The sequence below is a fragment of the Mycobacterium sp. NGS54 genome (genome assembly GCF_059812465.1).
This window is the reverse complement of sequence record NZ_JCALCS010000004.1, coordinates 170,982-228,652: the sequence shown is the minus strand read 5'-3', so window position 1 is coordinate 228,652 and position 57,671 is coordinate 170,982. Positions and strand designations below refer to the sequence as shown.

The window sequence follows — 57,671 nt, the reverse complement described above, 5'->3', positions numbered from 1 at the left end:
AAGACCGGCGACGACGGGTCGACGCGTGTGATCGTGCTGACCGGCCAGGGCACCGTGTTCTGCGCGGGCGCGGACCTGTCGGGCGATGCGTTCGCCGCCGACTACCCCGATCGGCTCATCGAGCTGCACAAGGTCATGGATGCGGCCCCGATACCGGTGATCGGCGCGATCAACGGCCCCGCCATCGGCGCCGGCCTGCAGCTGGCCATGCAATGCGATCTGCGGGTCGCCGTTCCGGACGCGTTCTTCCAGTTCCCGACGTCGAAATACGGCCTGGCGCTTGATAACTGGAGCATTCGCCGGTTGTCTTCGTTGGTCGGCCATGGCCGGGCGCGCGCGATGCTGCTGACCGCGGAGAAGCTGACCGCGGAGGTGGCGCTGCAGACCGGAATGGTCAACCGGATCGGGTCGCTGGCGGACGCGCAGGCCTGGGCCGCCGAAATCACGGGCTTGGCGCCGCTGGCGATCCAGCACGCCAAGCGGGTGCTCAACGACGACGGCTCCATCGAAGAGGCCTGGCCGGAGCACAAGGAGCTCTTCGACAGAGCCTGGGCGAGCCAGGACGTCATCGAAGCGCAGGTCGCGCGGATCGAGAAGCGGCCACCGAAGTTCCAGGGAGCCTGACAGGTATGCCGCGGGGGGCGCTGCGACTGGCCGCCGGCACGGCCTCGCTGGCGGTCGGCAGTTGGCTGGTGCGTGCGCTGCACGGCGCGCCGGCCGCCCTCGGTGCGTCGCCCGCCTCGATCCGCGCGGTGGCCCAGGGGTCGCCGCACTATTCCGACGGCGAGTTCGTCAACCTCGACCCCGCGTCGATCTACCAGATGGATCGCGAGGAACTGCGGCTCATCGTGTGGGAGTTCCTGGGTAACCGCGGCGGCAGCCGTCCGAAGGCGCCGATCCCGCTCGCCACCCCGGAAATCTTCGACGGGGACGCCGCGCGGCTGGCCGTCAGCTGGTTCGGTCACTCGACGGCGCTGCTGGAAATCGACGGCTACCGCGTGCTCACCGACCCGGTATGGAGCAATCGATGCTCGCCGTCGGACACCGTGGGACCCCAGCGGCTGCATCCCCCGCCGGTGCAACTGGAGGGGTTGCCCGCGGTCGACGCGGTGGTGATCAGCCATGACCACTACGACCACCTCGACATCGACACCGTCATGGCGCTGGCGCACACGCAGCGGGCCCCGTTCTTCGTGCCGCTCGGGGTGGGCGCACACCTGCGCGCGTGGGGGATTCCCGAGCACCGCATCGTCGAACTCGACTGGCATCAGGGCGCCAAGCTCGACGAGCTGACGGTGATTTGCATGCCGGCGCGGCACTTTTCGGGCCGCTTCTTCGACCGCAACACCACGCTGTGGGCGTCGTGGGCGTTCATCGGTCGCCGCCACCGCGCCTATTTCGGCGGCGACACGGGCTACACCAAGAGCTTCACGCAGATCGGCGCCGACCACGGCCCGTTCGACCTGACCCTGCTGCCGATCGGTGCCTACAACACCGCGTGGCCGGACATCCACATGAACCCCGAGGAGGCGGTTCGCGCCCACCTGGACGTCACCGACTCCGGTTCGGGGCTGCTGGTGCCCGTCCACTGGGGGACCTTCCGCCTGGCCCCCCACCCGTGGGCCGAGCCCGTCGAGCGCCTGCTGGCGGCGGCGACCCCCGCCAAGGTCGACGTGGCCGTGCCGCTGCCCGGGCAGCGCATCGATCCCGCCACGCCGCGCAGGTTCAACCCGTGGTGGCGGCTCTGACCCGCTCATAGACCGTCACCCGATCGTGTTGACCCCACCATTGCACCGGCTGGCGGGCATCGCTCTCGGTCCAGTGGGTGTCGACTATCCGGTGCATCCGGTCGTCGCCGATGTGGATGACGCGATTTCCCCTGTAGGCCTTCAGGATTCGCGCGCCGACGTCCTGTCCGTGGGGCGGCCACGACAAGAACAGCGTCCTGTCGGCGTGCAGGTTGTCGTTCCGGCGGGCATTGTTGTCAGGCTAAAGTGTGCGGCCATGACGAAACGCGCGGCGACGGCGACGTTGGCTTTGCTCGTGTTGACGGGATGCGGCCCCACGCAGCCGGTCTCCGGGCCCCCGCCCGCGCTGTCCGACGCGCCGCCCAACGAGGTGTCGGGCCTGGCGATCCCCGCCGGCCGCGTCGACGAGGCCGTGGCAAAGGTCGACGGCCTGGTCGGCGACCTGATGAAAAGCACCGGCATTCCCGGAATGGCCGTGGCCATCGTGCGCGGCGGAAAGACCATATACGCCAAGGGATTCGGCGTCAGGGACGCGAGCAAAGGCGATGCGCAGGACAACAAGGTGGACGCCGACACCGTCTTCCAATTGGCGTCGGTGTCGAAATCCGTCGGTGCGACGGTGGTGGCGCACGAAGTGGGTGACAACGTGGTCACCTGGGACACGCCCGCGGTGTCCAAGCTGCCGTGGTTCGCGCTGGGCGACCCCTACGTCACCGGCCACGTGACCGTCGCCGACCTGTACTCGCATCGTTCCGGGCTGCCCGACCACGCCGGTGACAAGCTGGAGGCCCTGGGCTACGACCGCCGCCAGGTACTCGCACGCCTGAAGTACCTACCGCTGGCGTCCTTCCGAAACAGCTACGCCTACACCAACTTCGGGGTCACCGCGGCCGCTGAGGCGGTCGCGGCCGCGGCCGGCAAGCCGTGGGAGGAGCTTTCGGACGACGTGCTGTATCGCCCGCTGGGGATGACGGACACAAGTTCGCGCTTCGCCGACTTCGTCGCGCGGCCCGACCGCGCGGTCAACCACGTCAAGGTCGGCGACAAGTGGGAGCCGCGCTTCCAGCGCGATCCGGATCCGCAGTCGGCCGCGGGCGGGGTCAGCTCGTCGGTCAACGACATGGCGCACTGGCTGAACATGTTGCTGGGCAACGGGACTTACCAGGGCCGGCGCATCGCCCCCCCGGAAGCCTTGCTACCCGCCACCACCGCGCAGGTCGTCTCGGCTCCCGCGACGACGCCCAAGGCGCGCTCCGGTTTCTACGGTTACGGCTTCAACGTGTCGGTGACCTCGTCGGGCCGCACCGAGTACAGCCATTCCGGCGCGTTCTCCCTGGGGGCGGCGACGAACTTCGTGGTGATGCCGTCCGAGGATCTGGGCATCATCGCGCTCACCAACGCCGCGCCCATCGGCGTGCCGGAGACTTTGACCGCCGAATTCATGGATCTGGTGCAATACGGACAGATTCGCGAAAACTGGGCCGAAAAGTACAAGCAGGCGATCGGCTGGATGAACAACCCGGAAGGATCGCTGGTCGGCAAGCAGCCCCCGGCCAACCCCGCGCCCGCGCGCCCGGCGCGCGACTACGCCGGCGTCTACGCCAGCGACTACTGGGGCCCGGCCGTCGTCACCGAGCGCGACGGGGCGCTGCAGCTGTCGCTGGGGCCGAAGAATCGGACGTTCCCACTGACGCACTGGGACGGCGACGCCTTCACGTTCACCGTGACCGACGAAAACGCCCCGCCCGGAACGATTTCCAAAGCCGTGTTCGCCGGCAACACGTTGAACCTGGAGTATTTCGACTCGGACAAGTTGGGAACCTTCACCCGATGATCGCGGGCCTCACCGATGCCGAAGTGGCCCAGCGGGTAGCCGAGGGCAAGTCCAACGCTGTCCCGGAACGTGCCACCCGCAGCGTCGCGGCCATCGTTCGCGCCAACGTCTTCACCCGGATCAACGCGATCCTCGGCGTTCTGCTGCTGATCGTGCTGGCGACGGGCTCGGTGATCAACGGGCTGTTCGGCCTGCTCATCATCGCCAACAGCGTCATCGGCATGGTGCAGGAGATCCGGGCCAAGCAGACGCTGGACAAGCTGGCGATCATCGGGCAGGCGAAACCGTTGGTGCGCAGGCAGTCCGGGACCACCACGCTGATGCCGGGCGAGGTCGTGCTCGACGACATCATCGAGCTCGGCCCCGGCGACCAGGTCGTCGTCGACGGCGAGGTCATGGAGGAGGAGAACCTCGAGGTCGACGAATCGCTATTGACCGGCGAGGCGGACCCGATCACCAAGGCCCCGGGTGCGGCGGTGATGTCCGGCAGCTTCGTCGTCACCGGCGTCGGCGCATACCGCGCGACCAAGGTCGGCCCGGAGGCCTACGCCGCCAAGCTCGCCGAGGAGGCCAGCAAGTTCAGCCTGGTGAAATCCGAACTGCGCAACGGCATCAACCGAATCCTTCAGTTCGTCACCTATTTGTTGGTGCCGGCCGGTCTGCTGACGATCTACACGCAGTTCTTCACCACGCACGCCGGCTGGCGCCAATCGGTGCTGCGCACGGTGGGCGCGCTGGTGCCGATGGTGCCGGAGGGACTGGTCTTGCTGACGTCGGTCGCGTTCGCGGTTGGGGTGATTCGGCTCGGCCAGCGCCAGTGCCTGGTGCAGGAATTGCCTGCCATCGAGGGATTGGCGCGCGTCGACGTGGTGTGCGCCGACAAGACCGGCACCCTGACCGAAAGCGGCATGCGGGTCGCTGAGCTAGTCGAGATCGCGCAGTCCCAGCCGGTCGCCGACGCGCTGGCCTCCCTGGCCGCGGCCGACCCGCGCCCCAACGCCAGCATGCGCGCGATCGCGGAAACCTACGACCAGCCGCCGGGCTGGATCCCCACCGCCACTGCGCCTTTCAAGTCGGCCACCAAGTGGAGCGGTGTGTCCTTCGGTGACCGCGGCGACTGGGTGATCGGCGCGCCCGACGTGCTGCTGGATCCCGCGTCGGACGCCGCCGAACGGGCGGAGGGCATCGGCGCCCAGGGGCTGCGGGTCCTGCTGCTGGGTCGCGGCGACGTGGCCGTGGACCACCCCGACGCGCCCGGCCGGGTCACCCCGGTCGCGCTGGTGGTACTCGAACAGAGGGTCCGCCCCGACGCTCGCGAGACGCTGGATTATTTTGCTGCCCAGGATGTTTCGGTCAAAGTGATCTCGGGTGACAACGCGGTGTCGGTCGGGGCCGTCGCCGGCAAGCTCGGGCTGCGCGGCGACGCGATGGATGCCCGCCAACTGCCCACCGACCCGGCCGAGCTGGCCGACACGCTGGACAGCCACACCACCTTCGGGCGGGTGCGGCCCGACCAGAAGCGGGCCATCGTGCGCGCGCTGCAGTCCCACGGCCACAGCGTGGCGATGACCGGCGACGGCGTCAACGACGTGCTGGCGCTCAAGGACGCCGACATCGGCGTCGCGATGGGTGCGGGTAGCCCGGCGTCGCGCGCGGTCGCGCAGATCGTGTTGCTGGACAACAGGTTTGCCACGCTGCCGTACGTCGTCGGCGAGGGCCGGCGGGTGATCGGCAACATCGAGCGGGTCGCCAGCCTGTTCTTGACCAAGACGGTGTACTCGGTGCTGCTGGCGCTGTTCGTGGGCATCGAATGCCTGCTCGCCAAGCCGCTCCACGCCGACCCGCTGCTGTACCCGTTCCAGCCGATCCACGTCACCATCGCGGCATGGTTCACCATCGGGATCCCGTCGTTCGTCCTGTCGCTGGCGCCCAACAACGAACGCGCGTACCCGGGCTTCGTGCGCCGGGTGGTGACGTCGGCACTGCCGTCCGGGCTCGTCGTCGGCGCGGCGACGTTCGCCTCCTACCTGGTGGCCTACCACGGGCGTCACGCCACGTTCCGCCAGCAGGAGCAGGCGTCGACCGCGGCGCTGATCACGTTGCTGGTGACCGCGCTGTGGGTGCTCGCGGTCGCGGCGCGGCCATACCAGTGGTGGCGGGTGGCGTTGGTGGTGTTCTCCGGCCTGGCCTACGTGGTGATCTTCAGCATCCCGCTGGCGCAGGAGAAGTTCCTGCTCGACCCGTCCAATCTGGCGTTGACGTCGACCGCGCTGGGGATCGGCGTGGTGGGTGCCGCCGCGATCGAGGCAACGTGGTGGATCCGGGCCCGGATGCTGGGGGTGCAACCGCGGCTGTGGCGGGAACCGGTGACGGCCGCCAAGTAAAATTCCGGGCGAATCCTCGGGGAAGGGGCACGAAGATGGGATTCCTGGACAAGGCGAAGGACCTGTTGGCACAGAACGCCGACAAGGTCGAGATGGCGATCGACAAGGCCGGCGAATTCGTCGACGACAAGACGCAGGGCAAGTACTCCGACACCATCCACAAGGTGGCCGAAGAGGCGAAGAAGGCCGCCGATTCCGCTGTCTCCGGCGACCAGCAGATCTAAGCGCATGGCGAAACTCTCCGGATCGATCGACGTCCCGCTGGCCCCCGAGGTGGCCTGGAAGCACGCCTCCGACCTGTCCCGGTATAAGGAGTGGCTGACCATCCACAAGGTGTGGCGCAGCACGCTGCCCGACGACATCGACAAGGGGACGGTCGTCGAATCGATCGTCGAGGTCAAGGGCATGTACAACCGGATCAAGTGGACGGTCGTGCGCTACAAGCCACCGGAGGGTATGACGCTCAACGGCGATGGCGTCGGCGGCGTCAAGGTGAAGCTGATGGCCAAGGTGCAGCCGGCGGCCGAGGGCTCCACCGTCGGCTTCGACGTGCACCTCGGTGGTCCCGCGCTGTTCGGGCCGATCGGCATGATCGTGGCCGCCGCACTGCGCAGCGACATCAACCAGTCGCTGCGGAACTTCGTTCGGGTGTTCACCGCCGCTGACCCCCACACGAACGGGGACGGCGGCGTCCGCCGCTGACTCGTCGCGGCCGATGAGTTTTCGTCCCGGCTCCAGTCGATACGTGTGAACCCCGATGACGACGGGGCACACCACGACAAACGAGGAGGGGGTCATCGTGCCCACCCGTGACGGCGCGCCGCTGGGCGCTCCCTGCTGGATCGATTTGGCGACGTCGGACCTGGACGGCGCCCAGGACTTCTACGGCACGCTATTCGGCTGGACGTTCGAATCCGCCGGGCCCGAATACGGCGGTTACGTCAACGCCGCGAAGGACGGCCACCGGGTCGCCGGCCTGATGGCCAACCACACCGAGTCTCAGCTGCCCGACGGCTGGACCACCTACTTCGACACCGCCGACATCAACGCGACGGTGTCGGCGGTGACGGCGGCGGGTGGCTCGGTGTTCATGGGCCCCCACGAGGTGCCGGCCAAGGGCGTCATGGCCCTGGCCGCCGACCCGACCGGAGCGCTCTTCGGTTTATGGCAGCCGCTGGAGCACCGCGGCTTCGAGGTGATCGGCGAGGCCGGTTCCCCGGTGTGGCACCAGCTGACTACGCGCGACTTCCGTGCCGCCGTGGACTTTTACCAGCAGGTGTTCGGCTGGCGCACCGAGGTGGTGTCCGACACCGACGAATTCCGTTACATCACCGCATCATTCGATGGGCAACAGTTGCTCGGCGTGATGGACGGTGCCGGCTGCCTGCCCGAGGGCGTCCCGTCGAATTGGACGATCTTCTTCGGCGCCGAGGACGTCGACAAGACGCTGCGGGTGATCGCCGACAACGGCGGCGCCGTGGTGCAGGCCGCCGAGGACACCCCGTACGGCCGGCTGGCCGCGGCGACCGACCCGGCGGGGGTCATCTTCAACCTGTCCTCGCTGCAGGGCTAGCGGGAGTTGGTCGCACCGGTGCGGCGGCGAGTCAGCTAATCTCCCAACCATGACTCGCCGCCTGCGCCCTGGTTGGCTGGTGGCATTTTTCGCACTGCTCATCTCGGCCAGCGCCTGGATGCCGTGGCTGACGACGGCGGCGGGCGGCGGGGGCTGGGCCAACGCCATCGGCGGCACCCACGGCAACCTGATACTGCCGAGGGGCTTCGGTGCGGGACAGCTCATCGTGTTGTTGTCCTCGACGCTGCTGGTGGCCGGAGCGATGGTGGGCCGAGGACTGTCGGCAAAGATCGCTTCCGTTGCGGCGCTGGTCATTTCGCTGCTGATCGTCGGTCTCACGGTGTGGTACTACAAGCTCAACGTCAACCCGCCGGTGTCGGCGGAATACGGCCTCTACGTCGGGGCGGTCGCCGCGGCCTTCGCGGTGGCGTGCTCCCTGATCGCGGTGATCATGGCGTTGGCCTCCCGCCGGCCAACCCGCTGAGGTTTCAGCCCGACGGGAACTCGTGCTTGCCCGAGGTGGCGCTGCCTTCGGGCTCGTTGACGCCGAACACGAAGGGCGCGAACACGACTTCGCGACCGTCCGGGTCACGGTAGGTGATCGCGCCCGTCGCCTCCCAGTATGGGTGCTGCTCCACCGGCGCCAGGCCCGCCGCCTGCAGGCGCGCGATCGCGGAACGCTGGGCCTCCCGGTCGGGGAAGTACAGGCACAGCTGCTCATGAGGATCCACGGCGACGGGCTCGACCGACTCGACGATCTCCAGGGTCAGGTTCCAGCTGGGCAGGCCGAAGATGGCGCCGTTGCTGCCGTAGCTGGCCTCGAACGTTTCGTAGAGCGGCAGCCCCACCAGCTCACGGTAAAACCGCACCGTCTCTTCGAAGTTCGACGAGCGCCGGGCAAAGCGGATGCCGCCGAGCGGTGCCAACTCCGGCGGCCAATGCGTGTGCCGGCGGCGGGATCCGTGGGTCACAGCCCCACCCCGGTTGCGGCCGACTCCGCGGTATGCCAGCGCCGCAGCTGATCGCCGGGCGCCCACGTCGAATGCGTGCCGCTGGAAATACGTTCGGGGAGTTGGAGTTTGCACACCGGGCCGTCGCCGATGCGGGCGGCGTCGAAGACCACGCAGTAGGAGGCGTCGGCATTCATGTCGGTGGTCAGGGTGACCAGGTAGCCGTCGTCCTCACCGGCCGAGCCGACCCGCGGGGCCATCGCGGTCTCGCTTCCGTACACACCGTCGCCGAAGGAGATGCCCTCCTGGTTGCCGGTCAGGACGTCGTGTTTGACCAGGCCGTCGAACAGGAACCAGCCCGGTTTGCCGGTGGCGGCATAGGTGTACCGATAGCCGGTCGTGGCGTAATCAGGGTTGATCGTCCCGAACTCGGTGATCGTGTCCGACAGTGGCTCTTCGGTCACCGCGCCGGTGACCAGGTCGAACCGCCACCGGTGCAGCCGGGCCTGCAGCCGATCCAGCGCCAGGAACCGAAAGAGCTTCTCCCACTTGGTTCCCCCGGTGTCGAGCGGCTGCGGATCGCCCTCGAAGAAGCCGTCGAGCACGATCTCGTCGCCGTCCTCATAGGCGTTGACGAAATGCAGGACGAAGGTCGGGTCCGCCTCGAACCATCGGATGTCGCCCGTCGAGCCACGGCGGGGGAGCACGGCGAAGCGCGACGGGATGTCGGGATAGAACCGCGGCAGGTGCACGTCGTGCTCGAGCAGCCGCGGATCCCAGAACAACGGGAAATCGTTGAGTATCACGTAGTTTTCGGTGAACGCCATGTCATGCGGCAGCCGCGGCCCGGGCAGCGGGATGTCCACGTAGTGGACCAGTTCGTCGCTCTCGTCGACCACGCCGTAACGCATGTATGGCTCCTGCTTGCTGTAGTTGAAGAACAGCAGCTCGCCGGTCTTGCCGTCGACCTTGGGATGCGCCGACACCCCCCAGTCGGTGGGGAAGCGCCCGTTCCAGGTCTCCTTGCCGATGGTGTTCGCCGAGTACGGGTCGACCCGATACAGATCGCCGCACTGGTAGAAACTGGTCAGCGCGATTCCCCGGTGCACGATCACGTCGGTGCTCGACGCGTCCTTCATCCGGGTGCGAGCGCCCCAGCCGTCCGCCCGCTTGGTCAATTGCACCGCTTCGGCCAAACCGGGCCACAGCGGCTCGCCGGCCTCGTTCTCCGCCAGGAAACCATCCGTGCGGACAAAGCGGTTGCGGTAGAAAGCTTTTCCGTCGCGGAAGCCGACCACGTGCAGCATGCCGTCGCCGTCGAACGGGTGATAGGTCTTCAGCGCCGGGTGCAGCGGGTTCTCGGTGTTGCGCAGGTAGACGCCGTCCAGGTCGCGGGGGATCTCACCCTCGACCGCCGTGAGGTCGTCGGCGTCCCACTCCGTCGTCTGCGGCCGCCAGGGACCCGTCCGGTAGGGGTGGTCGTCGTCTTCGGGCAGGGTGGACAGGTACTTGCCGACGATCTCGACATCCATGATCAAATCCCTTTGCTGACAACGAAACTGACCGTGGTGGCGGTGCTGCCGCCGAAGTTGAGGGTGCCGAAGGTGTTGGCGCCCTCGACCTGGTAGTCGCCGGCCGCGCCGCTGACCTGTTTGGCGGCGTCGAGCAGCATCCGGATGCCGGACGCCCCGACGGGGTGGCCGCCGCCGATAAGTCCGCCGCTGGGGTTGATGGGCAGCCGCCCGCCGATCTCGATCTCTCCGTTTTCGATGGCCTTCCACGACTCGCCCGGCCCGGTCAGCCCGATGTGGTCGATGGCGAGGTACTCGCTGGGCGTGAAGCAGTCGTGCACCTCGTACCCGTCGAGGTCGTCGAGCGTCAGCCGGGCCCTTCGGAGGGCGTCGAGAACCGCCGCCCGGACATGGGGCACTACATAAGTGTCGTCGACCGCGCGGTCGAGTTTCTGCCGCAGACCCAGCCCGACGGTGCGGTGTCCCCAGCCGTCGATGCGGCCGATCGGGCGCGCGTCGGGGTGGTCGCGCAGGTATGCGTCGTTGACGAGAACCACCCCGGCGCCGCCGTCGGTCATCTGGCTGCAGTCGAATCGGCGTAACCGGCCTTCGGTGATCGGGTTGGTCGCGTCGTCGTCGGTGATTGGCTGGGGAACCGTCCACCCGCGCGTCTGGGCGTTGGGGTTGCGCCGCGCGTTGGCGAAATTCAGTTGCGCGATCGCGCGCAGGTGCGCGTCGTCCAGGCCGTAGCGCCGGTCGTACTCGTCGGCGATCTCGGCGAACATCGACGGCCACAGGTAGCGAGCGCCTGCGCCTTCGTGTCCGGTCCACGCGGCGGCGCCGAGGTGCTGGGCGGCGGTGTCACCCGGGACGGTCTTCTCCAGCTCGATGCCCACCACCAGCGCGGTGTCGTAGGCGCCCGACCGCAGATCGGCCATCGCCGAGAGTGCCGCAACGCTGCCCGACGCGCACGCGGCCTCGTGTCGCGAGGCCGGGGTGTCCCAGAGTTGGTCGCAAACCGTGGCCGGCATCGCCCCGAGGTGACCCTGGCTCGCGAACATCTCGCCGAAGGCATTGCCGACGTGCACGACGCCGACATCGGCGGCGTCCACTTTCGCGGCGGTGAGCGTTCCCTCGACCACCTCGGCGGTCAACGACGCGAAGTCGCGGTCTTCCTTGGTGAGGTTGCGAGCGAAATCGCTTTGGTAGCCGCCCAGTATCCACACCCCAGTCGAGCCGTCCATATGCGGCACGCTACTCCGCCGGGCGCATGAAAAAAGGCGGCCCCGTCGGCTCTCGGGCTGAACCGACGGGACCTAGACGGGCGCGAAGGCCGGCCGACGCGCACGCCTCTTTTGGAACATTGCCGCCTACGGTGATCGACAAACAAATTGGCCCAACCTGACGGCCGATCGTGGGAATCGCCGTTGACCTGGGCAATTCACCTTTGCACTGCTCAGGGCGCCGCGGGGTCCCGTGCGGCCACGGTTGTTTGCGTCTGGATTGCCTGCGCGTCGGCACGGTCGACCGCCGCCAAGTCGATGCCCTTCGTCTCACGGGCGGCCAGGGCGGCCACCGCACTCACCGCCGCGGTGGCCGCCAGGTACCAGGCAATGGGAACGGAGGATTTGTAGGTCTCGAGCAGGCGAACGGCGATGATCGGGGCGAGCGAGCCAGCGACGATCGAGGTGACCTGGTAGCCGAGCGACACCCCCGAGTAGCGCATCCGGGTCGGGAACATCTCCGCCATGGCCGCCGGCTGGACCGCGTACATGACACCGTGGAAGACCAGCCCGATGATGACCGCCGCCAGGATGATCGCGTTGCGCCGGCTGTCCATCATGGGGAAGGCGAAGAACCCCCAGGTGCACGCGCAGACGGCGCCGACGAAATAGATTGGGCGCCTGCCGAACCGGTCGCTGAGGCGTCCGGCCAACGGGATGACCAGGAAGTGCACGGCGTGCGCGATGAGCAACCACGACAGGATCGCCTTGGTGTTGGTGTGCACGTGCACCTTGAGGTAGGTGATGGAGAAGGTGACGACGAGGTAGTACATCGTGTTCTCGCCGAAGCGCAGGCCCATGGCGGTGAAAACGCCACGCGGGTAACGCTTCAGGACCTCGATGGCGCCCAGCTGCCTGGCCTTTGAGCGGTCGACCTCCTGTTGTGCTTCGAGGAAGATGGGGGCGTCGGTCACCTTCGTGCGGATGTAGTAGCCGATCAGCACGACGACCGCGGACAGCCAGAAGGCCACGCGCCAGCCCCAGCTCAGGAACGCCGCGTCCGAGAGTGTCCATGTCAGGCACAGCAGCACGACGGTGGCGAGCATGTTGCCGCCCGGCACCGCCGCCTGGGGCCAGCTCGCCCAGAAGCCGCGACTGTCCTTCGGGCTGTGCTCGGCCACCAGCAGAACGGCGCCGCCCCACTCGCCGCCGACCGCGAAGCCCTGGATGAACCGCAGCACCACCAACAGCGCGGGCGCCCAGTACCCGACCTGCGCGAAGGTGGGCAGGCAGCCCATCAGCACGGTCGCGGCGCCCACCAGCAGCAGGCTGAACTGCAGCAGCTTCTTGCGCCCGAACCGATCGCCCAGTTGCCCGAAGACGAGGCCGCCGAGCGGGCGGGCGGCGAAGCCGACGGCGTAGGTCACGAAGGAGGCCAGGATCGCGTCGAGCTCGTTGCCGCCGCTCGGAAAGAACACCTTGCTGAACACCAGCGTGGCCGCAGTGCCGTAGAGAAAGAATTCGTACCATTCGACGACGGTGCCGGCCATGGACGCGGCGACAACACGGCGAAGAAACGTCCGGTCCTGGAATGGGTCCGGCTGCAATTCGTTACGGACACTCATTCGGATGTCCTCCCTGGCTGACCGCGGGGTCTATCCGGCGGATGGCAGCGTACCCGGCCCGGGTTACGGATCCCATACGGCGAACAGACGCAGAATCGCACGTACTCGTACAGTGCGATTCTGCGTCTGGTCGGCAGCAAGCGCTGCGCCGGCAAAACCGATGCATTGCGACACGGTCACGGATACATACCTATCCGCTGCTGGCTAGTCACATTGGCCCCGTTAATCACTATCGTCACATGAGCCAGCTGCGGGCGTCAATTGTGACGGCCCGCTCCCGGGAAAGGTGTGACATTGACGGCGATTCCCCGGATCCTGTCGTTATCGATGGCGTCGGCGACCGCCATCGGTTTCTTTGTCGTGGTCGGCCCCGCGCCGTCGGCGAACGCCACACCGTGCGGCGCGCCCGAAGCGAACATCGAACCGCCGGCCGCGCCCCCCGCGATGCCCGCGCCCCAGCCGGTCGTCCAACCGCCGACCGGTCGTAGGCCCTCTCACACGAACGACCAGGCGCCGTTGCCCAAGTTGGGTCCGCTGATCTCGTCGTTGCTCAGGCCGGGAACGACGGGCGGTCAGCGCTACTCCGCGCCGATCCAGCCCCAGGCGGGGGTCGTTCCGCCGGGGCCCAATCCGCCCGCGCCGGGCGTCCCGCAAGTGCCGAACGCAGCCCCGGTCCAGCCGCAGCCGGCCCCCCAGCCGGCGGCGCAGCCGGCGCCCCCGCCGCCCGCCAACATCGCGGGGGCCCCGACATCGCTGGTCGACTGGGTGACCGGACCGGAGGGCCCTAACAAGACCCTCCAACGATTCAGCATCTCGGGGACCGACCTCGGGATCATCTGGGACAACGGCGATCCCGTCAACCGCCAGGTCCTGATGGCCTTCGGTGACACGTTCGGCTACTGCAAGGTCCGCGGTCAGCAATGGCGGTACAACACCCTGTTCCGCAGTTCGGACCGCGACCTGTCGCACGGCATCCACATCGCCGACGGGGTGCCCAACGATCGGTACTCGGGCTCGCCGGTGTGGGCGTCCAACTTGTCCAAGCAGGTCGTGAACACCATCCACAAGGCGCCGCACGAGACGGGCATCATCCCGACCACCGCCATGTCCCTCGGGCGCACCCAGTACATGAGCTACATGTCCATCCGGCAGTGGGGCCGTGACGGGGAATGGCAGACGAACTACTCGGCGATCGCGAGATCCGTTGACAACGGCCAGAACTGGGGGATCTTCCCGAGCAGCATTCGCACGGCGTCAGCGGACGCCATCCCCGGGGTCCCGTTCACGCCGGGCAATGAGAACTTCCAGATGGGCGCGTTCATGAAGGGGAACGACGGCTACATCTACCAGTTCGGCACCCCGTCGGGGCGCGGCGGCGCGGCGTTCCTGTCGCGGGTTCCCCCGAACCAGCTGCCGGACGTGAGCAAGTACCAGTACTGGAACGGTGACAACGGCGGACATTGGGTCGCGGCCAATCCAGGGGCGGCGACGCCGCTGTGGCCCGGCCCGGTCGGCGAGATGTCGGCCCAGTACAACAGCTACCTCAAGCAGTACCTGGTGCTCTACACCAACGGTGGCAGCAATGACGTCGTGGCGCGCACCGCGCCGACGCCGACCGGACCGTGGAGCGGGGAGCAACCGCTGGTGTCGTCGTTCCAGATGCCCGGCGGCATTTATGCGCCGATGATCCACCCCTGGTCGTCGGGGCGGGACCTGTACTTCAACCTGTCGCTGTGGTCGGCGTACGACGTGATGCTGATGCACACCGTTCTGCCCTAAGCGCACGCGCGTTGTCAGCGGTCACCGGGGCTTGCCGCAACGTCGTGACACCCGCAGACTGGTTGATATGCGCGATCGGGAGGCGATCGACCAAGAGTTGAGGCTCATCGCTCTTGGGCGCCAATCGAGCCATGCGCAGGCTGGTCGGCCGTCGATCCGGGACATCGACGCGCTGCTCGACGAACGCCTAGGCCACCCCGTCGAGGTCGTCGAACCCGAGCCGATCGACGACGTTCCGGTGGTCTCCGACACCTCATCGCCGCGCAGCGCGCCTCACGGCCGCAAGCGTCGGCGTCGCCGCTTCCTTCCCCTCGCGGCGTTGCCGCTGTCCCTGCTGGCCGTCGCCGCCGCCGTGGTGGCGGTCATGTTCGGCACGCACAAATCGGACCCGGCGCCGCCGTCGGCCGACCCGGCGCCGGCGGCCGTCCCACCCCCGCCGGCCGCTGCGCCCAGCCCGGCCGCGCCGGTGGTGCACGCTCCGTCGCTGGAGATCGTCGACAGGGCGTTCATCGGTGCGCTGAAACAGGATGGCGTGCCGGTGCCCAGCAACGAGTACGTGACGACCCACGGGCATGCGGTGTGCGAGTTCCTAGCCAACCAACCCGACTTCGCCGAGGCCGTCCGCGTTCTGCAGCAATCGTCGATCTGGGATGCCAATCAAAGCGCCAGCGTCGCGGCCGGTGCCGTCGTCGCGTATTGCCCTCAGTACCAACCTTCCGGCCAGGAGCACCTCCAGACCGGCTTCCAAAACGCCCTGTCCGGACTGCAGGCCATCGAGCGTGATCTGCAGGGGATTCAAGGCAATTTGCAAGACATCCGGGATGGCCTGCCGCCGCTGCCGGGTCAGCAGTGACCGGGGTCGTCGCCACCGCGAAGCCGCCAATTGATCACGCGCAGGACCTATTCGCTGGTGCTGAGCTGCAGGTGGTGCTCCGTTCACGCCCCACGGGCTCGTCGAATTGGAGCTCAAGATTCGAACATGGGAGGAGGACTACGAAGCGGACGCCGGCGCGCGCCCCGTGCGTATCCACGGCGGCTATGGCTGGCGGGAATTCGTGTACGACATCGGCGCTGTGCACCGCTATGAGTGGGAACACGTGCCCGGGCCTAGACGGGTGGCCGTGCTGGCGATGCTTCGAGAAGGCCATTGGCAAGCACCTGGTGCCAGCCGACTTCAAGCCCGGACTCCCCTGCAACTCCGAAGTGGCTAGCCACGAGCCTGAGCTGCGAACCCGGATGGGATTGCCCACCTGATCGAGCTTGGGTAAGGTCCCACTCTTCCCTTGCGGGAGTCACAACGGGAGCACCCCGTGCCCACCCACCACCCATCGCGAACGTGGCGCGGCTGCGCAATGTGCAAGCCACAGAAGCGCCGCGGCGCCGGCCGCTCATCGAAAGATCCCGTCGCCGTAAAGCGGCGACTCGCTGCCACCCGGCGCTATTCCTGCCGGACCCTCGAACGCTGCTGAAGCTAGGGGCAGGGCTTTCAACTCGTCGGCCCCACCTTATTGACTGCACCTGCGCGGAAGAGCACGCTCAAGCAGGCCGAGCCGACACGAAGAATGCGTCATCCAAACACGTCCATGGTCCGCGTGCCCGGCAAATCTGTTTGCAGCAAACTGGATCGAATGAAACGGGATTCGGAGAATGCGAGATGACGACTGCACATGAAGTGCAAATCCATGCTCAACGGATCATCGAAGCTAACAAGCATCTACTCGTCTCGGGGGTGCTATCGCACTCCGGGCTGGCCAACCTGAGCGCCAGGCTCGACGCGGATCGGTTCTTGCTGACCACGACCGGGTACGTGCGAGAGTTGCGCCCTGACCAGCTGGCCACGGTCGGTCTTGATGGCGAGGTCCTTGACGGCGAGCTAGCGCCGGAGAACGCCGAAATTATCGCCATGCACAGCGTCGTTTACAACGCTCGCATTGACGTCGGCGCAGTAATTCACACCCACTCTCCCGCCGCGACGGCTTTCGCGCTGGCCCACCGGCCGTTGCCGTGCCGGTTTGAGCCGTTGCTGCGTTTCGGGCAGGCCGAAGACGTGCCAGTGGCGGCATGGGGACCTCGTGGGTCGGGTATGTCTGCTCGGAACATCGCCGAGGCTCTCGGACGACACCCGGCGACAGCCGCGGTTTTGCTGGCCAACCATGGTCTCTTGGCGTTCGGCCCTGACCCTCTTGCTACTGCTCGACTGCTGGTGGCGATCGAGGAAAGCGCCGAGGCAGAGCTGGCTGCGACCCGGATCGGTGGGGCGGTGGACTTCCCCGAGGGGGCCCTCGCCGCTGTCCGAGAGTCGATGGCGCGGGTGTCGTCGACGTCAGTGCTGTGAGCTTGGGCTACGCCCCGGTCGAACTTTGCGCCCGTCCGGCCCGAATTGTGAAACGGTTCCCTCGACTTCGAGGTAGTGACCGAATTCCATTGACTTGGAATAATATTCGGCGATTTCAGGACGCGCCGAGTTGGTGATCTGATCCCAGAACCATCCGTAAAATTCCCGAACCCTCGTGGAATAGGTCGCGATGGGCGTAACGATGTCGATGCTGTCGCCAGGCGCCGAGGTGATGTGACTCTTGCCCTTCGACCGCCACCCGTCCCACTTGAGCAGTTCTATACGGTTGACCGAAATGGTATTGCTCATCGCCGCAGGCCAACCGGGACCGCCCACTGATTGAAAGTTGGTGCTCGTTGACATGACCGGGATGGCGTAGTGCATCGAGTAGTTGCGCAGGTCCACGAGGAACACCGTGGGCTCATCGCCGAATAACTCGTTGATCTTGGGCGTCCACACCTCGACTTCCCACCTTGTCGTGCGCTTGTCATCCGAGTCAGGTGCATTGAGCTCGGGCCAGACCCGCCGGTGGATGACGCGCTGCACATCGCGTAGCGATGCCAGCGCGGCTAAGTAGTTGTGAAGCAGCCGCACTGCCTCAAATCCGAAGGTGTCGTCTCGTCGTTGGCCACGGAGCCAAGGTAGCGCGCGTCGGCGCCGCCATCGCGGCCGCGGTGTCCGCGGCTTCACGAGCTACTCAACGTTGTTTGTGCGGTGAGCGAGCCAGGCAGCTGCGCGTTGGGAGGCTCTCCGAAAGCGTTCGGGTACAGTCGCGAGACGCGTTGCGATCACTTGCGGGTCGACGAGATCAGCAGTGATCAGTGCATCGACGAAGTTCCGGTCCTTCTCTCGGAGAGCACACAATTTCGCAACACACAAGTCTTCCTTGTTGAGGCACCATCCGATGAATTGAGGTTCACCCGATGGGGCGGCGGTGTTCTCATTCTGGACCTTGACCAGTCGATCGCGCCATCCATCGGGCAGTGCCGAGGTCTGCAGGTCCACGCCGTCGATGCTGAAACCGTGAAGCTGCTCAAACGGGGAGAACTCGCCCGCTGTTCCCTCGAGTTCATCTGCAAGACGGGCGATTTCACCAGTGTCGTCGGCGATCGGTAGAACGTCGACTTCCACCGACCTGGTGGCGTAGAAGGGCAGCTGCTCTTCGGTGTAGGTGCCCAGGATCGCTTGGGAGCCGACGATGATCACTTCAGTCAGGCCGGCGATTTGGCAGGCGGTCCGGATAGCGTGCTCAAGCTGATCGCGCCGCATCAGCGCACCGTGCGCAGAACGCGGATGCGGTCCTCATCGGGGAGCAGTCCACCCATCGGTGAGACTTCGCGCATCTCGATGCAATCGCGGCCGAGTCCAGTGAGGACACGATGAAGGCCGGGTACGTCGCCGCTTCTCATGAGTGATTCCCAGCGGTCGAGGTTTCTCATGTGCGGCTGGCCGGTGACGCCGGACCGTAATCGCCGCAGGTTGCCCTCGATCGTGGGTTGCCATTGGGTAAGGGTTGACCGCGTCAGGTGTCTGGCCAGCTCGCGGTGCAATTTCCACGAGCGGCGTTCGGAACGTGTCAGCTCGGGAGTGACCGGTTGGCGGGTGATTTCGAGTCGGTACCCCATACAGGACAGCAGTCGGTCGAGCTGCTCATCGCTGAGTTCAACCTTGTCGGAGAGGAACTGGCTGATGCTCGGCTGGTGCACACCGCTGAGTCGAGACAACTCGGACTGGGTGGTGCCTGTTTCGTGCATCACCGTCCGCAATACGTCACTCCGACCACTCATGCCTCACTATAGCAGTTTTTACTATAGGCAGGCCGTGGGCCGCTTTTGTGCGCGTGCCGCACGATGAGGCCCGTTCTACGCCCACTTCTAGTTTTGGGGTCTCCGACCGATCCGCCGCACTGAAGCTGTTGATGAAAGACGCTCACGCGCTCATCGGCGGTTGATGCCGCGCGATTGGCTATCGCCAACCAGGATGCGTCATATGATGCCAACCAATCACCGACCAGAACCGGCCGAGGCCAGTCGGCAGACATCTGAAAACCATCGCTGAACTGCGCAAACACCGAGTGCCCCCGGCAGGATTCGAACCTGCGACACCGGCTTTAGGAGAGCCGTGCTCTATCCCCTGAGCTACGAGGGCGAGGAACGTCTTCGAATGCCTGACCAAACCTCGCGGGGCGGCGGTGTGAGTTTAGCGGGCTCGACCGCCGCCATGCGACGCGTCGCGCGGATCGCATTTGCGGCTGCCTTCCGCGCGTGATGGAGGCAGCGCAACCATCACTGCCATCTGAGATCTTCGTCGAGCTGTTGGGCTCGTTCGTCTCGCTCGCCCGCGGGGCGGGCGTCGATCGTGACCTCTTGCCAGTACGCCGGGCTGTAGAGGTGAATGTCGTTGCCGTTGCTGACCTTTAGCACGCCGCCGGTGAGTACTTCATACGCCGCGCCGTCGGGATATGCATCATCGTCGTCCTGACCGGCGATTTGAATCCACATCTTCATGCTGAAACAATCCTCCGCGAGGGCCGATCGGATTTCTCAGGCTACCGCCGCGACGGCAGACTGCCGGAACCCGGCGCTCAACTCACCACTCTTCGCCGTCGATGACGGGAGCGTCGTCTTCGATGATGTGAACCGCCGCTTCCTCGGCAGACGCTGCACCTCCGGAGATCCCGACATCCTCGGCGACTAACTCCGCCTCGGAGTCTTCGCCAAATCCCAGGTCCGGCGCCACAAGTCGACCCGCTCGCGCGTGGCCGACCTCGCTTCGCTCCGGGAATTCGGCCTCGCGCTCGGATTCGTCGGATCGCTCCTGCTCAGTTTCATCGAGCAAGACATCGATTCGCGACGCCGGATCCGGCTCTTCCTCGGCAAGCATCTGGTCCAGAGTCTCGGACGGGCCGAAGGCCCCAGGTCCGTACGGTCGCTCGGGAGGCGAATAGCCTTCGTCGAGGATGTCATCCATGCCGCGGTCGATGAGGGTGTCCTCAGGCTGAAGCTGGTCCTCGTCGTCTGCGCTGTATTCGCCGGGCGCCGGTCCGGTGCCATAGTGAGTGCTCACGACCTGCTCCAACGGTCGTTTCGGCAGCCGGTCATCGCATATTTCAGGTGGTGGCGCTCCATGGGCATCATGCACTCCTAAATCGTGACGGTGCAGCGATATTCGCCTCCCGGCAGACCAACCATAGATACGCAGACGGTGTCGACGTAGGGTCATTCGTCCCTTCAGCGGAGCGGCGCCATCTTGTCACTCGTTCCGGTCAGCGCAGCTCGGCAATCACCTTTGCGAACGCGTCGAGATTGTTGTCCTGCACGGTGAAGCTGCTCAGGCCGTACTTCTCGCGCAGCCCGATCAGCGTGTCCGCCATCTCGCGGGGTGACCCGCTGAGCACCGACGGCATGGACAGCAACTGCTCATCGGGCAGGTCGGGCGCGTATTGGCGGGTCATCCTCAAATCGGGTTCGGTTTCGCCCTCGCGCGGCATCGCCGTGATGACCATGTTCAGCTCCAGCGCGTCGAACCGGTCGGCCGCGGCGTTGCGGACGAACTCGATGCGTTCGGCCAGCGGGTCGTCGACGTCGCGCACCCTGGCACCGGTCAGCCCGATGATGTCGCCGTGCCGGGCGGCTATCGTCAGCACCCGGTCGCCGTTGCCGGCGATGAGGATCGGCGTCGTCGGCTGATGCTCCTTGAGGTAGGTCGTCATGTGCTCGAGGTAGTCGACGCGCGCCCCGGCGCTCGGATACGGCAGCTCGGCGGCCTCGAATTCCTCCCGGACGTAACCGGTCCCGAGCCCGATCTCGAGGCGGCCCTCACTCAACACGTCGAGTGCCTGCAGGTCCCTGCTGAGCAGGGCCGGCTTATAGAAGGCGGCGTTGAGCACATACATGCTGAGCTTGATCTTGGTGGTCACCATCGCGACCGCGGTCAGCGTCGGCGACGGCGCCGCCGCGCCGAGATGGTCGGGCACGCACAAGATGTCGTAGCCGAGATCTTCCGCGCGCTTCACCTTGTCGACCAACGCGGAGCGCGACTTGAAGAACCGCATGCTCAGCCCGATGCGAAAATCCTTGCCCACCAACAACCTCCGTTCAACGACCAAAACACTTACCAGGAACGCGCCGCGGCCGCTAGCCCCCGTACCAGGGCGGAGGTGACCGGCGACAATCCGTCGGCGCCCGGCAGCGGGCTGCGCGGACTGAGACCCCGCACGCGGACCGATAGTTCCAGCTGCGTCCCGCCGTCGCGGACCCGGTTCACCGGGTTGTCGGGATGCAGGCCCCGCAGCTCGCGCGGGATGTCGTCGATGTCGGTGACGACCTGATAACCGGTCAGCCGGATGTGTCGCGCCAGGTGGGCCGCCAGCGCGCGGTTGCGTCCCCCGGCGAGCAGTTGGGTACCGCGCCCGATGCGCCCGTAGCCGTGCAGCGAGACGGCGACGTCGACATGATCGAGAAACTCGGCCAGCCGCGGCGACTCGTCCGGGTCGTAGCGGGCCGACGCGAGGTGGTGCGGGTAGCGGTCGGGATGGCGCACCACGTACACCGAGGCGTCGGCGGCCTCGGCGGCGCGTTCGGCGATGACGTCGGTCATCTCTTCCAGGCCGCCGCCGTGGATGGCGAGGAAACCGAAACGCGACCGCAGCCGGTTCTCCTCGGTAACGCCAGGTTCGCTCAACAGCGCTGAAAGTGATTGCGGCGCGGGGGTTTTAGCGATTACGGGCCGGGGCCAGCGGGACGGATCCCAGCGGCGCAGGAAGTCGATCCAGCGTTGCGGTAGCCCGTGCTGCGCGGCGCCGTCGATGATCCTAGGCAGATATCCCGGTCGGGGCGGGCCCGGGATCACCCGGTGATCGATGTAAACCCAGGCCGGTGACAGTCCGTCGCCGGTGTGCACGGTCAGCCGGTCGCGGCGGTACCGCACCGGAACGCCCTCGGCGCTGTCCAACGTCGCCAGGTCGTCGTCGGAGACTTGCCACAACACCCCGTGCACCTCGTTGCCGCTGAACGGCTCGACGGTGGCCACGCCGCGCTGGTTGATCAGCCAGTCGTGGTCGGCCAGCACCGCCGGTCGCGGATCCGCCGCGTCGGGGCAGCGCAGCGCCATCTGCCTGACGCACAAATTCGACCCGTATGCGAAATAGGGGTGCCGGCGGGCCGGCATCTAGGCAGTCACCGTCTGGGCGCTGAGATCTTGGACCAAGCTAACTCCCGCGAGCCTCTCCACGGACGACGACGTTCCCATAGTGCCGTACGGGTAGACGCGCGCGCTACGTACCGGTCACCGCAGGATCGGGCCAGCCGGACTCGACGGCGGTGGCGGCGGCGGTGGGTTCGGCTTCGGCGGAGGGAGAGGCCGAGGTGGAGCCGGCGTCCCGGAGGGGGGAGGCGCTTTCGGTGGCGACGGCGGCGGGTACCGCGGCGGCGACGGATGCGTTCCCGACGGCGGCGGCGGCAACACGATGGGCGGGGGAAGTATCACCGGTGGCAGCACGACGACGGGCGGCGGTGGCAGCACGACAGGCGGGGGCAGCACCACAGGCGGGGGCGGCGCGACCGGCGGCGGGGGCGCCACCGGCGGCGGTGCGACCGGCGGCGCGACCACCGGCGGGGCGGGGGCGACCGGCGCCTGCACGGGCGGGGGCGAATAGATGGGGGCCACGGGATTCGCGGGCGGCGCGGGTGGGATCTGGTTGGCGGCCGGCGGTGCGGGCGGTTTCATCATCGGCGCGGGCGCGATGCGACTCAGCTCGGTCGGTGTGATGGCCGTCTTGTGGTGGTACAGCAGGCTGTACATGAGCCCCAGCGCAAGGATGAAGGTGCCCGCGAACAGCGCGATCCACGGGATCAACCGGCGCGCCCGCTGTGGTCGCGCGGCGTCGAGGTAGTCCCCGTCACGCTCGTCCGCGCCGCCGCCGCCGGCGGTCGGTGGGTAAGCGTCGTCCGACCAGGCGTGGCCGTCTCCGCTGTCGTCCGTGGTGAGGTCGCTGTCGGCCGACGTCAGCCGGATCTGTCCCAGCGTTTGATCCCGCAACCAGCCGGGCGCGGGGATGAACACCGGCGCCGCACCGAGCAACGCGACCGGGTTGACCAGGCGTCGGCGTTCCTCTTCGCAGACGGAACATGACTCGATGTGGCGGGTGATGCGCTTGCGCATGAGCACGCTGAAGCGCCCGTCCCAGCCCGCCAGGATGGTGCCCAGCTCGGCGCATTTGTCGGCGGTGTGCTGGGCGCGGCGGGCCACCAGCAGCGCACCCAACGACGATTCGATGGTGTTGCGCAGCCGCGACACCATCTTGTTGGCGGTGCCGGGGCTGACCTCCAACGCGTTGGCCAGCTCGGGCCCGTCCAGGCCGTGGCGGTAGGCCAGCTCCAGCACCGCGCGGTCCCGGTCGACCAGCCCGCCGGCGGCCTCGGCGACGAGGGCGGCCAGCTCGTTGCGGGCGGCCATGGTATCGGGTCCCGCGTCCTGCGAGGCGGCCTCGGGCAGCTCGTCGGCGACCTGTTCGCGGCGGCGGTCCCGGATGCAGCGCAGGGCCTCGTTGCGGGCAATGGCATACAGCCAGGGGCGGAGCCGCTCGGGGTCGCGCAGCTTGGGCAGTTGGGTGGCGGCGGAACAGAAGACGTCCTGCACGCAGTCGGCCGCGGTGTCGCGATCGCGGACCATGCCGATGCAGAAGTCGTGCAGCCGATCGGCGTAACGGTCGTAAATCATGGCAAAGGCGCGACGATCACCCGTCGCCGCCGCGCGGGCCAGCTCCCCGTCGCTGACGATGTCAAAGTTCGATAGTGCGGTCGTCACATCGTCTCCCCAGCCGATGAGGCGTCGGTGCCCCTCGTGCGAGAACCAACGCTGCGAACAAGTGTGCGCGCACAGCGGTGAAATAGCACGAGAAATTCCAGCTCCGTGGTGGACGCATGGGAGGTCAGGAGCCATACCAGCCTTGCCCGGGCCCGCGTGCTCACTTGCAGACGCCCTGCACGAGGTGGTGCGGCGGCAGGCACAGTACCGGCGGCGGCGGTGGCGGCGGCAGCTTCGGCGGCGCGGGCAGCGGGGGCAGCTTGGGCGGCACGGGCAGCGGCGGCAGCGAAGGCGGCGGCGGTAGCTGCGGCGGGGGAGCGGGGACCCAGACGGGTACTGGCGCAGGCGCGTTCACCACGACCACCGGGCCCTGGGGAGCGGCGGCGGGCGGGGCGCCCGGGTCGGGTGCCGGCGCGGGGTTATCCGGCGGGGGCGCGACCACCGCGACGGGGGCCGGGCCGCCAGGCGCGGCGTCGACCGGGACCGGGACCGGGCCGTTGTCCGGCGAGGGCACCACCGCGGCGGGAGCGGCCGCCGAGACGGGAACGGCCGTTGAGCCCGAAGTCACGGCCACGGACCGCGGTTGGGGCGAGCTGCTGAGGAAGGTTATGCCCAGCGCGACGCCCGCACCGATCAGGCCGACGACGCCCGCGGTGACCCACAGCTTGTCGATGGACCTCGGCTTGGCCGAGGTGATGGGGTTCGGCGAAAACTCGTGGCCGGACGGCCGATCGCCGGACTCGTCGGTCGGGTCGCCGAGCGGACTCGATGCCCAGGCCCAGGCCTCGGTGACGTCGTCGACGCGCGGTGCGAGGGCGGTTCGGTCCATGTCGTCCCAGGTGCTCATGAGGTGCTTCTTTCAGTACGGGTCGCGGCCCGGGGTTGGGTCGCCGTCACAGGTAAGAGGACGCACCCGGCGTGAGTCGGACATTTTTTCGAGAACTTTTTTGTGGCCGTGCCGCGGCGGGCGTCATCAGGTTGTCCCGCGCCGCTTGCCAGGTCTTGGTGAAGTTCTTGCGATTTTCTTGCGACGGCTTCAAACAGCTTTGAAGGCAATAGCTTTGACGTCGAGATTTACGCCTAGCGCGAAGAATCGCGAGTGAGCTGCACGCCAACGTGGATTTCGGTGCGCACGCCGCTGGCTAACCCGCCACGGTCAGGTAGATCAACACGACGTTGAGCACGCTGACCATGACGGCGACGCCCCAGCCGACAACGGTGGTGACGGGATGGTTGGCGTTGCTACCCATGAGGTCGCGGTTGCTGGTGAGCCTGACCAGCGGAAGAACCGCGAACGGGATACCGAAGGACAGCACGACCTGCGAGATGACCAGCGCGCGGGTCGGGTCCCAGCCCAGCGCCAGGATCGCGACGGCTGGGCACAGCGTCGCCAGCCGGCGCACCAGCATGGGGACCGACAGATGGAGCAATCCCTGCATGATCATGGCGCCGGCGTAGGCGCCCACCGACGACGACGCCAGGCCGGACGCGAGCAGCCCGATCGCGAACAGCACCGCGATCGTCGGGCCCAACGTGTTGTGAATCGCGGTGTAGGCGCCGTCGATGGTCGCGCTTTCCCGGTGGCCCTGCAGGTTGATCGCGGCGACCAGCAGCATCGCCGCGTTGACCATCCCGGCGACGGCCATCGCCAGCACGACGTCGACCCGGGTGACGCGCAGCAGCCAGCGCCGGTCGTGGCCGGGCGCGGGATGCCCGTGCCGATCCAGGACGAGGCCCGAATGCAGATACACCGCGTGGGGCATCACGGTGGCGCCGAGGATGGCGGCGGCCAGCAACACGCTTTCGGTGCCGTGGAACCGGGGGAGCAATCCCGCCACCACGGCCTCGGGCGGTGGCGTAGCGACGAAGAAGCTCGCCGCGAAGCCGACGGCGATGACGAGCAGCAAGCCCGTGATGACGCGCTCGAACAGGAGTTGCCCACGGCGGTCCCTGATCGTCAGCAGCAGCATCGAGATCACGCCGGTGATGATCCCGCCGACCGGCAGCGGCAGGCCGAACAGGATGCGCAGCGCGATCGCCCCGCCGATGACTTCGGCGACATCGGTTGCCATGGCGACGATTTCGGCCTGCGCCCAAAACGTGAGCCGGAGCGGGCGGCCCATCCGCGTGCCGATTGCCGCGGGCAGCGACCGTCCGGTCACCAACCCGAGTTTCGCGGACAGGTACTGCACCAGGCCCGCCGCCACGTTTGCCGCGACGATGACCCACAGCAGCAGGTAGCCATACTGCGAGCCGGCGCTGACGTTGGCCGCGACGTTTCCCGGATCGACATAAGCGATTGCGGCGACGAACGCCGGGCCGAGCAGATACCAGCTCGTCTTGAGCGAGGCCTCGGTGCCCTGCGCCAACGTATCGGCCCTCGATCCACATTCTCGAATAAAAAAGTTAGGTTAACCGAATACACCATCTGGTGGTGCACGCCGGGACAACCCGCTTTGCGAAAACCGAGGTAGTGGGCGTTTTCCCGGGCGATCACCCCGGGAGGTAGAGTCCCCGTCCGGTGACCAGGGGCAGGTCGAGGGTCGTCACGATGCCCGGCGGGGCGGCCACCACCGCTGGGATCGCGTTGACGACCCGCATCGCGGTGGCGACCAGTCCGGCGTGGTTGTGATCGCCGTTGGGGCTGCTCAGGCAGATGTCCATCGCGTACGACGGTTCGCCGGTGATCTCGATGCGGTAGGAGCCGCCGGGCTGGGCGGGCTGAGGCCAGTCGGGACGCAGGTCCTCGCGCAACCGGGTGACGTGTTCCAGGACGACGACGGGGTCGCCGTTGACCATTCCGAACACCTCGAACCGCAGCCCGGCGGCGGTCCCCTTGGGGATGTGCCCCGAGGCGATGTCGAAGTCCTCGGGCGCGGGCTCGCGGATGTATTCCTCGGCGATGCTGTCGAGCGTGATGCCCAGACCCGCGGCCAATTGCCGCACCACCGATCCCCACGCCAGGCTCAGCACGCCGGTCTGCAGCAGCATCGGGATCTCGTCGAGGGGCTTACCGAATCCCATCACGTCGAACATGACGGCGGCGCTGTCGTAGGTGGCGTAGTCGACGATCTCCATGCAGCGGATCTGCTGGATGCTCTGACAGGTGCCGGCCAGTGCCAGCGGCAGCAGGTCGTTGGCGAAGCCCGGGTCGATGCCGTTGACGTACAGACTCGAATTGCCTTCGCGCGCGGCATCTTCCAGCGGCTTGATGAGCTCCTCGGGGATCACTTCCCACGGGTACTGGAGAAAGACCGGGCCGCTGCCGACGATGTTGATTCCGGCGGCGAGGACCCGGCGGTAATCCTCGAGAGCCTCGGGCAGGCGATTGTCGGCCAGGGCGTTGTACACGGCGCACTGCGGGCCCGTGGCGAGCACGGCGTCCAGGTCGGTGCTGGCCAGCACGCCGGTCGAATCCGTAAGTCCGGCAAGCTCCGCCGCGTCCTTGCCGGCCTTGGCATCCGACGACACCCACACGCCTCTGAGCTCGAACTCGGGATTGGTGATCAGCGCCTTGAGCGCGTGGACGCCGACGTTGCCGGTGCCCAACTGAACGACGGGTATGGCCATGGCGGGCTCCTTAGTGGTCTTTAGCGGCCTTCAGTTCACAGGTCGGGGACGGGGATGTCGAGGTTGGGGAAGGTGAGCCCACCGTCGACCTCCAGGGTCTTACCGGTGAGGAAGCTGCCGGCCGGGGACGCCAAATAGACTGCGGCGGCGGCGATGTCGACCGGATCGCCGAGACGGCGCATCGGCGTGACCTTCTCCATCGGGGCGCGCAGCTCCTCGTTGGAGGCCACCACGTCCAGCGCCGACGTTAGGATCGACCCCGGCGCGATGGCGTTGACCCGGATGCGCGGGCACAGGTCCAGCGCGGCCAGCCGGGTGTAGTGCGAGAGCGCGGCCTTGGCCGTGCCGTAGGCGGCGAACCCGCGTCCGGCCAGCCTGCCCATGGTCGAGGTGATGTTGATGATGCTGCCACCGCCGGAGTGCTCCAGCATCAGCGGCACCGCCGCGACGGTCAACGCGTGCGCGGTGGCGACGTTGAAGGTGAACGCCTCCTTGAGGTCCTTGGTCGAGGTGGTCAGCAAGGTGTTGGGCATGGTCCCGCCGACATTGTTGACGACGATGTCTAGTTTTCCGAACGCCTCGACGGCCAGATCGGCCAGTTCCGCAGTCGACTCGGGGTGGGCCAGGTCGGCGGCGACGGCGTGGGCGCGGCGGCCGGTGGCGCGGACCTGTTCGGCGACGGCATCTAGTTGAGATTGCGTGCGCGACGCGATGAGCACATCGGCGCCTGCCTCGGCGAAGGCCAGCGCGATGGCCGCACCGAGGCCGCGCCCGCCACCTGTGATGACGGCGACTTTGTCGTCCAGTCGGAACCTGTCAAGGATCATTGCGGCCTCTCTATTCGAGTTGTCCGGCGAAACGGTAACAGACCTCACCGACTCCGATAACGGCATTTCTGAAACAGGTTCTAGTTTGTCATACGGACGGGACGATGTAACGGTCCGGATGGTCGCAATTCAGTGCCGGGTCCCCCGGAGTTATGGCAGGGAAAAATTCGCCGAGCGTTAACCTTGTTGCTGTTAGCTTCATGGCTGCGAGGAACGCTAGTTGGCGAGCCGCGGCCAAAGGCAGCGGCGATCAATCCCTACTGTTAGGAAGTGATTTGAGACTCAACAGGTTTGGTGCCGCGGTGAGTGTCCTGGCTAGCGCAGCGCTGGTGTTGTCCGGATGCGGCAGTGAAAACAACAATTCGAGTGGGGCGAGCGGGAGCAGTGCGACGACTGGCGGATCCGCGGGCAATGTGAGTTGCGGCGGCAAGAAGACGCTGAAGGCCAGTGGCTCGACGGCCCAGGCCAACGCGATGACCCGCTTCGTCAACGCGTTCGAGCAGGCGTGCCCGGGTCAGACCCTGAACTACACCGCCAACGGTTCGGGCGCCGGAATCAGCGAATTCAACGGCAACCAAACCGATTTCGGTGGATCCGACTCGCCGCTGGCCCAAAAAGAGTACGACGCGGCCCAGCAGCGCTGTGGCTCGCCGGCGTGGAACCTGCCGGTGGTGTTCGGCCCGATCGCGATCACTTACAACGTCAAGGGCGTCAGTTCGCTGACTCTGGACGGCCCGACCGCGGCGAAGATCTTCAACGGCGCCATCACCACCTGGAACGATCCGGCGATCGCGGGCCTCAACGGCGGAACCTCCCTGCCGGCCGAGCCGATCCACGTCGTCTTCCGTAACGACCAGTCCGGGACCACGGATAACTTCCAGCACTACCTCGATGCGGCCTCCAACGGCGCCTGGGGCAAGGGCGCCGGCAAGACGTTCAACGGTGGTGTCGGTGAGGGCGCCAAGGGCAACGACGGCACCTCGGCCGCGATCAAGGCCACCGAGGGATCGATCACGTATAACGAGTGGTCGTTCGCCAAGGCCCAGAACCTGAACATGGCCAAGATCGTGACCTCCGCCGGGCCTGATGCGGTCGCCATCAGCGCCGACTCCGTGGGCAAGACGATCTCCGGTGCCACCGTCAAGGGGCAGGGCAACGACCTCGTGCTCGACACCAACTCGTTCTACAAGCCGACGCAGGCCGGTTCGTACCCGATCGTGCTGGCGACCTACGAGATCGTTTGCTCGAAATACCCCGACTCCCAGGTCGGCACGGCCGTGAAGGCGTTCCTGCAGAGCACCATCGGCGCGGGCCAAAACGGTTTGGCGGACAACGGATACATTCCCATTCCGGACTCGTTCAAGTCGAAGCTGTCGACTGCGGTCAACGCGATCGCGTGATCCGGAGTGTCATGACCCGCGGAGCAGTCGCCAGTCCGGCAACCGGAACTCAGCCCGTGCTGAAGGCGACCGATCCGCACAAGGTGCAGCGCGGCGACCAACTGTTCAAGTTGGTCGCCGCGGCTGCCGGTATGACGATCGTGATCGCGATCGTGCTGATCGCGATATTTCTCTTGATTCGCGCCGTGCCGTCGCTGCAAGCGAACCACGCGAACTTCTTCACCAGCGCGCAATTCAATACGACCAGTGCGGAGCATCTGGCGTTCGGTATTCGTGATTTGTTCATGGTCACGGTGCTGAGTTCTGTCAGCGCCCTGGTGGTGGCCGTGCCGGTGGCGGTCGGGATCGCGATATTCCTCACCCAATACGCACCGAAAAGGTTCGCGCGACCGTTCGGTGCGATGGTTGACCTGCTGGCAGCGGTCCCGTCGATCATCTTCGGGTTGTGGGGCATCTTCGTGCTGGCGCCCAAACTCGAACCGATCGCGGAATTCCTGAACCGCAACCTTGGTTGGTTTTTCCTGTTCAAGCAGGGGAATGTCTCACTGGCCGGTGGGGGCACCATTTTCACGGCCGGGATCGTGCTGTCGGTGATGATCCTTCCGATCATCACCTCGGTGTCGCGGGAGGTGTTCCGGCAGACCCCGCCCATCCAGATGGAAGCGGCGCAGGCGCTGGGCGCCACCAAATGGGAGGTGGTGCGGATGACCGTGCTGCCATACGGCCGCAGCGGCGTCATCGCGGCGTCGATGCTGGGGCTGGGCCGGGCCCTCGGCGAGACCGTGGCGGTGCTGATCATCCTCCGGTCCGCCGCCCGCGCCGGCAGCTGGTCGCTGTTCGACGGCGGCTACACGTTCGCTTCCAAGATCGCTTCCGCGGCAGCCGAATTCAGCGAACCGCTGCCGACCGGGGCCTACATCGCCGCCGGATTCGCGCTCTTCGTCCTGACGTTCATCGTCAACGCGCTCGCGCGCGCGATCGCCGGGGGGAAGGTCAACGGATGACGATCGATGCGCTCGACCTGCCGGTCAAAGCGGACGTGTTCAGCCCGCTGAGCCTGCGGCGGCGGATCACCAACAACGCCGCGACAACATTCTTCGTTGCCTCGTTCCTCGCGGCGCTGGTGCCACTGATCTGGGTGCTCGGGGTGGTGGTCGCACGCGGCTGGTACGCCGTCACCCGCTCGGGCTGGTGGACCCACTCGCTGCGCGGCGTGCTGCCCGAGGAATTCGCCGGCGGCGTCTACCACGCGCTGTATGGGACTTTGGTGCAGGCCGGCGTTGCCGCCGTCTTGTCCGTGCCGCTCGGCATGATGACGGCGGTGTTCCTGGTGGAATACGGCACCGGCCGGCTGGTGCGGCTGACGACGTTCATGGTCGACGTGCTGGCCGGGGTGCCCTCGATCGTCGCCGCGCTGTTCATCTTCAGCCTCTGGATCGCCACCCTGGGTTTCCAGCAGAGCTCGTTTGCCGTCTCGTTGGCTCTGGTCCTGCTGATGTTGCCGGTGGTGGTGCGCTCCACGGAGGAGATGCTCAGGCTGGTGCCGGATGACCTGCGCGAAGCCAGCTACGCGCTGGGTGTTCCCAAGTGGAAGACGATCGTGCGGATCGTGATCCCGATCGCGATGCCGGGCATTGTCTCGGGCATCTTGTTGTCGGTCGCGCGCGTCATCGGGGAAACCGCGCCGGTGCTGGTCCTGGTCGGCTACAGCCGCTCCATCAACTTCGACATGTTCCACGGCAACATGGCCTCACTGCCGCTGTTGATCTACACCGAGCTCACGAATCCCGAGCACGCCGGATTCCTGCGGATCTGGGGTGCGGCGCTGAGCCTGATCATCATCGTCGCGGTGATCAACCTGCTGGCCGCCGGGTTCCGCTTCGTGTCGATGCGGCGGCGCTGACCAGCTAGCGCGGTCAGGACTTAGCCGCGGCCTTTTTGGCCGGCGCCTTCTTGGCGGCCGTCTTTTTGGCCGGCGTCTTCTTGGCGGGCGCTTTCTTCCCCGCCGCTTTCTTGGCCCCCGAACCGGCCCCGGCCTTGCCGTCGCCGGAGCGGGCCTTGACGCTGGCCTCCAGCTTGGCCAGCAGGTCGGAGACGTCCTCGGTCTCGTCCAATTGTTTGGGCTGTTCCTCGGCGGTAAACGCTTCGCCGCCTTCGAGTTTCGCCTCGATCAGCTCCTGCAGCTGCTCCTGATAGGTGTCGTGGTAGCGGTCGGGGTTGAATTCCTCGGCCATCGATTCCACCACCTGCCCGGCCATCTTGAGTTCCGCGGGCTTGATGTCGACCTTCTTGTCCAGCACGGGGAAGTCGGGATCGCGGATCTCGTCGGGCCACAACAACGTGTGCACCACCATCACGTCGCGCTTGCCGAAGTCCTTGACGCGCAACGCCGCCAGCCTGGTCTTGTTGCGCAGCGTGAAGTGCACGATCGCCATCCGGTCGGTTTCGGCGAGTGTCTTGGCAAGCAGCACATAGGATTTCGACGACTTCGAATCCGGCTCGAGGAAGTAACTGCGATCGAACAGCATCGGGTCGACCTCGCTGGCCGGGACGAACTCGAGCACTTCGATCTCGCGGCTGCGCTCCTCGGGCAAGGTCGCGATGTCGTCGTCGGTGATGATCACCGATTGACCGTCGTCGGACTCGAAGGCCCGGGCGATGTCACGGTATTCGACGACCTCGCCGTCTTTCTCACATATGCGTTGGTAGCGGATGCGGCCGTTGTCTTTGGCGTGCACCTGATGGAACTTGATGTCGTGATCCTCGGTGGCGCTATACACCTTGACCGGGACGTTCACCAGCCCGAACGCGATCGAACCCTTCCAGATGGAACGCATGTAAGTCAGTATGCCCACACCGTCCCCAGCAAAACAGCGCAGCACGCCCGCACCGCGGACTTTCGGGTACAGCTAATTCCTCGGCTACGGGTGCAGGGCCCGCAGGCCGGCCCGGTCGGGCAGGTCGGCACCGGCGCGGGCGACGGTCCACGCCGACGACAGGCACGCGGATCGCAGCGCCGTCGTCAGCGCGTCGAGCCCGATCCGGCCCAGGGCGGCCCGCCGGGCGGCGCCCAACAAACCCGTTTGCCAGAGCGCGTCCAGCAGGCCGACCATGAACGCGTCGCCGGCGCCGACGGTGTCCACCACGTCAACCGCCCTGGCGGTCATCCGGGCCTCGCCGGCTCGGCAGAACGCCACCGCGCCCCGAGCGCCCATCGTCACCACGACGATCCCCGGGCCCGACGCCAGCCATGCTCGGGCCGTCGACTCGGGGTCGCGGTCGGGGTCGATCCAGTTCAGGTCCTCGTCGCTGGCCTTGACGATGTCGCTGCGCTCGACGAGGCGGGCGATGCGGTCGCGGGCCTGAAACCGGTCCGCGATGAGCGAGGGCCGCACGTTCGGGTCGAAACTGACGGTGGCCGACACCCGGTAGGCGTCGAGCAGCGCCGCGACCGCCAGGCACCCTGGCTCGCGCACGGCGGCGATCGATCCGGTGTGCACCAACAGTGGCGGCCCGATTTCGGGCGTTCCGGAGACCTGCCATTCCAGGTCGAATGCGTAAGCCGCGGAACCGTCGTCGGCGATCGTCGCAACCGAGGTCGGTGTCCGGGCAGCGGAGGAACTTCCCGGAACAATGTGTGCGCCTGAGGATTTGACGTAATCAACAATGCGCCGGCCGTGCGGGTCGTCGCCGATGTAAGTCAAGAAGTCGATGTCGCGACCCAGCCTGGCCAGTCCGGTGGCGACGTTGAGCGGGCTGCCGCCGGGATGTTCGTCACCGTCGATGATGTCGACCAGCGCCTCGCCGATCACCAGCCCCCGGGTCATCGCGCCAACGCCTCGAGCGTCGCCCGAGCCCCCTTGCGGTGCAAAGAATCCAGGGCCCAGCGGTACGCCTCGACAAACCGCGGTTGGTGGGCCAGATCGCAGAACAGCGCGGTGACCTCAATGAACCCGGTGGGATTGTGGTGCTGCGACCGGGCGATCGGGACGAGCGAGTCCGCCAGCTGATCCACCACCTCGTATGGCTTGCCCGACTCGTCGACACCCTCGGCGTAGCGGGCCCAACTGGCCACCGCCGCGGCCGCCAGTCGAACCGGCCCGCCGCCGGCCAGGTTGTCGCAGATGACGGGAAACAGCCATTTCGGGATGCGGTCCGACGAATAGGCGCACAGCCGCGCAACGGTGTCGCGGACGGCGGGGTTGGCGAACCGCTCGACCAGCGTGCGCCCGTATTCATGAAGGTCGATGCCCGGCACGGGCGGCAGCGTGGGGATGGCCTCGGTGTCGAAGTAGGAGAGCAGGAATCGGGCGAAGAGCGGATCACGCGCCGCATCGTGAACGAACTTGAATCCGCAAAGATGGGCGAAGTAGGCCAGGCACTGATGCCCCGCGTTGAGCATCCGCAACTTCATCAGCTCGTACGGGCGCACATCGTCGACCATCCGCGCCCCCGCCCGCTCCAGCGGCGGGCGGCCATCGGCAAAGTCGTCTTCGATCACCCAAGCGGTGAATGGCTCGGCCACCACCGGCCATCGGTCATTGACGCCGAAGTCACGCCGCACTTCCGCAGCCATCTCCAAAGTCGTTGCCGGAGTGATGCGGTCGACCATCGAGCTCGGGAACCGGGCGTGTTCCGCGACCCATTGGGCCAACCCGGGATCTACGCGCTCGGCGCTGGCGAGCACCGTACGCTTGGCTACCTCACCGTTGTTCTCGATGTTGTCGCAGGAGACGATAGTCGGCGCGGGGATTCCCTGACCGCGCCGCCTCGCGAGCGCCTCGGTGATCAACGCGAACGCCGGCCCGTCGGGATCGCGGTATCCGCCTTCGGTGATGGTCAGCGAAATGATCCGGGTGGATGCCGCAGCCAGCACCTCCAACGCCGCTTCCGGATCGTCCGGGGCGTAGCGGTAGTCGACGATCGAGCCGATCACCTGCGCGTCCCGGCTGCCGTCGGGATGATCCAGGATCAGCGTGTACAGCCCGTCCTGACCGTCGAGGACGTCACGCATGGTCCAGTCGGCGGGCATCACCCCTACGCCGCAGATGCCCCAGTCGTATGCCAGGCCCTGCTGGAGCAGCAGGTTGATGTACGCGGCCTGATGCGCCCGGTGGAAATGCCCGGCCCCGATATGCGCGATACCGACGGTCACCCTGTCGCGGTCATAGTTCGGAGCCTCGATCGGCAGCTTGGACAACGACGCATTACTCAGATCGATCGGGCTAGCCGCCATTGGCCAACTCCTCCCCGGGCCACTGCCCGTATTGCCGGGCTCGCAACACCTATCGACGGTACGACGACGGCGGGCCGCAGCCCAGTCGCTTCGACCAGTCGACGACCCGTCTCGGACCGGTCACAGCCCTACGTGAGGGGGGAACCCACGGCCGACAACAGCAGGAAATCGGCAAGGGCACGCCACGAATCGGTTATCGCGACCGCGCCGGCATCAATCAATTCTGCACGGCGGCAATCCCATTCGTCAGGTTGTACAAACATCAGGTTACCGACGGTGGCGTACCCGGCTGCGACCGCGGAAGTCACGCCGGCCACGGAGTCTTCGATGGCCAGCCCCTGTTCCGCTGCGACACCGAGTACCTCGCCGCAACGCAGATATACCGCCGGGTCGGGCTTGCTCGTCGGCACCGGAAGAGAATCCTCCGCGCTGAAGGTCACCGTCTCCGGCAGCAGCGCGTCGAGGCCGGTGGCCCTGAAGCAGGCGCGCAGGCGCTTGGTGGCGCTGGAGCTGACCGCCGCCAGTGCGTAGTGGCTCGCAAGCTCGTTCAACGGTTCCAGCACCTGCGGATCGGGTGTCAGGGTGACAGCCAGGTGAGCGGTGACCCGTTCGCGCTCCTCGCGCACCCACTGCTCGAGTTCGTCGGCGGACAACGCGCTGCCGCTGGCCAAATCGCGCGCCGAGGCGACCACCGTTTCGGGGCGGCCCTCGGCCAACACCTGATCGAGCGGCACGTCGCACTGCACCGCCAGGTCGAGAGCCATGGCACGAAAGTTTTTCCCGACCGCCCGCTTACGCAATTCGTCGCAGCTGAACGGAGCGGTCACCCCGAACCTGGCCAGGAAACGATTCGTCACCTCAGTCGACGCCTCGAACGCCGGTCTCTCCGAGCCGAACAGGTTGTCGTCGGCGTCGCAGAGCAAGGTGGTGATCGGCGCCGGGTCGAATGGGCGCACAAAGGTCAGCATGCCGTTCATCGCGACACCAACTCCCGCTCGTCGTCGCGCATCGCGTCCCGCAGCGTGGCCACCACACCGCGCTCGTCGATGTCCGCAATCATGTCGCCCAGCCGGTCTGCAAAACCCGGAACCGTGCGCAGTTCGGCGAACATCTCATGCCCCAGCAGCGGTTCGGGGTTGTTCCGTGCCATGTTGGCCAACCTGGCCACGGGTATCGCCTGCGAGTCTTGGAGGCGAAACTTGCGCCCGCTCAGGTCGTGGCCGCGCATGTAACGGGCCCATCCGGCAACGGCCAACATCAGCAGCGTGTGCCGCCGACCCCGTGCGATCGCGTCCTGCAGGGAGGGCAGCACAAACGACGCTATCTTGCTCGTTCCCCGTCGAGCCAGCCGCGACAATTGGTCGCTCATTCGGGGGTTGCTGAGCCGATCGAGCACCGTGCCTCGGTACTCGGGCGTGTTCATCCCGGGGACCGCGGGCAACAGTGGCTGAATCTCGTCGCCCAGCAGCCTCTCTACATAGTCGAAGATGACGCGGTCCCGCATCGCTTGGTCGGTGCGCTGGTATCCGGCGAGTGTGGCCAAACACGCGAGCGCGATATGGGTTCCGTTGAGCAGACGGGTCTTGATCAGCTTGTGGTCCCGGACGTCGGTCACGAATTCGGCACCCACCAGGTCGAGCGGTGGGCGCCCATTGCTGAAGGAATCCTCGATCACCCATTGGGAATAGGGTTCGGTCACGACGGGCCATTTGTCGGCGACGCCGAAGGTCTGCTCGACGAACTTGCGCTCCGACTTCGAAGTTTGAGGGGTGATGCGATCGACCATGGTCGAGGGGAACGCGACATGCGTGTCGATCCACCGGGCAAGCCGGGGGTCCTTCAAGGCTGCGAACGATACCAGCGCGGTCCTCGCCGGCTGGGTGTCGGCGGGAATGTTGTCGCAGCAGAGCACGGTGAACGGCGCGACGCCTGCGCGGCGACGGCGGTCGAGAGCTTCGGCCAGATATCCCCACGCGGTGGCATAGCCGTCGGAGGCGACGAGGTCGGCGCGCACGTCGGGGTGGTCGGCGTCGAATTCGTCGGTGACGGGGTTGAGGAAGTATCCGTTGCACGTGATCGTCAGGCTGACGATGCGGGTTTCGGGGTCTGCCAGGGCGGCGCCGACCGCTGTGCGGTCGTTCGGTGCGTAATGAAGGGAACCGATCGACCCGACGACACGGGCGGTTTGGCGATCATGGCCGCGCTGTACCACCGTGTACAGCCCATCCTGGGCCGACAGCAAGTCTTTGACGTCGGGGGAATGGAGACTGATACCGGTTACCCCCCAACGATCCGAAATGCCGGAGCGGGCGAGGTCGTCGAAGTAGACGGCCTGATGTGCGCGGTGGAAGTTGCCCGCGCCGATGTGAACGACGGCCCGCTGAAGGGCCGACCTGTCGTAGGTGGGTACGTCAATTCGTTGCGAATGCAATTGCAGTGTGGCGTCGCTCAGCGGGACGCCGCCTTTTGAACGGCAGTGGGAGGCGATGAGATCAAACACCGTTTCCACTGTGCCTCGACGCGGTCCGTGGTTTAACCCCTCCGTGGTTGATGTCACAAAACATATTGGCAGGGAAGGCGATAATCGGTGGTCAGGGCAGTTAACAGCGTTGAAACGCGTAGGTTGACAGCATGGCAGCACGGGTGAAGCTAACCAACGCCGACAAGGTGCTGTACCCCGCCACCGGAACCACGAAGGCCGACGTCTTCGACTACTACACCCGCATCGCCGAGGTGATGCTGCCGCACATCGCCGGGCGCGCGGCCACCCGCAAGCGCTGGCCCAACGGCGTCGAGCAGGAGTCGTTCTTCGAAAAGCAGCTGGCGTCCTCGGCGCCCGACTGGCTGCCGCGGGCCAGCGTCACCCACCGCTCCGGGACGACGACCTATCCGATCATCGACAGCCCCGACGGGCTGGCCTGGATCGCGCAGCAGGCGGCGCTGGAGGTGCACGTCCCGCAGTGGCGATTCGTCGCCGAGTGGACCCGAAGCCGGGCCGAAGAGCTCAAGCCCGGCCCGGCAACGCGTTTGGTGTTCGACCTGGATCCGGGCGAGGGCGTGACGATGCCGCAACTGTGCGAGGTCGCCCACGCCGTGCGGGAGCTGATGAGCGATATCGGCCTCACCCTCTTCCCGCTCACCAGCGGCAGCAAGGGTTTGCACCTCTACGCGCCGCTCGACAGCCCGGTGAGCAGCAAGGGCGCCACGGTGCTTGCGAAACGCGTTGCGCAGCAACTGGAGCAGTCGATGCCCAAGCTGGTGACCGCCACGATGACCAAAAGCCTGCGGGCGGGCAAGGTCTTTCTCGACTGGAGCCAGAACAACGGCTCGAAGACCACCATCGCACCGTACTCGCTGCGCGGGCGCGCACAGCCGACCGTCGCGGCACCGCGCACGTGGGAAGAGATCGCCGACCCTTCGGTGGGCCAACTGCGTTACGACGAAGTGCTCGACCGGGTCGCCCGCGACGGTGATCTGCTGGCGGAGCTGGACGCCGACGCGCCGGTCAGCGACCGGCTGAGCAAGTATCGCAGCATGCGCGACGCGTCGAAGACCCCCGAGCCGGTGCCGGCCGGGAAACCCGTTACCGGCCAGGGCAATTCGTTCGTCATCCAGGAACACCACGCCCGGCGCCTGCACTACGACTTCCGGCTGGAGCGCGACGGCGTGCTGGTGTCGTGGGCGGTCCCGAAGAACCTGCCCGAGACCACGTCCGTCAACCACCTGGCGGTGCACACCGAGGACCATCCGCTGGAATACGGCGCGTTCGAGGGGAACATCCCCAAGGGTGAGTACGGCGCCGGCAAGGTGGTCATCTGGGATGCCGGCACCTACGAGGCGGAAAAGTTTCTCGATGACGAGGTCATCGTCAACCTGCATGGCAACCGGATCTCCGGGCGCTACGCGCTGATTCAAACCAACGGCGACCAGTGGCTGGCGCACCGGATGAAGGACCAGAAGGTCTTCGACTTCGATGCGATCACCCCGATGCTGGCCTCGGAGGGTTCGGTGGCCGCCCTGAAGGCCGGCCAGTGGGCCTTCGAGGGCAAGTGGGACGGCTACCGGCTCCTGGTGGAGGTCGACCACGGCGTCTTGCGGATCCGGTCGCGGCGCGGCCGCGAGGTCACCAAGGAATACCCCGATTTGCGTTCCCTCGCAGCGGATCTGGCCGACCATCACGTGGTGCTCGACGGCGAGGCCGTGATCCTGGACGAGGCCGGGGTGCCCAGCTTCCACGAGATGCAGAACCGCGGACGCGGCTCCCGCGTCGAGTACTGGGCGTTCGACCTGCTGTACCTGGACGGCCGCTCGCTGCTGCGCGCGCGCTACTCGGACCGGCGCAAGCTGCTGGAAATCCTTGGCGGCGGGGGCCATCTGATCGTCCCCGACCTGCTGCCCGGCGACGGCGCCCAGGCGCTCGAGCACTCACGCCGATACGGCTGGGAGGGCGTGGTCGGGAAGAAGCGTGACTCCACCTATCAGCCGGGCCGGCGGTCGGCGTCGTGGATCAAGGACAAGAACTGGAACACCCAGGAAGTCGTCATCGGCGGCTGGAAGGTGGGCGAAGGCGGACGCACCAGCGGCATCGGCTCGCTGCTGATGGGAGTCCCGGGACCGGACGGTTTGCACTTCGCCGGACGCGTCGGCACCGGCTTCACCGAACGCGACCTGGCGAACCTGAAGAAGACGCTGGCGCCGTTGCAAACCGACCAATCCCCGTTTGACCCCCCGCTGTCCCGGCAGGACGCCAGGGGCGTGACGTTCGTCGAGCCGGTCCTGGTCGGCGAGGTGCGCTACAGCGAATGGACCCCGGATGACCGGCTGCGCCAATCGAGTTGGCGCGGGCTGCGGCCGGACAAGGAACCAAGTGAGGTGGTACGCGAGTGAAGTGGTTGACCTTTCGCGGTAGCGACGGCGAACGCACCGGGGTGCTCTCCGGCGACACCATCCACGCGATGCCGCCGGGCGTGACGCTGCTCGAGCTGATCGGCCGCGGACCCGACGGGCTGCGACAGGCCGGCGAAGACGCATTGCGTTCCCCGGCGGCGGTGGCACGGCTCGACGAGGTCACGTTGCTCGCGCCGATCCCGCGCCCGCCGTCGATCCGGGACTCGCTATGCTTCTTGGACCACATGCGCAACTGCCAGGCCGCGATGGGGGGCGGCCGCGAGCTCGCCGACACCTGGTATCGCATCCCCGCCTTCTACTTCGCCTGCCCGGCAACCGTTCTGGGGCCCTACGAAGACGCCCCGGCGGCACCCGGAAGCGCGTGGCAGGACTTCGAACTGGAGATCGCCGCCGTCATCGGCGTCGGCGGCAAGGACCTCGCCGTCGACCAAGCCGAACGCGCCATCATCGGCTACACCATCTTCAACGACTGGTCCGCCCGAGACCTGCAGCAGCGGGAAAGCCAGCTCGCGATCGGGCAGGGCAAGGGCAAGGACAGCGGGGTCACGCTGGGCCCCTACCTGGTGACCCCCGACGAGCTCGAGCCGTACCTCCGTGACGGCAAGCTCGACCTGCAGGCGACCGCGTTGGTCAACGACAACGTGATCGGCTCGGGTTCGACCACCCAGATGGACTGGACCTTCGGCGAGGTCATCTCCTACGTCTCGCGCGGCGTGCCGCTCACGCCCGGCGACGTCATCGGCTCCGGAACCGTGCCCACCTGTACGCTCGTCGAGCACCTCAATCCCGGTGCGCTGGAATCGTTTCCGGGCTGGCTGCACGACGGCGACGTCGTCACCCTCCGGGTCGAGGGGCTGGGGGAGACCCGACAAACCGTGCGCGCCAGCGGGCCGCCGCACCCCCTGGCCGCCCGGCGCAACCCGGACGCGGCGCCCGCCGCGGCCCGGGTCAACCGGGCGCCGGCGCAGGTGCCCTACACCCGCGGCCTGCACGAGGTCGCCGACCGGGTGTGGGCGTGGACACTCCCGGACGGCGGCTACGGGTGGAGCAACGCCGGGCTGATCGCCGGCGACGGTGCGTCGCTGCTCGTCGACACGCTGTTCGACCTGGCGTTGACCCGCGAAATGCTCGCCGCGATGGCGCCGGCGACGGATCGCGCGCCGATCACCGACGCTCTGATCACCCACTCCAACGGCGACCACACCCACGGCAACCAGCTGCTGGACGCGTCGGTGCGCATCCTCGCCGCGCAGGGCACCGCCGACGAGATCGCGCACGGGATGGCGCCCGAGATGCTGGCCATGGCGCAGACCGCCAACCTCGGCCCGGTCGCGACCCCGTACGTGCGAGACCGCTTCGGGCACTTCGATTTCAGCGGCATCAAACTGCGCAACGCCGACCAGACGTTCGACCGCGACCTGACCATCGAGGTCGGCGGGCGCCGCATCGACCTGCTGAACCTGGGCCCCGCCCACACCGCCGCCGATTCCGTGGTGCACGTGCCCGACGCGGGGGTGTTGTTCGGCGGCGACCTGCTGTTCATCGGCTGCACCCCGATCGTGTGGGCCGGCCCGATCGCCAACTGGATCGCGGCCTGCGACGCGATGATCGCGCTCGACGCCCCGATCGTGGTGCCCGGCCACGGGCCGGTCACCGACCCGGACGGGATCCGCGCCGTCCGTGGATATCTCGCGCACGTCGCCGACCAGGCCGAGGCCGCCTACCGCAAGGGCCTGTCCTGGTCCGAGGCCGCCGACACGATCGACCTCGGCGAGTACGCGACCTGGCTGGACGCCGAGCGCGTCGTCGTCAACGTCTATCAGCGCTACCGCGAACTCGACTCGGACATCCCGCAGCAGGAGGTGATGGGGCTGCTGGTGATGCAGGCCGAGTGGCTCGCCAAGCGGGCCGGTTAGGACTTGATCGCCCGCACGAAACTGATCGTGGCGGCCGGGCCGTGCTCGGACTCCAGGAGCTCCGGCAGGCCGGCCGCGGCGAACAGGTCGGCGAGCGAAAACGTGGTCGTGTCCCACCCGTCGGCGCCCAGGTGCGCGGCGACGTCGGTGTGCTTGCCGGGGTAGGTCAGGGCGGCGATGTCCATGTCGAGCCCGTGGCGGCGCCAGCCCTCGGTTGTGCGCAACGCCTGCTCCTTTGACTGCTGCGAGGCGTCGTTGAGCGACCCATAGTCGGCGGCGAAGCGGCTGCCCTCGGCCGACAGCGGGGTGATCGAGTCCAGCAGGCGGACCTCGGCGTCCGGCGGCAGCCAACCGATGAGCACGCCCTCGGCCAGCCACGCCGTCGGTTGCGCGGGGTCGAAGCCGGCGTCTTGGAGCGCCGCCGGCCAATCCTCGCGGAGGTCGATGCCGATGGCGCGCAGCTCGGCGGTCGGGGCCGCGCCGATCTCCGACAGCGTCGCGGTCTTGAACGCGATCACCTCGGGCTGATCGATCTCGTAGACGGTGGTCCCGGCGGGCCAGGAAAGCCGGTACGGCCGTGCGTCGAGCCCCGACGCCACGATGACGACCTGGCGCACGCCCACCTTGCCCGCCGCGGCGAAGTAGTCGTCATAAAACCGGGCGCGGGCGGCGAACGTGTCGACCATGCGAGGGAAAGGGACGTCCCTCTCGAGGTCGTCGGAGTCGAGCTCGCCGCTGGCCAACTTGGTGAACACGTCCAGGCCGACGGCGCGGACCAGCGGCTCGGCGTACTCGTCGGTGATCACCGGCTGCGGACGTCGGGTGGCGGCCGCGCGCGCCGCGGCGACCATGGTGGCGGTGGCGCCCACGCTGTTGGCCAGGTCCCAGGTATCGCCCTCGCTTCGTGTCATGGTTCGCATGCTAGGCCGCGCCCCTGAACATCCGCTGTGTCGCTTACGGTTCACGTATGCCCGCAGTGGAATTCGCAACCATCGAGGACAACATCGCCTGCATCACCCTCAACCGCCCGGAGCGCCTGAACGCGATCGACGGAGCGCTGATCGGCGGCGTGGAGGATGCCCTCGACGCCCTCGGCGAGGGCGAGCACCGGGTCGCGATCCTGACCGGGGCCGGGCGGGGATTCTGCGCCGGCGCCGATCTCAGCGGCACCGGCGAGGCGTGGACCAAACCCAGACCTGCCAGCCCGCCGTTCAAGGTCAGCTACGACTCGCAGGTTCGGCTGGCCGAGCTGTTCACCCGGATCTACGAACTGCCCATCCCGGTCATCGCCGCGGTCAACGGCGTCGCCGTCGGCGGCGGGCTGGCCTTCACCTTGGTCAGCGATGTCCGCGTCGCGTCCGAGGCCGCCCGGTTCGGATCGGTGTTCATCAAGGCCGGCTTCTCGTCGATGGACATGGGCACCAGCTACCTGCTGCCCAAGGTCGTCGGCGCCGGAGTCGCGCGCGAACTGATGCTGACCGGCCGCATCATCGACGCGGCCGAGGCCTATCGCATCAAGCTGGTGCACGAGGTGGTGGCGCCCGATGACCTGATGCCGGCGGCGCTCAAGCTGGCCCGATCGATCGCGGAGAACAACGCGTATGGCGTGTGGCAGACCAAGATTGGGCTCAACGCGGCGCTGGACGCGCCGAGCCTGCGTCACGCCATAGAGCTGGAGAACCGCACCCAGATCCTCAGCGGATTCACCAACAATCCGCGCGAGGCCGCCACGGCGCACATGGAGAAGCGGCCCCCGAAGTGGGATCCCCTGTGATGCCTAGACTTTGACCTCCGGACATTGAGTGTGAAACCTGGGCTTTCGGTGTGACTCCTGGGCGGCGAACGTGGAGGAATCGCGCCATGGGTGCACACTGAAAGCCGTGAGCTCACACTGAAGGCCGGGTGCCGGTTAAACTTTCGCGATCACGTTCTCGGCGAACATCTCCAGGTTGCGGATCTTGTTGTCCAGCGGCTCGTCGTCCTTGCCCATGATGTAAGGGATGCGGAAGCCGACGATCACGTCGGTGACGCCCTTGTCCTCGAGACGCTTGACGCCGTCCACCGTGAACCCGTCGACCGAGATGACGTGAATCTCGAACGGGCCGGTCTTGCCCTCCTCCTCGCGGAACCGGTTGAGCTTGGCGATCAGCGCGTCGAGTTCCTCCGGATCGCCGCCGCCGTGCATCCAGCCGTCCAGCCGTGCGGCGCGGCGCAACGCGGCGTCGGCGTGCCCGCCGATCAGGATCGGAATCGGCTTGGACGGGGCCGGGGTCATCTTGGTCTTGGGGATGTCGTAGAACTCGCCATGGAATTCGAAGTAGTCGCCCGTGGTGAGGCCTTGGATGATTTCGATGCATTCGTCCATGCGCTTGCCGCGCTTGGCAAATGGAACGCCCAGCAGTTCGTAGTCCTCGGGCCACGGGCTGGTGCCCACGCCGAACCCGACTCGGTTGTCGGTCATTGCGGCCAGCGAACCGATCTGCTTTGCCACCAGCGCGGGTGGCCGGATCGGCAGCTTGAGGACGAAGAAGTTGAACCGCAGCGTCGACGTCACCGCACCCAACGCCGATGTCAGCACGAAGGTTTCGATGAACTCCTTGCCGTCCAGGAACTCGCGGTTGCCATCGGGGGTGTACGGATACTTCGAGTCGGACTCGAAGGGATAGGCGATGCTGTCGGCGATCGTCATGGCGTGGTAGCCGGCCGCCTCGGCCGCCTGGGCCAGCGGGATGTAGTAGCGAAAGTCCGTCATCGCCTCTGCGTAGGTGAACCGCACGTCGTCCGCCTTCCTTGGGGGGCCGTCATACGAGATTAGAACGTGTTCTACTTTTACCCGCGTGCGGGTCCCCGAACAAGGCGCCAGCCGGTCAGAGCTGATTCTCGGGGCCGATCACGGCCCAGACCGTCTTGCCCGACGACGTCGGGGTGCTGCCCCAGGCGCGCGACAACGCGTCGACGATCGCCAAGCCGGACACGTCGATGCCCTTGTCCGGCGACTGCAGCCGCAGCGCCGGTGTGCTGCTGGCGTCGGACACCGCGATGGTCGCCGTCGCGCCATCGGTTTCGACCCGCATCATCGGCACGCTTCCGGTGTGCTCGAGCACGTTCTCCACGAACACGTTGACGACCACCAACGCGACCGGGATGAGCGCGGACTGCGACCACGCGGTCAGCCACTCCCGGACCAGCCGGCGTGACTCGCGAAGACTGGTCAGGTTGGCGGGCAGTTCGGCATCGGCGTGCCGCACGGTGCGGTTCGTGAGCCGGTCGAGCGCCTTCAGCGCGGACTTCTCGGTGGCGTACACCGACATGAAGCGGGCCACCTCGCTCCGGGTGATCGCCTCGCGGGCAGCGCGATCCGCGCACACCAGCACTATCGGAACACCGGGCCGGGTGTGCGCCTGCCAGCGCACGCCGATGAAGCCCGACCAGGCCGATTCCGCGGGCACCTGCAGCTTGGAGACGTTGACGACGACGGCGGACGGCTCGTCCAGCGTGGCCTTCGTGATGATGTCGCGCAGCGCCGCGGAGCTGCTGCCGTCGAGCACGCCCTCGACCGTGAGCACGACGACCGACTGCTCCGTGCGCGTCGAAACGGCCAGCGAGCTTGGTGACTCAGCTACCGCGCTCACCGCAGCCACCCCTTTTCCGTCAGGGCTTTATCCTCGCCGACCGCGACCCGGCAAGCCGTGTCATCCGGCTCCGCGTGTCTCAATAGCAATTTAGGCCCCCGCATTCCCAACGTGAAAGAAGTCGGATGCGATTTCCTTATCCGGCCGTCCGCTGCCATATCCCCCGCTCCTGGAATTCGGCCGCCTATCCCGCCCCCACGAGATGAAAATGAGACTAACGCGATTACCCAAACGCCACGATCGGCAAACCCTGCGGATTACCGCGCCGCGCTTCAGCTCAGCGCGTACGGCGGAGCGCCGACCCCCGCGACCGTGTGCGTGCCCCACGGCGTCTGCTCGACGATGCGGGCCGGCGCGCTGCGCTCGCCGACCGTCAGGGTCGCGGTGCGCGCCTGCTTGAGCGACTCGCCGGGCAGCGCCGCGGACCCGACGACCGTGCCCTGCCAGTGGTAGTGGCCGTCGATCGGATCCAGGTGGCCGGCCAGACGCACGCGCACCGGATGGTCGGATCCGGCGACCGTCAGCGTCGCCGCGCCCTCGTAGGTCGCGTCGGGCCGGCTTGCGCCGGACGCGAGATCGAAGGCGGACGCCACCGGCTGGGGCTGGGCGGGTCGCACGTAGAGGCGTTCGTTGAACACTCGCAGGCTGCTGCGGCGAACTTCGATGCGGGTGCTGCCGGTGCGCTCCATCAGCGCGACGCACTCGGCGACGTACCGCGCCTGCGCGTCGGTGTCGGGCCCGCCTACGAAGAAGTAGTTCGGGACGCCGCGAAGGGCGACCCCGTAATAGGGCTCCATGCCGTCGCGCCAGCCCGCCTCGCCCGACATCGCGAACCCGGTGCCGTAGACGATGGCGTCGGCGTCGTGCTCGACTCCGTCGGCGGTGCGGAGGCGCGACGCGGTGATGGCGACGACGGCCGATCGCACGAGCGCGGGGCGCGCCTGGGCGTCGGCGGCCGGTCGGATGCGCCGGCGCAGCCAGCGCTTGGCGCGGGTGGCGGGCAGCGGCAGCTCGTCGACGACCCGGCGCGGCGGATGCGCGAAGACGGTGACGGAGGCCGCCGAGCTGATCAGCCGCGGGATGTAATGGCCGGCGGTGGAGTCGGCGCCGACGACGGCGACGCGCTTACCTGCCGGGTCGAAACCCGCCTGCCACTGCGCCGCGTGAAACGACTCGCCCCGGAATTCGTCGCGTCCGGCGATGTCCGGAATCCACGGGACCCGCGCGAGCGGGTTGGCGGCCACCACGACCCGGGCCCGCACCGTCTCGCCGCCGTCCGTCGTCAACAGCCAGGTGTGGGTGGCGTCGTCGAACCGTGAGCCGACCACTTCGCCCTCGAGCGTCACGATGTCGGCTGCACCCGCCCTTTGGAGGGCCGCCCGTGCGCTGTCTCCCGCTCCAAGGACGAGCACCCGATGGCAGCGCACGGGCGGCTGGGTCACAGGAATCTGCTGCGCTTCCAGGCGCGGCGGGCGATCGGGCCCAGCAGGCCCACCTCGGTCAGAAACGCCGCCAGCGGAGCGAAGCCGGCAACCTGCATCTCGCGGCGGTGCTGGCTGGTGCGCGCGGTCTTTCGTGCCTGCTTCGCGTCCAGGCCCACCCGCGCGTAGGGGATCGGATTGCTGAACAAGTAGTTGAAGAAGTATCCGCCGAGCCCGTTGATGTTGGCCATGAACCAGCGGTTGAGCCGCGGCATCTCGGCGGCCCGCTTGCGCGCGCCGTCGCGGGCGAACTGAATGTGGCGGGCCTCTTCGGTGACGTGAATCCGCATGAGCCGCTGGATGATCGGCTGCAGTTCGGGATCGTCCATCATCTGCCGTTGCAACGAATCGAAGATTTCTTCGCCGATGAGGGCGGCGATCCACAGCATCGAACCCCGCTGGAAGGCCAGCGGCAGCGCGTTGATGATCCACCGGTGAAACAGCCTGGGGCGCACCGGCTTTGCGCCGATGCGTTCGATGGCCTTGCCGAACATGACCATGTGGCGGGTCTCGTCACCCAGCTCGGTCAGCTTGTAATGCGTCGAGGAGCTGGTGGGGTCCTCGTGCAAGATGGTGCGCAGCAACGACTGGTTGAGCATGTTCTCGAACCAGATTCCCGCCGAGAGCGTGTTGACCAGTTCTTGGCGGGACAGGTCGATCTGCTGCTCGCGCGTCATCTCGTCCCACAGCGGCGTGTTGTACAGCGACACCAGCCGCGGCGGCAGGTAGAACTTGTCGGGGTCCAGCGGCGCGTCCCAGTCGATGTCGACCACCGGCTCGTAGGACTTCTTGACCGAGCCCTTCAGCAATCGGTCCGAGAACTCTTCACGACTCGGCCCGCCCGGCTTCACCGCTGAGGTCGTCACGGCTGGCGTCCCTTCGTTGGGTGCTGCAGACGGTACCCATGGTATCGGGTACCTGGGGTCCCGGCTAGGCCTTCGAGGTCTCGATTCGGCAATCTGATTTAAGCAGTGAGGAGGGCCTCTTGGCTCGGCATATCCACGTGATCGGCATCGGCGCCGGCGACCCGGGTTATGTGACCGTCCAGGCGATCGAGGCGCTCAACGACACGCAGGTGTTCTTCGCGATGGACAAGGGCGAGGCGAAACGTGACCTGGTCGCGCTGCGACGGGAAATCTGCGCCCGGTTCATCCGCGAGCCCGGATACCGCTTCGTCGAGCTGGCCGATCCCGAGCGGTCCGCGGAGGCGGACTATCGCGACGCGGTCGCGGAGTGGCATGCCGCGCGGGCGCGCGTCTGGGCGGATGCCATCTCCGCGGAACTGGGTCCCGGCGGCGTGGGCGCCTTCCTGGCCTGGGGCGATCCGTCGCTGTACGACAGCACGCTGCGCATCCTGGACGCCATCAAGGCCGAAGCTGCCGAGCTTGATTTCAGCTACGACGTCATTCCGGGCATCACCGCGGTCCAGGCGCTGACGGCGCGGCACCGCATTCCGCTCAACGAGGTCGGCGAGCCGGTCCTGATCACCACGGGCAGGCAGCTGCGCCGGCAGGGCATGTCCGGATCGGCGGTGGTGATGCTCGACGCCGACTGCTCGTTTCAGGCGTGCCCGCCCGACACGAAAATCTGGTGGGGCGCCTACCTGGGCACCGGCGACGAGCTGCTGGTGGCCGGCACGGTCGGCGAGGTCGCGGCGCGGATCGTGGCGCTGCGCGCGGACGCCCGCGCGCGGCACGGCTGGATCATGGACACCTATTTGCTCCGACCGGCAGACTGAAAGGCGTGCCCGAACTCCCCGAGATCGAAGCGCTCGTCGACCATTTGCGCCGCCACGCCGTCGGCGCGACGGTCGGCCGCGTCGACGTCGTCGCGTTTTCGGTGCTGAAGACCTTCGACCCGCCGATCAGCGCGCTGCACGGCCAGGCCGTGACGGGGGCCCAGCGCTGGGGCAAGTACCTGGGGTTGCAGGCGGGGCCCTTGTTCTTGATCGCCCACCTGTCGCGGGCGGGCTGGTTGCGGTGGTCGGACAAGCTGGCCGCGGCGCCGCTGCGGCCCGGCAAGGGCCCGATCGCCATGCGGGTGCACCTGGGCACACCTGGTGCGGCGCCCGGCTTCGACCTCACCGAGGCCGGCACCCAGAAGCGGCTGGCGGTGTGGCTGGTCGACGACCCGCAGCTGGTGCCGGGCATCGCCGCCCTCGGCCCCGACGCGCTGGAGCTCAGCCCCCAGGACCTGGCCGGGGTGCTGTCCGGCAACACCGGCAGGATCAAGACCGTCATCACCGACCAGAAGGTGATCGCCGGCATCGGCAACGCCTACAGCGACGAAATCCTGCACGTCGCGAAGATCTCGCCGTTCGCCACCGCGGGCAAGCTTTCCGACGAACAGCTGACCGCCCTGCACGACGCGATGATCTCGGTGCTGACCGACGCGGTCAGCCGCTCCGTCGGCCAAGGCGCAGCCATGCTCAAGGGGGAGAAGCGCTCCGGCCTGCGCGTGCACGCCCGCACCGGGCTGCCGTGCCCGGTGTGCGGGGACACCGTGCGCGAAGTGTCGTTCGCGGACAAGTCTTTTCAGTACTGCCCGACGTGCCAGACCGGCGGCAAGGTGCTCGCCGACCGCCGGTTGTCGCGGCTGCTCAAGTAGCCGCCGACAGCTGCCGATATGCTGCCCGGGTGACTCGTCAGAAGATCCTCATCACCGGTGCCAGTTCCGGCCTGGGTGCCGGCATGGCGCGCTCCTTCGCCGCCAAGGGCCGCGACCTGGGGTTGTGCGCCCGTCGCACCGACCGGCTCGACGAGCTGAAAGCCGAACTGACGCAACAGTATCCGGGAATCAAGGTCGCCGTCGCCGCGCTCGACGTCAACGACCACGAGCAGGTGCCGAAGGTGTTCGCCGAAATCAGCGACGAGCTCGGTGGCGTCGACCGCATCATCGTCAACGCCGGAATCGGCCATGGCGCGAAGCTGGGTTCGGGCAAGCCGTGGGCGAACAGGAAAACCCTCCAGACCAACCTGGTGGCCGGTCTGATCCAGATCGAGGCCGCGCTGGAGATGTTCGCCAAGAGCGGTTCGGGCCATCTGGTGCTCATCTCGTCGGTGCTCGGCAACAAGGGGGTGCCGGGCGTCAAAGCCGCTTACGCCGCAAGCAAAGCCGGAATGCGCTCGTTGGGTGAATCGCTGCGCGCCGAATACCGCGGCGGTCCGATCAAGGTTTCGCTGATCGAGCCGGGCTACATCGAGTCGGAGATGACCGCCAAGTCGGAGAGCACGATGTTCATGGTGGACAACGAAACTGGCGTCAAGGCGTTGGTCGACGCGATCGAACGCGAACCCGGCCGCGCCGTGGTGCCGTGGTGGCCGTGGGGCCCGCTGGTGCAGTTGATGCGGGTGCTACCGCCCCCGCTGACGAAGGTGTTCGCCTAATTCCTCTGGCGGTGTTCGCCGGGCCCTGCCCGGCCACCAGACGCGAAATCGCACAAAACTCGCGTTGGCAGTGCGATTTTGCGTCTGCTCGCCGACTCTAACTCGTCCGTCCCCGCTCGGTGCGGTAGCGACGGACCAGCGCGTCGGTCGAACTGTCGGTCTGCGGCGCGGGTGAGGCGTCGGCGGTGATCACCGGAAGCAGCGCCTTGGCCTGCGTCTTGCCCAGCTCCACGCCCCACTGATCGAACGAGTCGATGCCCCAGATCACCCCCTCGGTAAAGACCTGGTGCTCGTAGAGCGCGATGAGCTGGCCCAGCACCGACGGGGTGAGCCGGTCGGCCAAAATCGAAGTGGACGGCCGGTTTCCGGGCATGACCTTGTGCGGCACGACGTCGGCGGGGGTGCCCTCGGCGGCGATCTCCTCGGCGGTCTTGCCGAACGCCAGGACCTGCGTCTGGGCGAAGAAGTTGCTCATCAACAGGTCGTGCATGCTGCCGGTGCCGTCGGCGGTGGCGAGGTCGTCGATGGGTTGGCTGAAGCCGATGAAATCGGCTGGCACCAGCCGGGTGCCCTGATGCAGCAACTGATAGAACGCGTGCTGGCCATTGGTTCCCGGTTCGCCCCAGAAGATTTCGCCGGTGTCGGTGGTGACCGGCGTGCCGTCGGCGCGGGTCGACTTGCCGTTGGATTCCATGGTCAGCTGCTGCAGGTAGGCCGCGAAGCGCGACAGATCGTTCGAATACGGCAGCACGGCACGCGATTGCGCGCCCATGAAGTTGGAGTACCACAGCCCGATCAGGCCGAGCAGCACGGGCGCGTTGGACTCCAGCGGGGCGGTCTTGAAATGCCGGTCGACGATGTGGAATCCGGACAGGAAATCGGCGAACGCCTCCTTGCCGATGGCGGCCATCACCGACAGCCCGATCGCCGAATCGACCGAATAGCGCCCGCCGACCCAGTCCCAGAACCCGAACATGTTGTCGGTGTTGATGCCGAAGTCATCGACCAGGCGTTTGTTGGTGGAGACCGCCACAAAGTGCTTGGACACCGCGGCGTCGCCGAGCTTGTCGGTCAGCCAGCGGCGCGCGGCGGTCGCGTTGGTCAGCGTCTCCAGCGTGGAGAACGTCTTCGACGCGACGATGAAAAGCGTTGTGGCAGGGTCCAAGTCGGCCAGTTTCGCGACCAGGTCGGCCGGGTCGACGTTGGAGACGAAGCGTGCCGAAATCCCGGCATCGGCGTAGTGGCGCAGCGCCTGGTAGACCATCACCGGACCGAGGTCCGACCCGCCGATTCCGATGTTGACCACGGTGCTGATCTTTTTCCCGGTGGCCCCGGTCCATTCACCGCTGCGTAACCGGTCGGTGAAGTCGCCCATGGCGTCCAGCACGGCGTGCACGTCCGCGACGACGTTTTGGCCGTCGACGATCAGCTCGGCGTCGCGGGGCAGCCGCAGCGCGGTGTGCAGAACGGCCCGGTCCTCGGAGGTGTTGATGTGTGCCCCGGCGAACATCTGGTCGCGGCGCTCTTCGAGATTAGCCGTGCGCGCGAGGTCTGCCAGCAGCCCCAGCGTCTCCCGGGTGACGCGGTGTTTGCTGTAGTCGATGTAGAGGTCGCCGACCGTGACGGTGAGTTCGCGGCCGCGATCGGGATCCTCGGCGAAGAACTGCCGCAGATGGGTCTGGCCGATCTGTTCGTGATGCCTGCGCAGGGCGTCCCACGCCGGGGTGGCGGTGATGTCGGGAATGGTTTGCACGGAGGTCATTATTCGACCCTAATGCCGCCCGACGGGACCGAGCCAGGTGTGGCCACCGCCGCTCAGTGCCCGAGCCGGCCCCTGCCCAGCCGCAGCAACAGCATCGCCAGGTCCTTACCCTCGGGACCGAGCTCGCTGTAGCGTTCGATGACCTTCATCTCGCGGCTGTGCACCAGCCGGGTGCCGCCGGAGGCCATCCGCACCTTGCCGATCGCCTGGGAGACTTCGGCCCGCCGCTTCACCGCGGCCAGGATCTCGGCGTCCAACCGGTCGATCTCCTGGCGCAACGCGTCAATGTCGGTGGCCTCTTGGGCCTCGACCATCTCGATGTTCATCTCTGCTAACTCCGCATTCTCTTGATGTGGGGGTTCTGGTCTCATCCGTTGTCGGGCCTCACAAAAGAGACGAGCCCCGAATCCGGAAGCGGACCACGGGGCTCTGCGAAAGCAGCTACACCACGGGCACCGCTGGCCGGTACCCGTAGAAAAATCGGCGCTGCCTGTTGAGCATCCATCGAGTGTGCCACTAAGGGCCGCGACCACGCAAAAACGGCCACGCCGCGCCGGAGGGCATGGCCAGCGAAGTAGTCGGCGGCCGGCGGTAAATTTGGACCGACATGAGTGTGCACGCGACCAGTAGTACCGATGCCAAGTCCGCCGCGGAAGCAGAGCAGCTGCTCGACGGGCTCAACCCGCAACAGCGTCAGGCGGTGGTGCACGAGGGTTCGCCCCTGTTGATCGTCGCGGGCGCGGGCTCGGGCAAGACGGCCGTCCTGACGCGGCGCATCGCCTACCTGATCGCGGCGCGGGGCGTCGGCGTCGGCCAGATCCTGGCGATCACCTTCACCAACAAGGCCGCCGCGGAGATGCGCGAACGGGTGGTGCGGCTGGTGGGCCCCAGGGCCCGCGCGATGTGGGTGTCCACCTTCCACTCGACGTGCGTGCGCATCCTGCGCAACCAGGCGTCGCTGATCAAGGGCCTCAACTCCAACTTCTCGATCTACGACGCCGACGACTCGCGGCGCCTGCTGCAGATGATCGGCCGCGACATGGGGCTGGACATCAAGCGCTACTCGCCGCGGCTGCTGGCCAATGCCATCTCCAACCTGAAGAACGAGTTGGTCTACCCCGACGAGGCCGTGACCAACCTGACCGAGGATTCCGACGAGTTGAGCCGCACGGTGGCCTCCGTCTACGGCGAGTACCAGCGGCGCCTGCGGGCGGCCAACGCGCTGGACTTCGACGACCTGATCGGCGAGACCGTCGCGGTGCTGCAGACGTTCCCCGAAATCGCGCAGTATTACCGGCGGCGCTTCCGCCACGTGCTGGTCGACGAATACCAGGACACCAACCACGCGCAGTACGTGCTGGTCCGGGAATTGGTGGGCACCGAGACCGTCGACGACGTGCCGCCCGGCGAGCTGTGCGTGGTCGGCGACGCCGATCAGTCGATCTACGCGTTCCGCGGCGCCACCATCCGCAACATCGAGGACTTCGAGCGCGACTACCCCGACGCGAGAACCATTCTGCTGGAACAGAATTACCGGTCCACACAGAACATCCTGTCGGCCGCCAACTCGGTGATCGCCCGCAACTCCGGGCGCCGTGAGAAGCGACTGTGGACCGACGCGGGCGCCGGCGAGCTGATCGTCGGTTACGTCGCCGACAACGAGCACGACGAGGCCAGGTTCGTGGCGGAGGAGATCGATGCACTCGCCGAGCGCGGCGAGATCACCTACAACGACGTGGCGGTGTTCTATCGCACCAACAACTCGTCGCGGTCGTTGGAGGAGGTCTTCATCCGCGCCGGAATTCCGTACAAAGTTGTTGGGGGAGTGCGGTTTTACGAGCGCAAGGAGATCCGCGACATCGTCGCCTACCTGCGGGTGCTGGACAACCCGGGCGACGCGGTCAGCATGCGGCGCATCCTCAACACCCCACGGCGGGGCATCGGGGATCGTGCCGAGGCGTGCGTCACGGTGTACGCCGCGAACACCGGCGCCAGCTTCGCCGACGCGCTGGTGGCCGCGGCCGAAGGCAAAGTGCCGATGCTGAATACGCGCGCGGAGAAGGCGATCGCGGGTTTCGTCGAGCTGCTGGACGACCTGAGGGGCCACCTCGACGACGACCTCGGCGACCTGGTCGAGTTGGTGCTCGAGCGCTCCGGATACCGCAACGAGCTGGAGTCCTCCACCGATCCGCAGGAGCTGGCCCGGCTCGACAACCTCAACGAATTGGTCAGCGTCGCACATGAATTCAGCACCGACCAGGCCAACGCGGCCGCACTGGACGAGTCGGAACAGGCGCTCGAGGACGAAGACGTCCCGGACACCGGGGTGCTGGCGGCGTTTCTGGAGCGCGTGTCGCTGGTAGCCGACGCCGACGACATCCCTGAGCACGGCGCCGGCGTGGTCACGCTGATGACGCTGCACACCGCGAAGGGTCTGGAGTTTCCGGTGGTGTTCGTCACCGGCTGGGAGGACGGGATGTTTCCCCACATGCGGTCGCTGGACGATCCGACCGAGCTGTCCGAGGAGCGGCGGCTGGCCTACGTCGGCATCACCCGGGCGCGTCAGCGGCTGTACGTGAGCAGGGCCATCGTCCGGTCCTCGTGGGGACAGCCGATGCTCAACCCGGAATCGCGCTTCCTGCGCGAGATTCCGCAGGAGCTGATCAACTGGCGGCGCAGCGCGCCCGCGCCGTCGTTCAGTGCGCCGGTGAGCGGCGCCGGACGCTTCGGCGCGCCGCGCCCGTCGCCGACCCGCTCCGGGGCGGGCAAACGCCCGCCGCTGGTGCTGCAACCGGGTGACCGGGTGACGCACGACAAGTACGGGCTCGGCCGGGTCGAGGAGGTTTCCGGCGTCGGCGAGTCGGCGATGTCACTGATCGACTTCGGCAGCGCGGGGCGCGTGAAGCTGATGCACAACCACGCCCCGGTCAGCAAGCTTTAGGACGCTGGTTACGCCTGTAGCCAGCGTTTGGTTTGCGGGTGAAACGCCAGCACCACGCTGGCGACCGGCAGCAGCCACAGGGTGTAGACGATCCACGCCACGCGCGCGCCCGCGATGAACACGCCGCCGTACGTCAGCACCGCGACCACCGCGCCGGCCGCGATGAGATAGCGCCCCACCGGCCGACGCTGCAGCAACAAAATGACGCCCGAAACGGTGGTGATCGCAAAGACGAGCGCGAGAAACGCCACCGCGATGCAGAACAGGCGGTCGGTGCGCCACCATCCGGCGATCAGGTCGGTGGCCACCACGGAGGTGGCCCAGCCGCTGACAATGCTGACCGCGGCGGCGGCGACGGCCGTCCGGCCGCTCGGTTCGGGGCCCGGCAGACTGACGCGCCGGGCGGGTGCCTCATACGAAGGTGGCTGCCGCGGGATCTGGGTGGTCGGCGATTCCGGCACGACGGGCATCGGCCCGGTCGGTGCCCGCCGGATGATCCGGGTCTGCGATTCCGAGGGGGGTGCTGCGGTCTCGGGCGGCGGGGCAGGGGGATCGTTCGGCGAACTCACCCTAGCCAGCGTAATTGCCGACGTTAAGTCCCCGCTTAGCGAGCCACGGCACCGGGTCGATCCGCTCCGTGCCGCCCTGAAGCACCTCGAAGTGCAGGTGCGGGCCGGTGGAATTGCCGCGGTTGCCCATGGTGGCGATCTGGTCACCGGCCATGACGCGCTGGCCGACGCTGACCAGCGTCGTGTTGACGTGGCCGTAGAGCGTGACCGTGCCGTCGGCGTGGCGGAGCTTGACCAATGCCCCGTAGCCGGCGGCCGGCCCGGAGTCGATGACGACGCCGTCGGACACCGCGTAGATCGGGGTGCCGATCGAGTTGGCCAGGTCGATTCCGGCGTGCAGCACACCCCAGCGGTAGCCGAAGTTGGAGGTGAAGATCCCCTTCGTCGGCATCACATAGAGCGGCTGCTGCAACCGCGCCTCGCGCTGCGCGCGATCGTTGGCGTAGGCCACGCCCCTGGCGAATTCCTCGTTGTGCACCGCGGCGTTGGCCGCGGGCTGGACCGCGATCACCTGGGCGCCGCGGACGGTGTTCGGCCCCGCCCCGCCGTCCAGGGCCGACGCGTTGGCCGTCAGCACGGCCTCCGTCTTGGGGGTGTCGGCATGGCTGGTCGCCGTGTGGGCCGCGGCGGCGGCCGCCCCGGCCGCCATCGCGGAGATCAGCAGGCGGCCCCTGGCCGCGCTCGTCGGCTGCTTGCGGTGCGCCCCGCCGCGCCGGATCACCGGGATGACGTCGGTGATGTCCGAGTGATTGGGACGGCGCCCTTCGATACGCCCCTCGGTATCCGGGGCGTCGGGCTGGAATCTCGCCGGGACAGGCACGGCGGCGGGCGCGGCCAGCAACAGCGGGCCCAGATCGTCTACGTCGTGCAGGTCGTCGAGCTCGGGAGCCAGCAGCACCCGAGCCTCGTTGTCGAAGGTCGAGTCATTGCTGAAGTCCAGGTCATCGAGATCACCCGACTCGTCGGCGAATTCCAGGTCGTCGAAGTCGAATCCGTCGAGCGGAAGGATCTCGGTGACTTCGTTCCGGTTCGCCTCGGTCCACCGGCCACCGGCCGCGCGGCCGACCCTCACGACGCCGTTCGACACGGCAGAAGGACGGGCTAAACGGTGCTGCGACAAGCTGATTTGTCCTCGTATCGTGACCATAACGTTATCTGGACCCTAGGAAGGTATCCGCTAACCGACGGGGCTGGCAACCGCGGGCCAAGAACCCAACCGATATTGTGATTCGCATCACTTTTGCGGCTTGCCGGTATGTCGTGAGCTGTGCCACATCGGTGGACGCGACGGTAGCAGGCGTTCGGCGGGTGGATACAGTGCCACCGTGCGAGTTGCCGATTCCGGCGCCGCCGCCCACGTACAGGCCTAGCAGCAAGCCGACCGAAGACAGTGAGCCCATGGACCTTTTCGAGTATCAAGCAAAAGAATTGTTCGCCAAGCACAACGTACCGAGCACGCCCGGCCGGGTGACCGACACCGCCGAGGGCGCCCGCGCGATCGCCGAGGAGATCGGTCGCCCGGTGATGGTCAAGGCGCAGGTCAAGATCGGGGGCCGCGGCAAGGCCGGCGGCGTCAAGTACGCCGCGACGCCGGACGACGCGTACGAGCACGCCAAGAACATCCTCGGCCTGGACATCAAGGGCCACATCGTGAAGAAGCTGCTGGTCGCCGAGGCCAGCGATATCGCCGAGGAGTACTACATCTCCTTCCTGCTCGACCGCGCCAACCGTACCTACCTGGCGATGTGCTCGGTCGAGGGCGGCATGGAGATCGAAGAGGTGGCTGCCACCAAACCCGACCGGCTCGCCAAGGTTCCCGTCAGCGCCGTCAAGGGCGTCGACGAGGCGACTGCGCGGTCCATCGCCGAGCAGGGCCACCTGCCGGCCGAGGTGCTCGACGCCGCGGCGGTCACCATCTCCAAGCTGTGGGAGCTTTTCGTCGCCGAGGACGCGACGCTGGTCGAGGTCAACCCGCTGGTGCGCGATCCGCAAGACCGGATCCTGGCGCTGGACGGCAAGGTCACGCTGGACGCCAACGCCGACTTCCGCCACCCCGATCACGCCGAGTACGAGGACCGCGACGCCACCGACCCGCTGGAGCTCAAGGCCAAGGAGCACCACCTCAACTACGTCAAGCTCGACGGCGCCGTCGGCATCATCGGCAACGGCGCGGGCCTGGTGATGTCGACCCTCGACGTCGTCGCGTATGCCGGTGAGAAGCACGGGGGCGTCAAGCCGGCCAACTTCCTCGACATCGGCGGCGGCGCCTCGGCG

At 67.2% G+C, this 57,671-nt stretch carries 53 protein-coding genes, 1 tRNA gene and 1 pseudogene (2 of these 55 cut by a window edge); 23 read left to right on the top strand and 32 right to left on the bottom strand.

What is annotated here, in order from left to right; all coding sequences use genetic code 11:
* Positions 1-624 carry the 3' portion of an enoyl-CoA hydratase gene (locus AC5Y5E_RS13465; RefSeq protein ID WP_499903489.1) on the top strand. The gene continues 111 nt to the left of window position 1, outside the view, so the window shows 624 of its 735 coding nt (coding positions 112-735); the start codon falls outside the window, past its left edge; the stop codon is at positions 622-624.
* A gap of 5 nt (positions 625-629) precedes the next feature.
* Positions 630-1,748, top strand: a complete 1,119-nt coding sequence (locus AC5Y5E_RS13460; protein WP_499903488.1) for an MBL fold metallo-hydrolase — start codon at positions 630-632, stop codon at positions 1,746-1,748.
* On the opposite strand, the gene AC5Y5E_RS13455 is transcribed toward AC5Y5E_RS13460, so the two are convergent.
* Positions 1,726-1,935: a hypothetical protein gene (locus tag AC5Y5E_RS13455; protein ID WP_499903487.1), complete on the bottom strand. Its 210-nt coding sequence runs from the start codon at positions 1,933-1,935 to the stop codon at positions 1,726-1,728. The genes AC5Y5E_RS13460 and AC5Y5E_RS13455 overlap by 23 nt on opposite strands.
* 69 nt (positions 1,936-2,004) lie before the next feature.
* Between AC5Y5E_RS13455 and AC5Y5E_RS13450 the strand changes: the two genes are divergently transcribed.
* From AC5Y5E_RS13450 to AC5Y5E_RS13425, 6 genes are all read left to right on the top strand, one after another.
* Complete coding sequence (locus tag AC5Y5E_RS13450) at positions 2,005-3,582, top strand: serine hydrolase (protein ID WP_499903486.1); 1,578 nt, start codon at positions 2,005-2,007, stop codon at positions 3,580-3,582.
* Positions 3,579-5,966 carry a cation-translocating P-type ATPase gene (locus AC5Y5E_RS13445; protein ID WP_499903485.1) on the top strand — a complete coding sequence of 796 codons (2,388 nt, stop codon included), beginning with the start codon at positions 3,579-3,581 and terminating at the stop codon, positions 5,964-5,966. Before AC5Y5E_RS13450 ends, AC5Y5E_RS13445 begins: the two co-directional genes overlap by 4 nt.
* A 35-nt stretch (positions 5,967-6,001) precedes the next feature.
* Positions 6,002-6,190: an antitoxin gene (locus AC5Y5E_RS13440; protein ID WP_499903484.1), complete on the top strand. Its 189-nt coding sequence runs from the start codon at positions 6,002-6,004 to the stop codon at positions 6,188-6,190.
* 4 nt (positions 6,191-6,194) lie between these two features.
* Positions 6,195-6,668, top strand: coding sequence for a type II toxin-antitoxin system Rv0910 family toxin (locus AC5Y5E_RS13435; protein WP_499903483.1), 474 nt, complete (start codon positions 6,195-6,197; stop codon positions 6,666-6,668).
* 97 nt (positions 6,669-6,765) lie between these two features.
* Positions 6,766-7,539: a VOC family protein gene (locus tag AC5Y5E_RS13430; protein WP_499903482.1), complete on the top strand. Its 774-nt coding sequence runs from the start codon at positions 6,766-6,768 to the stop codon at positions 7,537-7,539.
* Positions 7,540-7,588: 49 nt separating this feature from the next.
* Positions 7,589-8,023, top strand: a complete 435-nt coding sequence (locus AC5Y5E_RS13425; RefSeq protein WP_499903481.1) for a hypothetical protein — start codon at positions 7,589-7,591, stop codon at positions 8,021-8,023.
* 4 nt (positions 8,024-8,027) lie between these two features.
* Here the strand turns inward: AC5Y5E_RS13425 and AC5Y5E_RS13420 are convergent, their stop codons facing one another.
* From AC5Y5E_RS13420 to AC5Y5E_RS13405, 4 genes are all read right to left on the bottom strand, one after another.
* Entirely contained in the window at positions 8,028-8,510 is a 483-nt protein-coding gene (locus tag AC5Y5E_RS13420; RefSeq protein ID WP_499903480.1) for a VOC family protein, read from the bottom strand.
* Positions 8,507-10,021 carry a carotenoid oxygenase family protein gene (locus AC5Y5E_RS13415; RefSeq protein ID WP_499903479.1) on the bottom strand — a complete coding sequence of 505 codons (1,515 nt, stop codon included), beginning with the start codon at positions 10,019-10,021 and terminating at the stop codon, positions 8,507-8,509. The genes AC5Y5E_RS13420 and AC5Y5E_RS13415 overlap by 4 nt, the downstream gene beginning before the upstream one ends.
* A gap of 2 nt (positions 10,022-10,023) precedes the next feature.
* On the bottom strand, positions 10,024-11,244 hold the full coding sequence (locus AC5Y5E_RS13410) for an acetyl-CoA acetyltransferase (protein ID WP_499903478.1): 1,221 nt from the start codon (positions 11,242-11,244) through the stop codon (positions 10,024-10,026).
* A gap of 212 nt (positions 11,245-11,456) precedes the next feature.
* Positions 11,457-12,848, bottom strand: coding sequence for an MFS transporter (locus AC5Y5E_RS13405; RefSeq protein WP_499903477.1), 1,392 nt, complete (start codon positions 12,846-12,848; stop codon positions 11,457-11,459).
* A gap of 327 nt (positions 12,849-13,175) precedes the next feature.
* Here AC5Y5E_RS13405 and AC5Y5E_RS13400 point away from each other — a divergent pair, with 327 nt between their 5' ends.
* From AC5Y5E_RS13400 to AC5Y5E_RS13390, 3 genes are all read left to right on the top strand, one after another.
* On the top strand, positions 13,176-14,627 hold the full coding sequence (locus AC5Y5E_RS13400) for a glycoside hydrolase family 183 protein (RefSeq protein WP_499903921.1): 1,452 nt from the start codon (positions 13,176-13,178) through the stop codon (positions 14,625-14,627).
* 67 nt (positions 14,628-14,694) lie between these two features.
* Positions 14,695-15,480: a DUF732 domain-containing protein gene (locus tag AC5Y5E_RS13395; protein WP_499903476.1), complete on the top strand. Its 786-nt coding sequence runs from the start codon at positions 14,695-14,697 to the stop codon at positions 15,478-15,480.
* Between the two features lie 801 nt (positions 15,481-16,281).
* A complete protein-coding gene (locus AC5Y5E_RS13390; protein WP_499903475.1) occupies positions 16,282-16,962 on the top strand; it encodes a class II aldolase/adducin family protein in 681 nt (226 codons plus the stop codon).
* Here AC5Y5E_RS13390 and AC5Y5E_RS13385 read toward each other — a convergent pair.
* The 13 genes from AC5Y5E_RS13385 to AC5Y5E_RS13325 all read right to left on the bottom strand — a co-directional run bounded on the left by AC5Y5E_RS13385 (position 16,951) and on the right by AC5Y5E_RS13325 (position 28,166).
* Positions 16,951-17,556 carry a hypothetical protein gene (locus AC5Y5E_RS13385; protein WP_499903474.1) on the bottom strand — a complete coding sequence of 202 codons (606 nt, stop codon included), beginning with the start codon at positions 17,554-17,556 and terminating at the stop codon, positions 16,951-16,953. The genes AC5Y5E_RS13390 and AC5Y5E_RS13385 overlap by 12 nt on opposite strands.
* A 99-nt stretch (positions 17,557-17,655) precedes the next feature.
* On the bottom strand, positions 17,656-18,231 hold the full coding sequence (locus AC5Y5E_RS13380; protein WP_499903473.1) for a DUF6036 family nucleotidyltransferase: 576 nt from the start codon (positions 18,229-18,231) through the stop codon (positions 17,656-17,658).
* Positions 18,231-18,719 (bottom strand): helix-turn-helix domain-containing protein, encoded by a 489-nt coding sequence (locus AC5Y5E_RS13375; protein ID WP_499903920.1) that lies wholly within the window; start codon positions 18,717-18,719, stop codon positions 18,231-18,233. The genes AC5Y5E_RS13380 and AC5Y5E_RS13375 overlap by 1 nt, the downstream gene beginning before the upstream one ends.
* Before the next feature lie 318 nt (positions 18,720-19,037).
* A tRNA-Arg gene (locus AC5Y5E_RS13370) sits at positions 19,038-19,110 on the bottom strand.
* Positions 19,111-19,247: 137 nt separating this feature from the next.
* Positions 19,248-19,469: a hypothetical protein gene (locus AC5Y5E_RS13365; RefSeq protein ID WP_499903472.1), complete on the bottom strand. Its 222-nt coding sequence runs from the start codon at positions 19,467-19,469 to the stop codon at positions 19,248-19,250.
* Positions 19,470-19,551: 82 nt separating this feature from the next.
* Positions 19,552-20,028, bottom strand: coding sequence for a DUF5709 domain-containing protein (locus AC5Y5E_RS13360; protein ID WP_499903919.1), 477 nt, complete (start codon positions 20,026-20,028; stop codon positions 19,552-19,554).
* 199 nt (positions 20,029-20,227) lie between these two features.
* On the bottom strand, positions 20,228-21,052 hold the full coding sequence (locus AC5Y5E_RS13355; protein ID WP_499903918.1) for an LLM class F420-dependent oxidoreductase: 825 nt from the start codon (positions 21,050-21,052) through the stop codon (positions 20,228-20,230).
* Positions 21,053-21,075: 23 nt separating this feature from the next.
* Complete coding sequence (locus AC5Y5E_RS13350; RefSeq protein ID WP_499903471.1) at positions 21,076-22,131, bottom strand: poly-gamma-glutamate hydrolase family protein; 1,056 nt, start codon at positions 22,129-22,131, stop codon at positions 21,076-21,078.
* Between the two features lie 117 nt (positions 22,132-22,248).
* Positions 22,249-23,769: an RNA polymerase sigma factor gene (locus tag AC5Y5E_RS13345; RefSeq protein ID WP_499903470.1), complete on the bottom strand. Its 1,521-nt coding sequence runs from the start codon at positions 23,767-23,769 to the stop codon at positions 22,249-22,251.
* Between the two features lie 160 nt (positions 23,770-23,929).
* Entirely contained in the window at positions 23,930-24,616 is a 687-nt protein-coding gene (locus AC5Y5E_RS13340) for a hypothetical protein (protein WP_499903469.1), read from the bottom strand.
* A 295-nt stretch (positions 24,617-24,911) separates the two neighbouring features.
* Complete coding sequence (locus tag AC5Y5E_RS13335) at positions 24,912-26,168, bottom strand: Nramp family divalent metal transporter (RefSeq protein WP_499903917.1); 1,257 nt, start codon at positions 26,166-26,168, stop codon at positions 24,912-24,914.
* A 94-nt stretch (positions 26,169-26,262) separates the two neighbouring features.
* Positions 26,263-27,339, bottom strand: coding sequence for an NAD(P)H-dependent amine dehydrogenase family protein (locus tag AC5Y5E_RS13330; protein ID WP_499903468.1), 1,077 nt, complete (start codon positions 27,337-27,339; stop codon positions 26,263-26,265).
* 35 nt (positions 27,340-27,374) lie between these two features.
* Positions 27,375-28,166 carry an SDR family oxidoreductase gene (locus AC5Y5E_RS13325; RefSeq protein WP_499882090.1) on the bottom strand — a complete coding sequence of 264 codons (792 nt, stop codon included), beginning with the start codon at positions 28,164-28,166 and terminating at the stop codon, positions 27,375-27,377.
* 275 nt (positions 28,167-28,441) lie between these two features.
* Here AC5Y5E_RS13325 and pstS point away from each other — a divergent pair, with 275 nt between their 5' ends.
* From pstS to pstA, 3 genes are read left to right on the top strand one after another with little or no spacing between them, the layout of a single operon-like run.
* Entirely contained in the window at positions 28,442-29,566 is a 1,125-nt protein-coding gene (pstS, locus tag AC5Y5E_RS13320; RefSeq protein ID WP_499903467.1) for a phosphate ABC transporter substrate-binding protein PstS, read from the top strand.
* 11 nt (positions 29,567-29,577) lie between these two features.
* Complete coding sequence (gene pstC, locus AC5Y5E_RS13315) at positions 29,578-30,570, top strand: phosphate ABC transporter permease subunit PstC (protein ID WP_499903466.1); 993 nt, start codon at positions 29,578-29,580, stop codon at positions 30,568-30,570.
* Complete coding sequence (gene pstA, locus AC5Y5E_RS13310; protein WP_499903465.1) at positions 30,567-31,469, top strand: phosphate ABC transporter permease PstA; 903 nt, start codon at positions 30,567-30,569, stop codon at positions 31,467-31,469. The genes pstC and pstA overlap by 4 nt, the downstream gene beginning before the upstream one ends.
* Before the next feature lie 13 nt (positions 31,470-31,482).
* Here the strand turns inward: pstA and ku are convergent, their stop codons facing one another.
* From ku to AC5Y5E_RS13285, 5 genes are all read right to left on the bottom strand, one after another.
* A complete protein-coding gene (ku, locus tag AC5Y5E_RS13305; protein WP_499903464.1) occupies positions 31,483-32,403 on the bottom strand; it encodes a non-homologous end joining protein Ku in 921 nt (306 codons plus the stop codon).
* A gap of 84 nt (positions 32,404-32,487) precedes the next feature.
* Entirely contained in the window at positions 32,488-33,393 is a 906-nt protein-coding gene (locus tag AC5Y5E_RS13300; protein ID WP_499903463.1) for a carbohydrate kinase family protein, read from the bottom strand.
* Positions 33,390-34,802, bottom strand: a complete 1,413-nt coding sequence (locus AC5Y5E_RS13295; protein WP_499903462.1) for a mannitol dehydrogenase family protein — start codon at positions 34,800-34,802, stop codon at positions 33,390-33,392. Before AC5Y5E_RS13295 ends, AC5Y5E_RS13300 begins: the two co-directional genes overlap by 4 nt.
* A 128-nt stretch (positions 34,803-34,930) precedes the next feature.
* Positions 34,931-35,779, bottom strand: a complete 849-nt coding sequence (locus AC5Y5E_RS13290; protein WP_499903461.1) for an HAD family hydrolase — start codon at positions 35,777-35,779, stop codon at positions 34,931-34,933.
* The gene (locus AC5Y5E_RS13285; RefSeq protein WP_499903916.1) at positions 35,776-37,302 is read right to left on the bottom strand and encodes a mannitol dehydrogenase family protein; all 1,527 of its coding nucleotides are present in this window, start codon (positions 37,300-37,302) and stop codon (positions 35,776-35,778) included. The genes AC5Y5E_RS13290 and AC5Y5E_RS13285 overlap by 4 nt, the downstream gene beginning before the upstream one ends.
* Before the next feature lie 131 nt (positions 37,303-37,433).
* On the opposite strand from AC5Y5E_RS13285, the gene AC5Y5E_RS13280 reads away from it, so the two are divergent.
* On the top strand, positions 37,434-39,689 hold the full coding sequence (locus AC5Y5E_RS13280; RefSeq protein ID WP_499903460.1) for an ATP-dependent DNA ligase: 2,256 nt from the start codon (positions 37,434-37,436) through the stop codon (positions 39,687-39,689).
* Positions 39,686-41,626, top strand: a complete 1,941-nt coding sequence (locus AC5Y5E_RS13275) for a fumarylacetoacetate hydrolase family protein (RefSeq protein WP_499903459.1) — start codon at positions 39,686-39,688, stop codon at positions 41,624-41,626. The genes AC5Y5E_RS13280 and AC5Y5E_RS13275 overlap by 4 nt, the downstream gene beginning before the upstream one ends.
* On the opposite strand, the gene AC5Y5E_RS13270 is transcribed toward AC5Y5E_RS13275, so the two are convergent.
* Positions 41,623-42,537: an SAM-dependent methyltransferase gene (locus AC5Y5E_RS13270; protein ID WP_499903458.1), complete on the bottom strand. Its 915-nt coding sequence runs from the start codon at positions 42,535-42,537 to the stop codon at positions 41,623-41,625. The two genes, AC5Y5E_RS13275 and AC5Y5E_RS13270, sit on opposite strands and share 4 nt — an antisense overlap.
* A gap of 56 nt (positions 42,538-42,593) precedes the next feature.
* Here AC5Y5E_RS13270 and AC5Y5E_RS13265 point away from each other — a divergent pair, with 56 nt between their 5' ends.
* Positions 42,594-43,400 (top strand): enoyl-CoA hydratase/isomerase family protein, encoded by an 807-nt coding sequence (locus tag AC5Y5E_RS13265; RefSeq protein ID WP_499903457.1) that lies wholly within the window; start codon positions 42,594-42,596, stop codon positions 43,398-43,400.
* A 135-nt stretch (positions 43,401-43,535) separates the two neighbouring features.
* Here AC5Y5E_RS13265 and AC5Y5E_RS13260 read toward each other — a convergent pair whose 3' ends face one another.
* The 4 genes from AC5Y5E_RS13260 to AC5Y5E_RS13245 all read right to left on the bottom strand — a co-directional run bounded on the left by AC5Y5E_RS13260 (position 43,536) and on the right by AC5Y5E_RS13245 (position 47,605).
* On the bottom strand, positions 43,536-44,402 hold the full coding sequence (locus tag AC5Y5E_RS13260) for an LLM class flavin-dependent oxidoreductase (RefSeq protein WP_499903456.1): 867 nt from the start codon (positions 44,400-44,402) through the stop codon (positions 43,536-43,538).
* A 91-nt stretch (positions 44,403-44,493) separates the two neighbouring features.
* Positions 44,494-45,267 carry an STAS domain-containing protein gene (locus AC5Y5E_RS13255; RefSeq protein WP_499903455.1) on the bottom strand — a complete coding sequence of 258 codons (774 nt, stop codon included), beginning with the start codon at positions 45,265-45,267 and terminating at the stop codon, positions 44,494-44,496.
* 263 nt (positions 45,268-45,530) lie between these two features.
* The gene (locus tag AC5Y5E_RS13250) at positions 45,531-46,469 is read right to left on the bottom strand and encodes a DUF4873 domain-containing protein (protein ID WP_499903915.1); all 939 of its coding nucleotides are present in this window, start codon (positions 46,467-46,469) and stop codon (positions 45,531-45,533) included.
* Between the two features lie 227 nt (positions 46,470-46,696).
* A complete protein-coding gene (locus tag AC5Y5E_RS13245) occupies positions 46,697-47,605 on the bottom strand; it encodes an AurF N-oxygenase family protein (protein WP_499903454.1) in 909 nt (302 codons plus the stop codon).
* A 119-nt stretch (positions 47,606-47,724) separates the two neighbouring features.
* Between AC5Y5E_RS13245 and cobF the strand changes: the two genes are divergently transcribed.
* From cobF to AC5Y5E_RS13225, 4 genes and pseudogenes are all read left to right on the top strand, one after another.
* Positions 47,725-48,477: a precorrin-6A synthase (deacetylating) gene (cobF, locus tag AC5Y5E_RS13240; RefSeq protein WP_499903453.1), complete on the top strand. Its 753-nt coding sequence runs from the start codon at positions 47,725-47,727 to the stop codon at positions 48,475-48,477.
* A gap of 5 nt (positions 48,478-48,482) precedes the next feature.
* Positions 48,483-48,725, top strand: a pseudogene (locus tag AC5Y5E_RS13235) (DNA-formamidopyrimidine glycosylase family protein); the annotation flags it as partial.
* Between the two features lie 150 nt (positions 48,726-48,875).
* Positions 48,876-49,346: a zinc finger domain-containing protein gene (locus AC5Y5E_RS13230; protein WP_499903914.1), complete on the top strand. Its 471-nt coding sequence runs from the start codon at positions 48,876-48,878 to the stop codon at positions 49,344-49,346.
* A gap of 29 nt (positions 49,347-49,375) precedes the next feature.
* The gene (locus AC5Y5E_RS13225; protein WP_499903452.1) at positions 49,376-50,125 is read left to right on the top strand and encodes an SDR family oxidoreductase; all 750 of its coding nucleotides are present in this window, start codon (positions 49,376-49,378) and stop codon (positions 50,123-50,125) included.
* Between the two features lie 97 nt (positions 50,126-50,222).
* On the opposite strand, the gene pgi is transcribed toward AC5Y5E_RS13225, so the two are convergent.
* Both pgi and AC5Y5E_RS13215 read right to left on the bottom strand, forming a co-directional pair.
* Positions 50,223-51,887, bottom strand: a complete 1,665-nt coding sequence (gene pgi / locus AC5Y5E_RS13220; protein ID WP_499903451.1) for a glucose-6-phosphate isomerase — start codon at positions 51,885-51,887, stop codon at positions 50,223-50,225.
* Between the two features lie 53 nt (positions 51,888-51,940).
* Positions 51,941-52,258, bottom strand: a complete 318-nt coding sequence (locus tag AC5Y5E_RS13215) for a chorismate mutase (RefSeq protein ID WP_499882075.1) — start codon at positions 52,256-52,258, stop codon at positions 51,941-51,943.
* Between the two features lie 236 nt (positions 52,259-52,494).
* Between AC5Y5E_RS13215 and pcrA the strand changes: the two genes are divergently transcribed.
* Entirely contained in the window at positions 52,495-54,828 is a 2,334-nt protein-coding gene (pcrA, locus tag AC5Y5E_RS13210; RefSeq protein ID WP_499903450.1) for a DNA helicase PcrA, read from the top strand.
* 8 nt (positions 54,829-54,836) lie between these two features.
* Here pcrA and AC5Y5E_RS13205 read toward each other — a convergent pair whose 3' ends face one another.
* Together AC5Y5E_RS13205 and AC5Y5E_RS13200 are read right to left on the bottom strand one after the other, a co-directional pair.
* Positions 54,837-55,397, bottom strand: coding sequence for a hypothetical protein (locus AC5Y5E_RS13205; RefSeq protein ID WP_499903449.1), 561 nt, complete (start codon positions 55,395-55,397; stop codon positions 54,837-54,839).
* A 1-nt stretch (position 55,398) separates the two neighbouring features.
* Entirely contained in the window at positions 55,399-56,517 is a 1,119-nt protein-coding gene (locus AC5Y5E_RS13200; RefSeq protein ID WP_499903448.1) for a M23 family metallopeptidase, read from the bottom strand.
* A 278-nt stretch (positions 56,518-56,795) separates the two neighbouring features.
* On the opposite strand from AC5Y5E_RS13200, the gene sucC reads away from it, so the two are divergent.
* Positions 56,796-57,671 carry the 5' portion of an ADP-forming succinate--CoA ligase subunit beta gene (gene sucC / locus AC5Y5E_RS13195; RefSeq protein WP_499903447.1) on the top strand. It continues 288 nt past the right edge of the window, so 876 of the gene's 1,164 nt are visible here — the first part of the coding sequence; the start codon lies at positions 56,796-56,798; the stop codon falls past the right edge of the window.

Coding starts and splice junctions, on each gene's coding strand:
- AC5Y5E_RS13395 (WP_499903476.1), top strand. CDS start 14,695: ATGCGCGATCGGGAGGCGATCGACCAAGAGTTGAGGCTCATCGCTCTT.
- AC5Y5E_RS13325 (WP_499882090.1), bottom strand. CDS start 28,166: ATGATCCTTGACAGGTTCCGACTGGACGACAAAGTCGCCGTCATCACA.
- AC5Y5E_RS13405 (WP_499903477.1), bottom strand. CDS start 12,848: ATGAGTGTCCGTAACGAATTGCAGCCGGACCCATTCCAGGACCGGACG.
- AC5Y5E_RS13425 (WP_499903481.1), top strand. CDS start 7,589: ATGACTCGCCGCCTGCGCCCTGGTTGGCTGGTGGCATTTTTCGCACTG.
- AC5Y5E_RS13300 (WP_499903463.1), bottom strand. CDS start 33,393: ATGACCCGGGGGCTGGTGATCGGCGAGGCGCTGGTCGACATCATCGAC.
- AC5Y5E_RS13390 (WP_499903475.1), top strand. CDS start 16,282: ATGACGACTGCACATGAAGTGCAAATCCATGCTCAACGGATCATCGAA.
- AC5Y5E_RS13440 (WP_499903484.1), top strand. CDS start 6,002: ATGGGATTCCTGGACAAGGCGAAGGACCTGTTGGCACAGAACGCCGAC.
- AC5Y5E_RS13435 (WP_499903483.1), top strand. CDS start 6,195: ATGGCGAAACTCTCCGGATCGATCGACGTCCCGCTGGCCCCCGAGGTG.
- pcrA (WP_499903450.1), top strand. CDS start 52,495: ATGAGTGTGCACGCGACCAGTAGTACCGATGCCAAGTCCGCCGCGGAA.
- pgi (WP_499903451.1), bottom strand. CDS start 51,887: ATGACCTCCGTGCAAACCATTCCCGACATCACCGCCACCCCGGCGTGG.
- AC5Y5E_RS13330 (WP_499903468.1), bottom strand. CDS start 27,339: ATGGCCATACCCGTCGTTCAGTTGGGCACCGGCAACGTCGGCGTCCAC.
- pstC (WP_499903466.1), top strand. CDS start 29,578: ATGACCCGCGGAGCAGTCGCCAGTCCGGCAACCGGAACTCAGCCCGTG.
- AC5Y5E_RS13450 (WP_499903486.1), top strand. CDS start 2,005: ATGACGAAACGCGCGGCGACGGCGACGTTGGCTTTGCTCGTGTTGACG.
- AC5Y5E_RS13295 (WP_499903462.1), bottom strand. CDS start 34,802: ATGGCGGCTAGCCCGATCGATCTGAGTAATGCGTCGTTGTCCAAGCTG.
- AC5Y5E_RS13290 (WP_499903461.1), bottom strand. CDS start 35,779: ATGAACGGCATGCTGACCTTTGTGCGCCCATTCGACCCGGCGCCGATC.
- AC5Y5E_RS13350 (WP_499903471.1), bottom strand. CDS start 22,131: ATGCCGGCCCGCCGGCACCCCTATTTCGCATACGGGTCGAATTTGTGC.
- AC5Y5E_RS13410 (WP_499903478.1), bottom strand. CDS start 11,244: ATGGACGGCTCGACTGGGGTGTGGATACTGGGCGGCTACCAAAGCGAT.
- AC5Y5E_RS13265 (WP_499903457.1), top strand. CDS start 42,594: ATGCCCGCAGTGGAATTCGCAACCATCGAGGACAACATCGCCTGCATC.
- AC5Y5E_RS13340 (WP_499903469.1), bottom strand. CDS start 24,616: ATGAGCACCTGGGACGACATGGACCGAACCGCCCTCGCACCGCGCGTC.
- AC5Y5E_RS13460 (WP_499903488.1), top strand. CDS start 630: ATGCCGCGGGGGGCGCTGCGACTGGCCGCCGGCACGGCCTCGCTGGCG.
- AC5Y5E_RS13365 (WP_499903472.1), bottom strand. CDS start 19,469: ATGAAGATGTGGATTCAAATCGCCGGTCAGGACGACGATGATGCATAT.
- AC5Y5E_RS13270 (WP_499903458.1), bottom strand. CDS start 42,537: ATGACACGAAGCGAGGGCGATACCTGGGACCTGGCCAACAGCGTGGGC.
- AC5Y5E_RS13280 (WP_499903460.1), top strand. CDS start 37,434: ATGGCAGCACGGGTGAAGCTAACCAACGCCGACAAGGTGCTGTACCCC.
- AC5Y5E_RS13415 (WP_499903479.1), bottom strand. CDS start 10,021: ATGGATGTCGAGATCGTCGGCAAGTACCTGTCCACCCTGCCCGAAGAC.
- AC5Y5E_RS13380 (WP_499903473.1), bottom strand. CDS start 18,231: ATGCGGCGCGATCAGCTTGAGCACGCTATCCGGACCGCCTGCCAAATC.
- AC5Y5E_RS13445 (WP_499903485.1), top strand. CDS start 3,579: ATGATCGCGGGCCTCACCGATGCCGAAGTGGCCCAGCGGGTAGCCGAG.
- pstA (WP_499903465.1), top strand. CDS start 30,567: ATGACGATCGATGCGCTCGACCTGCCGGTCAAAGCGGACGTGTTCAGC.
- AC5Y5E_RS13215 (WP_499882075.1), bottom strand. CDS start 52,258: ATGAGACCAGAACCCCCACATCAAGAGAATGCGGAGTTAGCAGAGATG.
- AC5Y5E_RS13400 (WP_499903921.1), top strand. CDS start 13,176: ATGGCGTCGGCGACCGCCATCGGTTTCTTTGTCGTGGTCGGCCCCGCG.
- ku (WP_499903464.1), bottom strand. CDS start 32,403: ATGCGTTCCATCTGGAAGGGTTCGATCGCGTTCGGGCTGGTGAACGTC.